The 57,671-nt window shown below is 57.5% G+C and carries 51 protein-coding genes and 1 tRNA gene (2 of these 52 cut by a window edge); 36 read left to right on the top strand and 16 right to left on the bottom strand.

Annotated elements, in window-relative coordinates:
* The 5 genes from ribB to hisF form a co-directional block, all read left to right on the top strand.
* Positions 1-51, top strand: partial view of a 3,4-dihydroxy-2-butanone-4-phosphate synthase gene (gene ribB, locus CQ011_RS00530; RefSeq protein ID WP_105673656.1) — the final stretch only. The gene continues 1,173 nt to the left of window position 1, outside the view; only the last 51 of its 1,224 coding nucleotides appear in the window; the start codon falls outside the window, past its left edge; its stop codon occupies positions 49-51.
* Between the two features lie 35 nt (positions 52-86).
* Positions 87-560 (top strand): 6,7-dimethyl-8-ribityllumazine synthase, encoded by a 474-nt coding sequence (gene ribH, locus CQ011_RS00535; protein ID WP_105673658.1) that lies wholly within the window; start codon positions 87-89, stop codon positions 558-560.
* A gap of 71 nt (positions 561-631) precedes the next feature.
* Entirely contained in the window at positions 632-895 is a 264-nt protein-coding gene (locus CQ011_RS00540) for a phosphoribosyl-ATP diphosphatase (protein ID WP_105674940.1), read from the top strand.
* A gap of 135 nt (positions 896-1,030) precedes the next feature.
* Positions 1,031-1,879, top strand: coding sequence for an ATP phosphoribosyltransferase (hisG, locus tag CQ011_RS00545; RefSeq protein ID WP_105673660.1), 849 nt, complete (start codon positions 1,031-1,033; stop codon positions 1,877-1,879).
* Between the two features lie 26 nt (positions 1,880-1,905).
* Entirely contained in the window at positions 1,906-2,676 is a 771-nt protein-coding gene (gene hisF, locus CQ011_RS00550) for an imidazole glycerol phosphate synthase subunit HisF (RefSeq protein WP_096253822.1), read from the top strand.
* An 84-nt stretch (positions 2,677-2,760) separates the two neighbouring features.
* Here the strand turns inward: hisF and CQ011_RS00555 are convergent, their stop codons facing one another.
* The 3 genes from CQ011_RS00555 to CQ011_RS00565 all read right to left on the bottom strand — a co-directional run bounded on the left by CQ011_RS00555 (position 2,761) and on the right by CQ011_RS00565 (position 5,119).
* Positions 2,761-3,690 carry a hypothetical protein gene (locus CQ011_RS00555; RefSeq protein ID WP_146112535.1) on the bottom strand — a complete coding sequence of 310 codons (930 nt, stop codon included), beginning with the start codon at positions 3,688-3,690 and terminating at the stop codon, positions 2,761-2,763.
* A complete protein-coding gene (locus CQ011_RS17625; protein ID WP_146112536.1) occupies positions 3,687-4,325 on the bottom strand; it encodes a DUF6318 family protein in 639 nt (212 codons plus the stop codon). Before CQ011_RS17625 ends, CQ011_RS00555 begins: the two co-directional genes overlap by 4 nt.
* 134 nt (positions 4,326-4,459) lie before the next feature.
* On the bottom strand, positions 4,460-5,119 hold the full coding sequence (locus tag CQ011_RS00565; protein ID WP_105673666.1) for a TIGR03085 family metal-binding protein: 660 nt from the start codon (positions 5,117-5,119) through the stop codon (positions 4,460-4,462).
* 116 nt (positions 5,120-5,235) lie between these two features.
* Here CQ011_RS00565 and hisI point away from each other — a divergent pair, with 116 nt between their 5' ends.
* The 11 genes from hisI to pyk all read left to right on the top strand — a co-directional run bounded on the left by hisI (position 5,236) and on the right by pyk (position 20,255).
* On the top strand, positions 5,236-5,637 hold the full coding sequence (gene hisI / locus CQ011_RS00570) for a phosphoribosyl-AMP cyclohydrolase (protein ID WP_105673668.1): 402 nt from the start codon (positions 5,236-5,238) through the stop codon (positions 5,635-5,637).
* A gap of 80 nt (positions 5,638-5,717) precedes the next feature.
* Positions 5,718-7,280 carry an anthranilate synthase component I gene (locus CQ011_RS00575; protein ID WP_105673670.1) on the top strand — a complete coding sequence of 521 codons (1,563 nt, stop codon included), beginning with the start codon at positions 5,718-5,720 and terminating at the stop codon, positions 7,278-7,280.
* Positions 7,277-7,864, top strand: coding sequence for a Trp biosynthesis-associated membrane protein (locus tag CQ011_RS00580; RefSeq protein ID WP_105673672.1), 588 nt, complete (start codon positions 7,277-7,279; stop codon positions 7,862-7,864). Before CQ011_RS00575 ends, CQ011_RS00580 begins: the two co-directional genes overlap by 4 nt.
* A 147-nt stretch (positions 7,865-8,011) precedes the next feature.
* Positions 8,012-8,260 (top strand): HGxxPAAW family protein, encoded by a 249-nt coding sequence (locus CQ011_RS00585; RefSeq protein WP_105673674.1) that lies wholly within the window; start codon positions 8,012-8,014, stop codon positions 8,258-8,260.
* A gap of 1 nt (position 8,261) precedes the next feature.
* On the top strand, positions 8,262-9,086 hold the full coding sequence (trpC, locus tag CQ011_RS00590) for an indole-3-glycerol phosphate synthase TrpC (RefSeq protein WP_105674942.1): 825 nt from the start codon (positions 8,262-8,264) through the stop codon (positions 9,084-9,086).
* An 85-nt stretch (positions 9,087-9,171) separates the two neighbouring features.
* Positions 9,172-10,431 (top strand): tryptophan synthase subunit beta, encoded by a 1,260-nt coding sequence (gene trpB, locus CQ011_RS00595; protein WP_105673676.1) that lies wholly within the window; start codon positions 9,172-9,174, stop codon positions 10,429-10,431.
* On the top strand, positions 10,432-11,214 hold the full coding sequence (gene trpA, locus CQ011_RS00600; protein ID WP_105673678.1) for a tryptophan synthase subunit alpha: 783 nt from the start codon (positions 10,432-10,434) through the stop codon (positions 11,212-11,214).
* 3 nt (positions 11,215-11,217) lie between these two features.
* A complete protein-coding gene (gene lgt / locus CQ011_RS00605) occupies positions 11,218-12,210 on the top strand; it encodes a prolipoprotein diacylglyceryl transferase (RefSeq protein ID WP_105673680.1) in 993 nt (330 codons plus the stop codon).
* A 373-nt stretch (positions 12,211-12,583) separates the two neighbouring features.
* Positions 12,584-17,197, top strand: a complete 4,614-nt coding sequence (gene gltB / locus CQ011_RS00610; protein ID WP_105673682.1) for a glutamate synthase large subunit — start codon at positions 12,584-12,586, stop codon at positions 17,195-17,197.
* On the top strand, positions 17,190-18,659 hold the full coding sequence (locus tag CQ011_RS00615; protein ID WP_105673684.1) for a glutamate synthase subunit beta: 1,470 nt from the start codon (positions 17,190-17,192) through the stop codon (positions 18,657-18,659). Before gltB ends, CQ011_RS00615 begins: the two co-directional genes overlap by 8 nt.
* An 84-nt stretch (positions 18,660-18,743) precedes the next feature.
* Positions 18,744-20,255 (top strand): pyruvate kinase, encoded by a 1,512-nt coding sequence (gene pyk, locus CQ011_RS00620; RefSeq protein ID WP_105673686.1) that lies wholly within the window; start codon positions 18,744-18,746, stop codon positions 20,253-20,255.
* A 185-nt stretch (positions 20,256-20,440) separates the two neighbouring features.
* On the opposite strand, the gene CQ011_RS00625 is transcribed toward pyk, so the two are convergent.
* Positions 20,441-20,522, bottom strand: a tRNA-Leu gene (locus CQ011_RS00625).
* 187 nt (positions 20,523-20,709) lie between these two features.
* Between CQ011_RS00625 and CQ011_RS00630 the strand changes: the two genes are divergently transcribed.
* The 4 genes from CQ011_RS00630 to CQ011_RS00645 all read left to right on the top strand — a co-directional run bounded on the left by CQ011_RS00630 (position 20,710) and on the right by CQ011_RS00645 (position 23,726).
* The gene (locus CQ011_RS00630) at positions 20,710-21,327 is read left to right on the top strand and encodes an ANTAR domain-containing response regulator (RefSeq protein WP_105673688.1); all 618 of its coding nucleotides are present in this window, start codon (positions 20,710-20,712) and stop codon (positions 21,325-21,327) included.
* Positions 21,328-21,637: 310 nt separating this feature from the next.
* Positions 21,638-22,879: an inorganic phosphate transporter gene (locus CQ011_RS00635; protein ID WP_105673691.1), complete on the top strand. Its 1,242-nt coding sequence runs from the start codon at positions 21,638-21,640 to the stop codon at positions 22,877-22,879.
* Positions 22,876-23,112: a hypothetical protein gene (locus CQ011_RS00640; RefSeq protein WP_105673693.1), complete on the top strand. Its 237-nt coding sequence runs from the start codon at positions 22,876-22,878 to the stop codon at positions 23,110-23,112. The genes CQ011_RS00635 and CQ011_RS00640 overlap by 4 nt, the downstream gene beginning before the upstream one ends.
* Positions 23,113-23,180: 68 nt before the next feature.
* The gene (locus CQ011_RS00645; RefSeq protein ID WP_105673695.1) at positions 23,181-23,726 is read left to right on the top strand and encodes a dihydrofolate reductase family protein; all 546 of its coding nucleotides are present in this window, start codon (positions 23,181-23,183) and stop codon (positions 23,724-23,726) included.
* Between the two features lie 7 nt (positions 23,727-23,733).
* On the opposite strand, the gene CQ011_RS00650 is transcribed toward CQ011_RS00645, so the two are convergent.
* The gene (locus CQ011_RS00650; protein ID WP_105673697.1) at positions 23,734-24,219 is read right to left on the bottom strand and encodes a hotdog fold thioesterase; all 486 of its coding nucleotides are present in this window, start codon (positions 24,217-24,219) and stop codon (positions 23,734-23,736) included.
* Between CQ011_RS00650 and polA the strand changes: the two genes are divergently transcribed.
* The 5 genes from polA (at position 24,218) to CQ011_RS00675 (ending at position 32,585) form a co-directional block, all read left to right on the top strand.
* Positions 24,218-26,920, top strand: a complete 2,703-nt coding sequence (gene polA / locus CQ011_RS00655; protein WP_105673699.1) for a DNA polymerase I — start codon at positions 24,218-24,220, stop codon at positions 26,918-26,920. The genes CQ011_RS00650 and polA overlap by 2 nt on opposite strands.
* A 116-nt stretch (positions 26,921-27,036) precedes the next feature.
* On the top strand, positions 27,037-28,335 hold the full coding sequence (locus CQ011_RS00660) for a GNAT family N-acetyltransferase (protein WP_105673700.1): 1,299 nt from the start codon (positions 27,037-27,039) through the stop codon (positions 28,333-28,335).
* Between the two features lie 5 nt (positions 28,336-28,340).
* Positions 28,341-29,291 (top strand): polysaccharide deacetylase family protein, encoded by a 951-nt coding sequence (locus tag CQ011_RS00665; protein ID WP_105673702.1) that lies wholly within the window; start codon positions 28,341-28,343, stop codon positions 29,289-29,291.
* Between the two features lie 253 nt (positions 29,292-29,544).
* Complete coding sequence (rpsA, locus tag CQ011_RS00670) at positions 29,545-31,029, top strand: 30S ribosomal protein S1 (protein ID WP_096253801.1); 1,485 nt, start codon at positions 29,545-29,547, stop codon at positions 31,027-31,029.
* Positions 31,030-31,271: 242 nt separating this feature from the next.
* The gene (locus tag CQ011_RS00675; RefSeq protein ID WP_181147943.1) at positions 31,272-32,585 is read left to right on the top strand and encodes a hypothetical protein; all 1,314 of its coding nucleotides are present in this window, start codon (positions 31,272-31,274) and stop codon (positions 32,583-32,585) included.
* Here CQ011_RS00675 and CQ011_RS00680 read toward each other — a convergent pair.
* The 3 genes from CQ011_RS00680 to CQ011_RS00690 all read right to left on the bottom strand — a co-directional run bounded on the left by CQ011_RS00680 (position 32,582) and on the right by CQ011_RS00690 (position 36,038).
* A complete protein-coding gene (locus CQ011_RS00680) occupies positions 32,582-34,189 on the bottom strand; it encodes an HNH endonuclease signature motif containing protein (protein WP_146112537.1) in 1,608 nt (535 codons plus the stop codon). The two genes, CQ011_RS00675 and CQ011_RS00680, sit on opposite strands and share 4 nt — an antisense overlap.
* Before the next feature lie 62 nt (positions 34,190-34,251).
* Complete coding sequence (locus CQ011_RS00685) at positions 34,252-35,370, bottom strand: class I SAM-dependent methyltransferase (RefSeq protein ID WP_105673708.1); 1,119 nt, start codon at positions 35,368-35,370, stop codon at positions 34,252-34,254.
* Positions 35,367-36,038 (bottom strand): YigZ family protein, encoded by a 672-nt coding sequence (locus tag CQ011_RS00690; protein ID WP_105673710.1) that lies wholly within the window; start codon positions 36,036-36,038, stop codon positions 35,367-35,369. The genes CQ011_RS00685 and CQ011_RS00690 overlap by 4 nt, the downstream gene beginning before the upstream one ends.
* A 26-nt stretch (positions 36,039-36,064) precedes the next feature.
* Between CQ011_RS00690 and coaE the strand changes: the two genes are divergently transcribed.
* The 4 genes from coaE (at position 36,065) to CQ011_RS00710 (ending at position 40,405) form a co-directional block, all read left to right on the top strand.
* Entirely contained in the window at positions 36,065-36,655 is a 591-nt protein-coding gene (gene coaE, locus CQ011_RS00695) for a dephospho-CoA kinase (protein WP_105673712.1), read from the top strand.
* Positions 36,655-36,909, top strand: coding sequence for a hypothetical protein (locus CQ011_RS00700; RefSeq protein ID WP_105673715.1), 255 nt, complete (start codon positions 36,655-36,657; stop codon positions 36,907-36,909). Before coaE ends, CQ011_RS00700 begins: the two co-directional genes overlap by 1 nt.
* Before the next feature lie 62 nt (positions 36,910-36,971).
* Positions 36,972-39,056 (top strand): excinuclease ABC subunit UvrB, encoded by a 2,085-nt coding sequence (gene uvrB, locus CQ011_RS00705; RefSeq protein WP_105673717.1) that lies wholly within the window; start codon positions 36,972-36,974, stop codon positions 39,054-39,056.
* 290 nt (positions 39,057-39,346) lie between these two features.
* On the top strand, positions 39,347-40,405 hold the full coding sequence (locus tag CQ011_RS00710) for a TerC/Alx family metal homeostasis membrane protein (protein ID WP_105673719.1): 1,059 nt from the start codon (positions 39,347-39,349) through the stop codon (positions 40,403-40,405).
* Between the two features lie 138 nt (positions 40,406-40,543).
* Here the strand turns inward: CQ011_RS00710 and CQ011_RS00715 are convergent, their stop codons facing one another.
* From CQ011_RS00715 to CQ011_RS00725, 3 genes are all read right to left on the bottom strand, one after another.
* A complete protein-coding gene (locus CQ011_RS00715; protein ID WP_105673721.1) occupies positions 40,544-41,215 on the bottom strand; it encodes a hypothetical protein in 672 nt (223 codons plus the stop codon).
* Between the two features lie 184 nt (positions 41,216-41,399).
* On the bottom strand, positions 41,400-42,686 hold the full coding sequence (locus CQ011_RS00720; protein ID WP_105673723.1) for an alpha/beta fold hydrolase: 1,287 nt from the start codon (positions 42,684-42,686) through the stop codon (positions 41,400-41,402).
* On the bottom strand, positions 42,683-43,159 hold the full coding sequence (locus CQ011_RS00725) for a GNAT family N-acetyltransferase (protein ID WP_105673726.1): 477 nt from the start codon (positions 43,157-43,159) through the stop codon (positions 42,683-42,685). The genes CQ011_RS00720 and CQ011_RS00725 overlap by 4 nt, the downstream gene beginning before the upstream one ends.
* Before the next feature lie 62 nt (positions 43,160-43,221).
* Here CQ011_RS00725 and CQ011_RS00730 point away from each other — a divergent pair, with 62 nt between their 5' ends.
* Complete coding sequence (locus CQ011_RS00730) at positions 43,222-43,974, top strand: metal-dependent hydrolase (RefSeq protein WP_105673728.1); 753 nt, start codon at positions 43,222-43,224, stop codon at positions 43,972-43,974.
* On the opposite strand, the gene CQ011_RS00735 is transcribed toward CQ011_RS00730, so the two are convergent.
* The 3 genes from CQ011_RS00735 to CQ011_RS00745 form a co-directional block, all read right to left on the bottom strand.
* Positions 43,971-44,543, bottom strand: coding sequence for a dihydrofolate reductase family protein (locus CQ011_RS00735; protein WP_105674944.1), 573 nt, complete (start codon positions 44,541-44,543; stop codon positions 43,971-43,973). The two genes, CQ011_RS00730 and CQ011_RS00735, sit on opposite strands and share 4 nt — an antisense overlap.
* 463 nt (positions 44,544-45,006) lie before the next feature.
* On the bottom strand, positions 45,007-45,201 hold the full coding sequence (locus CQ011_RS00740; RefSeq protein WP_105673730.1) for a hypothetical protein: 195 nt from the start codon (positions 45,199-45,201) through the stop codon (positions 45,007-45,009).
* A gap of 72 nt (positions 45,202-45,273) precedes the next feature.
* Positions 45,274-47,802 carry a DEAD/DEAH box helicase gene (locus CQ011_RS00745; protein ID WP_105673733.1) on the bottom strand — a complete coding sequence of 843 codons (2,529 nt, stop codon included), beginning with the start codon at positions 47,800-47,802 and terminating at the stop codon, positions 45,274-45,276.
* Positions 47,803-47,879: 77 nt separating this feature from the next.
* Here CQ011_RS00745 and CQ011_RS00750 point away from each other — a divergent pair, with 77 nt between their 5' ends.
* A complete protein-coding gene (locus CQ011_RS00750) occupies positions 47,880-48,671 on the top strand; it encodes a methyltransferase domain-containing protein (protein ID WP_105673735.1) in 792 nt (263 codons plus the stop codon).
* A gap of 114 nt (positions 48,672-48,785) precedes the next feature.
* Here the strand turns inward: CQ011_RS00750 and CQ011_RS00755 are convergent, their stop codons facing one another.
* Complete coding sequence (locus tag CQ011_RS00755; protein WP_105673737.1) at positions 48,786-49,439, bottom strand: MBL fold metallo-hydrolase; 654 nt, start codon at positions 49,437-49,439, stop codon at positions 48,786-48,788.
* Between the two features lie 83 nt (positions 49,440-49,522).
* Between CQ011_RS00755 and CQ011_RS00760 the strand changes: the two genes are divergently transcribed.
* Positions 49,523-49,900, top strand: coding sequence for a GntR family transcriptional regulator (locus tag CQ011_RS00760; protein ID WP_105673739.1), 378 nt, complete (start codon positions 49,523-49,525; stop codon positions 49,898-49,900).
* Between the two features lie 210 nt (positions 49,901-50,110).
* Here the strand turns inward: CQ011_RS00760 and CQ011_RS00765 are convergent, their stop codons facing one another.
* On the bottom strand, positions 50,111-50,938 hold the full coding sequence (locus tag CQ011_RS00765) for an SDR family NAD(P)-dependent oxidoreductase (protein WP_286161033.1): 828 nt from the start codon (positions 50,936-50,938) through the stop codon (positions 50,111-50,113).
* Between the two features lie 466 nt (positions 50,939-51,404).
* On the opposite strand from CQ011_RS00765, the gene uvrA reads away from it, so the two are divergent.
* From uvrA to uvrC, 4 genes are all read left to right on the top strand, one after another.
* Positions 51,405-54,275 carry an excinuclease ABC subunit UvrA gene (gene uvrA / locus CQ011_RS00770; RefSeq protein ID WP_105673743.1) on the top strand — a complete coding sequence of 957 codons (2,871 nt, stop codon included), beginning with the start codon at positions 51,405-51,407 and terminating at the stop codon, positions 54,273-54,275.
* A gap of 97 nt (positions 54,276-54,372) precedes the next feature.
* The gene (locus CQ011_RS00775; RefSeq protein ID WP_286161034.1) at positions 54,373-55,071 is read left to right on the top strand and encodes an HAD hydrolase-like protein; all 699 of its coding nucleotides are present in this window, start codon (positions 54,373-54,375) and stop codon (positions 55,069-55,071) included.
* A complete protein-coding gene (locus CQ011_RS00780) occupies positions 55,071-55,742 on the top strand; it encodes a lysophospholipid acyltransferase family protein (protein WP_105673745.1) in 672 nt (223 codons plus the stop codon). Before CQ011_RS00775 ends, CQ011_RS00780 begins: the two co-directional genes overlap by 1 nt.
* Positions 55,743-55,744: 2 nt before the next feature.
* On the top strand, positions 55,745-57,671 hold the 5' portion of the coding sequence (gene uvrC, locus CQ011_RS00785) for an excinuclease ABC subunit UvrC (RefSeq protein ID WP_105673747.1). It continues 11 nt past the right edge of the window; only the first 1,927 of its 1,938 coding nucleotides appear in the window; it begins with the start codon at positions 55,745-55,747; its stop codon lies beyond the right edge, outside the window.

Genomic DNA, 57,671 nt, shown 5'->3' on the forward strand with positions numbered 1-57,671 from the left:
CAGCGCTTCGGCCACGACCTGCAATTGCCGCACACTAAAACCACCTTCTAATAAAGCTAGAAACCAAGATTTTTAAGGAGAACCCTATGAGCAAGCACGGAGCCCCGAGCAACGTCGCCGATGAACTAAAGGCACTTGACCTCTCCGGTCTTAAAGTCGCGATCATTGCCGCCAGCTGGCATGAGGTCATCATGAATGGCCTGATCGACGGCGCGCAGCGTGCCGCTCTCGACGCGGGCATCAAACCCACTCTGATCCGCGTACCGGGCACCTTCGAGTTACCAGTGGCCGCCAGCCATCTGGCACAGAACTACGATGCGGTGGTCGCGCTCGGCGTGGTGATCCGCGGCGGAACCCCACACTTCGATTACGTCTGCCTGGCCGCGACCAACGGGCTAACCGACGTTTCGGTCAATACCCGTACCCCGGTGGGCTTCGGCGTGCTCACCTGCGATGACGAAAAGCAGGCGCTAGACCGCGCAGGTTTGGAAGGCTCCAGCGAGGATAAAGGCTACGAAGCCTTCTCCGCCGCTGTGATGACCGTCGCAGCACTACGCTGAAATAGGGTTTTGGCGTCACAAAGCGAGCTAGAAGTTCGAGCGTTGGTCGGAAAACCGATAAGCTGGTGCACGTGAAAACTTTTGACGAGCTCTTCAGCGAATTGTCGCTCAAGGCCCAAACCCGCCCGGAAGGCTCTCGTACCATCGCCGAACTCGATTCGGGTGTCCACGGCATCGGCAAGAAAGTTGTCGAGGAAGCCGCCGAAGTATGGATGGCTGCCGAGTACGAAAGTGACGAAGAAACAGCGGAAGAAATCTCTCAGCTGCTCTACCACTTGCAGGTTTTGATGATTGCCAAGGGTCTATCCTTGGCCGACGTTTACAAGCATCTCTAGCCGTCGCGCTGCTGCGACCGGGTTTTCAACTCGGTCGTAGGCATCGCCCGGCGGCAGTAACAACGGCCAATTAATCCCTTGGCGCTTGTTTTTGGCAACTCGCCGCAGCGCCACACTCATGAAACGAGTAAATAAATGCTACGCGTAGCCCTGCCCAACAAAGGCGCACTGTCCGAAATCGCTTCCACCATGTTTAAGGAAGCCGGGTACCTCCAGCGTCGCGACACCCGCGAACTGGTACTCGTCGACGAGGAGAACCAAGTTGAGTTCTTCTACCTGCGCCCCCGCGATATCGCCGTCTATGTCGGTCGCGGCATCTTAGACATTGGAATTACCGGTCGCGATCTATACCTAGACGCCGATGTTGACGACGACGTGGAAGAGCAGCTCTCGCTCGGAATCGGCAAGTCGGCCTTCCGCTTTGCCGCCCCGGTGGGCGCGTTCAGTTCCATCGAGGAACTTAACGGCAAGCGTATTGCCACCAGCTACGACATTCTGCTTGATCACTTCCTGAAGAAGAACGGTATCAACGCCAGCGTTGTCCGACTCGACGGTGCCGTGGAATCCTCGGTACGCCTCGGCGTAGCCGACGCCATCGCCGACGTTGTCGAAACCGGCAACACCATCAAGGCTGCCGGGATGGAAATCTTTGGCGACGTGCTGCTACAGTCCGAAGCGGTGCTCATCGGTCGTGTCGGACACAAGCCAGCCGGACTTGACGTGCTGATTCGCCGCCTCTCTGGCGTGCTTGTTGCGCGCCAGTACGTGATGCTGGACTACGATATTCGTCGCACACAGGTCGAAGAGGCTTGCGCGCTGACCCCTGGTTTAGAGTCGCCTACGGTCTCTGACCTCGCGAACTCCGACTGGTGCGCGGTGCGCGCAATGGTTAAAAAATCGCAGACCAACAACATCATGGACGAGCTGTACGATGTCGGCGCCCGCGCGATTCTGGTCAGCCAGATCCACGCTTGCCGCATCTAGCCACGCCAACTCAGGAGAAACAGCTCATGACCGTAGCAATCCGTGTCATTCCCTGCCTTGACGTTGACGCCGGCCGGGTAGTTAAAGGTATCAATTTTGAAGGCTTGCGTGACGCCGGTGACCCGGTGGAACTCGCCCGTCGATACAATCTGGCCGGAGCCGACGAACTCACATTCCTCGATGTCACCGCGTCCAGCTCCGATCGCGAAACAACTTTTGAAGTTGTCCGGCATACGGCTGAAGAAGTTTTCATTCCGTTGACCGTTGGTGGGGGAGTGCGCGCCGCAGAAGATGTAGATCGTCTGTTGCGCAACGGTGCCGATAAGGCTTCGATCAACACCGCAGCGGTGGCCCGACCTGAGGTCATCAACGAAATTACCGAACGTTTCGGTTCGCAGGTATTGGTTCTTTCGCTCGACGCACGTCGTACCGACGATCCAAATATCGCTTCCGGCTACGAGGTCACCACTCATGGTGGCCGTAAAGGCACCGGTATGTGCGCGGTGGCTTGGGCCAAAGATGCCGCCGAGCGTGGCGTCGGTGAGATTTTGTTGAACTCGATCGATGCCGATGGGACCAAGGACGGGTTCGATCTGGAAATGATTCGTGCCGTGCGTGCCGCGGTGAAGGTTCCACTGATCGCTTCCGGCGGCGCGGGCAAGCCCGAAGACTTCCCGCCCGCGATCGAAGCGGGAGCGGACGCGGTATTGGCTGCTTCGATCTTCCACTTCGGCCCAACCGACATGATCGCCAAGGTCAAAGATAAGATCCGTGAAGCCGGTTACCCGGTCCGCTAATCTGTGTTTCTAAGATGGGCCAGTTCATTCTCCGTGAATGAACTGGCCCATCTTTGTACGTAGACCCTGGCTACTATTGACTAACTAATCACGGGCGATGAGTTCCTTTTTCGTTCTCCAGACATCGATTTCAATTGGGTCGCTAGGTACCGCAGCTTGCCCCGGAATTGACTGCCAGGGTCCGCCATCAACACTGAACTCACCTCGGAACAACGTCGTGAGTCCAACACTGTAGGTACCGGTTTCCTTATAGGAGTGGCTTGTTGGTGTCTCATCGCGGAGCGTATGGTTTGGAGCCGGCTCACCCGGGAAGTCTAGGTTCCTTGTATTTCCGTCACCGTACTTCCAATTCCATCCGTCTGGAATCGCTTTCACTCGTACTTGTGTGCCGAGTACCGTTGAATTGAAAGACTGGCTTTCAGTTTCAGCCCAGAAGTGAGAATTCCCGTTTCGTAACGAGAATTTTTCGGGATCGCTCTGCAAATCGGACGCCAGTATTGGAAATGCTCTGAACTGTTCGGGGGACACCCTAATTTCAACTACGAATTCGTCTTCGGGAAGTTCAGGGTCGAACGATTCGCCAGGACAAAGTCTAAAAGTTCTTATGACTTGGCCGGCATCGTCGCCGTCGAGACTGATAATTTGACGCATAAAAGGGACCGAGCCGTCTGGGCACTGGCCTTCATCTGAGTTTGAATCGCATCCGCTAACGTTCTCAAGTCCAGGAATGCAGATATTTGAATCTTTATACTTATATTTGGGTTTTTCAGGTTTTTGAATTAATTCAGGCTGTGGCGCTCTGTACCAGGTATCGTTCTTATCCCTAGAATCATTCTCGTTCTGGTCGCATTTCCAATAGATAATAATCTTACGGTCTATAAGTTTTTCCACTTTTGTGCAGGCTTCTTGCTGCATGGAAGATTTCTCTCCGTAAGAGCTCGGTTCTGACGACGTCGAACCGAGCATCAATGCAATCGCTACCGAGAATAGCCCGGCTAAGGTCGAGAGAATCATGAGTTTTCGTCTATCACGAGAATCTTTTCGACAACCCATCCCTTATCAAATTTCAATTGTAGGGTTGCCTGAGTCGTGCCTGTAGCTTCATATTTAGCGATTGGATTATCAGCGATGGTGTAAGTTTTCGACTCGTTTATTTTAAAATTTAGGGTAACGAGTGCCCTGTTCTTGGCGGACTTGTACGAATCAACTGCCGCGTATTCATACTCTCCACCAACTTGCCACTGATTAATGGACTTACTATGTGTGGCAGGATCAATAATCGCTTCGCCACAGAGTTGGCACTGTCGAGACGTCACCTTTTCAATTGGTTTAGTGATGTTCGTTTCGCCGACGTAGTTCATTAGCTGAAAGTAGTACTCACCGAATGCCTGCGCACCTTGCTCAGAATTCTTATGGGCTAATGCGGTGTATTCGGGTACTGGAACATTCTTCGCGGGACCTTTAGCCGTCGCTGGCTGATATTTAGGCTTCGTCGGTGATGGCGACGGCGTCGGTGAAGGGGATTTTTCAACCGAGGGTGAAGCCGATTCTGGAGGCTGCGGGGGAGAAGCACCGCCGGTGCAGGCGGTAACCGTCAATGCACAGGCCAAAAGGATCGATTGTGCCATTGCATTTTTCCGAGTGTTCATCAGAACTCTCCGAGCATGTCGAGGATAGCGTGTGAGCGTTAGCCTAGACCCATTGCGCGGCTATTGGGAGAGGTAAGCCGAAACCTGTGGATAACGAAAGATAGACCTTCGGCTAGGAAAAGTGCCGAACGGAGTTAAAGCGAAGGGTGGTATCCGCGGATAATTTGCAACGCGCTTTCGCCAGCTTCGAAGGTGACTAGGGCTTCCGAAGTGCGACCGGAGGCATACATGGTTAACTCGGTCACCGGTCCATTTACGGAAACCGCGTTAGGTGCTTTCTTTGCCACATGACGCTGTCCATCGGGGCGACAAAGAATGATTCCGACCGGAGCTTTACGGAAAAAGTAACGCGAGGTTTTGAGCAGTGATTGCCACAATAGCTCGGTGTATTCCTTGTCCAGTACGCGCGGGGCCCACTGGCTGCGCGCGCGTCGAACGTCTTCGGTATGAATGAAAAACTCGTTCAGGTTCAGCGCCTTATCAAGTTTCTCAAATGCGAACGGCGAGTAACTTTTCGGCCCAGAACGGAATCGTCGCACCAGGGCGGCGTAGCGTTCGGGGGTTTGTGATTCATCGGCGAGCTCGTGCAGGCGCGCTTCAAGTTTCGAAGCGACTGGCTTGAGGACAACGCCGGCGCTGAGCAATGAATTTTCGCGCAGAACGAGGTGCGCGGCGAGGTGTCGAGTCTGCCAACCGGCACACAGGGTATCGGCGGTGGGGCCTGCTGCGAGCAGGGTCTCGGCCAACGCTAAACGGGAAGCTTGAACTAGGTGCATCACCTCTGAAACTAGCACGTACAGCGGGTTCTTGCGCGCTCCATGCGGCGGGTGTCGCCCAACGGTTAACTTTGACTCTCAGCGGTGCGTCATGCTCGGGCACCTCGGCGGTGAAACCCAGTATGCTAAAGGGGATGTCTACTTCGCATAGTGGCTCGAATTCGAGCTCCGAAACAGAAAAACTTGACCCGCAGATCGCGCAAAAACTAAAGCGTGATGCCAATGGGCTCTTCGCCGCGATCGTGCAACAGCATGACACCGGGATGGTGCTGATGCTCGGCTGGATGGACGACGAGGCGTTGCGCCGCACCCTGACCAGTGGGCGAGTCACCTTCTATTCGCGCTCACGGCAAGAATATTGGCGCAAGGGTGATACCTCCGGGCACTCGCAGTATCTGAAGTCAGCCGCGCTGGACTGTGATGGCGACGCGTTACTGCTCAAGGTTGACCAAGTGGGAGCCGCTTGCCATACGGGCACGCAATCTTGCTTCACCGATCGTGAGCTGCCGGCCACCATCGGCCACCGCCCGAGCTAGTTCTGCGCCGGTAGTACGGCCGCGCCCGGGCCGATTTTCGGGCGGCATCACCTGAGTTTTAAGCGTTGAAAAGAAGTTAAATGAAAACCCTAGGCAAGATATCCCCGTCCCGCGAAGCCTTTTTGGCTATGGCACCGAACCGCCGCGTCATTCCGGTCACCATTTCGGTGCTGGCAGATTCGCTGACCCCGATCGGTTTATACCGCTCGTTGGCTGGCGGACGCCCGGGCACCTTCTTGATGGAGTCGGCCGCCCCCGGTGGGGTGTGGAGCCGCTACTCCTTCGTCGGGGTGAACTCGCCGGCAACGCTGAGCACCCGCGGCGGGGAAGCGTATTGGCAAGGACATGTACCCGAGGGCTTGCCCACCGGTGGGGTGAGCGTTGAGGTTTTGCGCGACACCGTGCGCGCGCTGCACACCGAACCGGTGCCCGGAATGCCTCCGCTAACCGGCGGCATGGTCGGCTTCATCGGCTGGGAATGCGTACGGCACTGGGAGCATCTGCCCAATCCGCCGATCGATGACCTAAACATCCCGGAACTGAGCATGAACCTGGTTGCCGACATGGCAGCGCACGATGCGACCGAGGGGACCGTGACGCTGATTGCCAACGCGATCAACTTTGACGGTAGCGCGCAACGCGTCGAGCAGGCCTACGATGGCGCGGTGGCTCGACTGCAGGCGATGCTCGATCAGCTGGGCAGCCCACTAGAAACGACCGCCACCACCTTGCAAGGCACCGATGTGCCACGCGAGAAGTTGATGGAAGAGGTCACTCACTCCTGGGCGGAAAATCAGTACCTGGACGCGCTAGCCAAGTCGAAAGAGGCGATCGTGGATGGGGAAGTCTTCCAGATCGTCGTTTCGCGGCGCTTTGAACTTGAAACGCAGGCCGACGCGTTGGACGTCTACCGGGTGTTGCGGGCGACGAACCCGAGCCCATATATGTACCTGTTCAACTTTGAAAACGAGGATGGCGAGCCGTTCCAGATCGTCGGTTCATCCCCGGAGGCGCTGGTTACGGTCAACGACTCCCACGTGGTCACACACCCGATCGCCGGATCCCGGCCACGCGGGGCAAACTACGAGGAAGATCAGCTCCATGAAAAGTCCTTGCTGGCCGATGAGAAGGAACGCGCCGAGCACCTGATGCTGGTGGATCTCTCGCGCAATGACCTCTCCCGGGTCTGCAAGGCAGGCACCGTGGAAGTCACCCAGTTTATGGAGGTCGAACGCTTCAGCCACATCATGCACCTGGTCTCCAATGTGGTCGGTAAGGCGCGTGAGGATGTTGACGCGTACGACGTGCTCGCGTCCACCTTCCCGGCCGGGACCCTGTCAGGGGCGCCCAAACCACGCGCTTTGCAGCTCCTGGATCAGTACGAACCGTACCGCCGCGGGGTGTACGGTGGCGTGGTGGGTTATCTGGACTTCGCCGGCGACATGGATATGGCCATCGCGATCCGTTCCGCCTTGCTCAAAGACGGCCGCGCCTATGTGCAGGCCGGCGGCGGTATCGTCAACGATTCAAATTTCGCCGATGAAGCGCTAGAAACCGTGAATAAGGCTGCGGCTCCGCTGCGTGCGGTATACGCCGCCGCAACGATGCGCCAAGCCCAAACCGAAATTGGTGAAAGCAAGTGAACAAACACCTATCTGCCCGCAATACCGCGCTGCTCGGCGTGCTCGGTGCGTTGCTGGGCCTGTGGACCGCGACGCGTACCTGGATTACCGTCGACGTGGAATCGGGCACCGTGCAGGTCCCGCAAATTGTCGTCGATGGGTCCACCGCCGCAGCCTCGGTGACCGCGGTCTGTGTGGCGGTGCTGGCCGGAGCGCTGGCGCTGCTGATCGCCGGAAAGATCGCGCGCTACATCATCGGGGTAATTACCGTCTTAGCCGGTGCCTCGGTGATCACCTCCGGAATCAGTACCCTAGCTAACCCGCAGGCGGCGGCGACCAGTGCCGTCGCGGAGGCCACCGGGCTGACCACTAGTGCCGGGGATTATGCGGTGTCCGTGTGGCCCACGATCACCGTGCTGGCCGGGGTGATCATCGTGCTCCAAGGCCTACTTGTTCTGGTGATCAGCGGGCGCTGGAAGAAGAGCTCAAAGTACGACCGGAAGGTCAGTACCGCCGGGCAGCCGCCGGCGGATCCACAATCGCGTGGCATCTCCGATTGGGAGCAGCTGTCCAAGGGTGAGGATCCCACCACCGGCGAACGCTAAGTGATGCCCACCACCAAGGTGAAATGAAGCGCCGTGGAATAGGCCAACTGTGCGGGCAAGTGGCAGAATAGTAATCGAAGACCAAAGCGCTGGCCGTTTCACGCAGACGGAGCGCACCCCCAGAAGAGTAAAGGGACACATCTAGTTATGTCGCAAAACACCGAGATTGATCCGGTATACACCGAAGAAATCGGCCACGGCAACTCGATCGCAGCCTGGGCCTGCGTCGGCATTATGACCATCGGCTTCATCATCGGCGGGATCGCTTTCGCATTCCACAATTCCACCGTGGTGTACGCGTCCATCGGTGTCGTAGTGCTCGGCTTGATCGTCGGCTGGATCATGAAGAAGGCCGGTTTTGGTGTGGGCGGTTCGCGCAGCGGAGCAGCACACTAAATTGAGCGTACTTGATGACATCATCGCGGGCGTCCGGGAAGACCTGGGCGCCCGTCGCGCCATCCTGAGTCTGGACTCGGTCAAAGCCGCGGCGCAGGACACCCCGGCCGCGCTCGATGCCTACGCCGCACTGGGTGGACACGCAGATCAGGGCGCCCGAGACACCACCTTAAAGGTGATCTCCGAGGTCAAACGCAAGTCGCCCTCCAAGGGAGCGCTCGCGCAGATCTCAGAACCAGCGGTGCTTGCCGCAGCCTACGAGGCCGGCGGCGCGTCGGTCATCTCGGTGTTGACCGAAGCCCGACGTTTTGGTGGCTCCCTAGCCGACCTGGACGCGGTGCGTGCCGCGGTGCGTATTCCGGTGCTACGCAAGGACTTCACGGTCGATGAGTACCAGATTTACGAGGCCCGCGCCCACGGTGCGGACCTGATATTGCTAATTGTTGCGGCCCTAGATGATGAAACCTTGGCCAGTTTCCTACAATTAACTCACCAGCTAGGCATGAACGCTCTGGTGGAGACGCATACCGAAGAAGAAATCGCCCGAGCCGTGAAGGTCGGAGCGAAAATTATCGGTGTGAACGTGCGCAATTTGAAAACGCTCGACGTGAACGTTGACACCTTCGCACAGTTGGCTCCGTTGTTGCCGCTCGACGCGGTGGTCATCGCCGAATCCGGTGTGGAGTCGGTGGCGCAGGTGCAAACCTATGCGGCGGCCGGCGCCGACGGCATTCTGGTCGGTGAGGCGCTGGTGAAACACGCTGACCCGCAGGCTACCGTGGCGCAGTTCATCGCCGCCGGGACAGCTGCCAAACCGGCACGCTAAGCACGGCGCATCCAGTTTTTGATGCCCCGCCAAGGAACGCTCCTTGGCGGGGTATCGCCCAACATTTTCAAGAAAGAGGGAGTCGATGAACGCATCGGATGACTCGTTGAAACATGCAAGTGGACCCTACTTTGGCCAGTATGGGGGACGTTGGATGCCCGAATCGCTGATGGCGGCCATGGATCAGTTGACGCAGACTTTCGAGGATGCCAAGGCCGATCCAGCGTTCATCGAAGAGGTCAAAGAGCTCAACCGGAACTACTCCGGACGCCCCTCACTGCTCACCGAGGCGAAGCGTTTCTCCGCACAGGCCTGTGGCGGCGTGCGGATTTTCTTGAAGCGTGAAGACCTCAACCACACCGGTAGCCACAAGATCAACAACGTGCTCGGCCAAGCACTACTGGCCAAGCGCATGGGTAAGACCAGGATCATCGCGGAAACCGGTGCCGGCCAGCACGGCGTCGCCTCGGCTACCGCGGCCGCCTTGATGGGCCTTGAATGTGTGGTCTACATGGGCGCCGAAGACACCCGCCGACAGGCGTTGAACGTCGCGCGCATGCAGCTGCTTGGCGCCACCGTGATCCCGGTGACCGTAGGCTCCCAAACGTTGAAAGACGCGATCAATGAGGCGTTGCGCGACTGGGTCGCCAACGTAGATAACACCCACTACCTATTGGGCACCGCTGCCGGCGGCCACCCATTCCCGGCCATGGTGCGTTACTTCCACCAGGTGATCGGCGAAGAAGCCCGCGAACAGGTGCTCGCACAGACCGGACGCCTACCGGACGCCGTGACCGCCTGCATCGGCGGTGGCTCGAACGCCATCGGCATCTTCCACGGTTTCCTGGATGACAAAGAGGTTGAACTGTACGGCTACGAGGCCGGCGGCGACGGCGTGGATACCGGCCGTCACGCCGCGACCATCACCCTGGGCAAGCCCGGCGTGCTGCACGGCGCGAAGAGCTACCTGATGCAGGACGATGACGGTCAGACCATCGAATCCCACTCGATTTCCGCTGGGTTGGACTACCCAGGTGTGGGCCCGGAGCATTCCTACCTGGCCGACATTGGCCGGGTGCACTATGAGCCGGTCACCGATACCGAGGCCATGGACGCGTTTAAGATCCTGTGCCGCACCGAGGGTATTTTGCCGGCGATCGAGTCCGCTCACGCCTTGGCCGGAACCATTCGTTTGGCCCAGCGCAAGCTCGCCGAGGGCGCAAAGCCCGAGGACACGATCATCATCGCGAACCTCTCGGGGCGTGGAGACAAGGATGTTTCCACCGCCGCGCAATGGTTTGGAATGCTCGAAGACGATGCAGCTAACACCCCGGAAGGCAACTAAATGTCGCGTGTGACAAGTGCAGAAAAGATCGCGGCGGCACGTGCCGAGGGACGTCCGGCGCTGATCGGTTACCTGCCGGCGGGCTTTCCAGATGTGGAAACCAGCATCGAGGCAGCCGTCGCGCTAGCCGAGAACGGTGTGGATGTTATCGAAATGGGCATCCCCTACTCGGATCCGGTGATGGACGGCGCGGTGATCCAAGAAGCCACGGTCCAGGCGTTAGCCAACGGATTCCGCGTCTCGCAAATCTTTGACATCGTGCGTGGGATTACCCAGCGCACCAACGCCGCGGTCATGGTGATGACCTATTGGAACCCGGTGCTCAGCCTCGGCGTGGACGAATTTGCTAGGCGCTTTGCCGAAGCTGGCGGCGCCGGTCTGATCACCCCGGACCTGGTGCCCGACGAAGCCGATGAATGGTTTGCAGCCAGCGAAAAGTACGACCTGGAGCGGGTCTTTTTGATCGCGCCGAGCTCCGCCGAGGCCCGCGTGAAACGAACCGTCGAGGCATCGAGCGGATTCGTTTACTGCGTTTCGCTGATGGGTGTCACCGGTGCACGCTCCGAGGTCTCCTCCGCCGCCCAAGCGGTAGTGGACGCGGCACATGGCGCCGGTGCGGAAAATGCCTGCGTCGGTTTGGGTGTCTCGCGCCGCGAACATGTGCAAGAAATCGGCAGCTACGCCGACGGCGTGATCGTCGGTACCGCACTGGTTGCCGCGCTACGTGACGGGGGAGTGCCGGCCGTGGGCCGCCTAGCCGCGGCATTGAGCGGACGGGCCTAAGAGATGTTTCCGGCTTCCATCCCGTCTCCGCCGGTCGAGTTTTCAAAGTTTTCGCTCGGCCCGCTGACCATCCACGCCTATGCGCTGTGCATCTTGGTGGGCATCGTGCTGGCGCTCTGGCTGACCAGCCGACGAATGCGCGCCCGCGGCGGGGATTCGGATCAGCTCTGGGACATCGTTATTTGGGCGATTCCTTTCGGCATCGTCGGCGGACGGCTCTACCATGTGCTGATTACCGATCCCGGTTACTATTTTGGGCTCGGCGGGCGGCAGTCGCACTGGGCCGAGATTCCGCAGCTATGGCTGGGCGGACTAGGTATTATGGGGGCGATCTCGCTTGGCATCGTCGGTGCCTGGATAGGTTGTCGACGCACCGGGGTGCGGCTTTCGGCGTTTATCGACGCGGTGGCGCCGGGCGTACTGCTGGCCCAGGCCGCCGGACGTTGGGGCAACTGGTTTAACCAGGAGCTCTTTGGTGCGCCGACCACCCTACCCTGGGGACTACAGATCGACCCGGAACACTACAACTTCCCCGCCGGGCTCCCGGCTGACACGCTCTTTCACCCCACCTTCCTCTACGAATCACTGTGGAATGTCCTAGGTGTGGTGGTGCTGCTCGCGCTGGATAAGAAGTTCAAACTGCGCCGCGGGGCGATGTTCTGCTGCTACGTGATCTGGTACGGCATCGGCCGCACCTTCACCGAATCGCTACGCCTAGACCCAGCAGAAATCATCACCATCGGGCCGCTTTCGCTGCGCATCCACCAGTGGTTGGCCATCGGCTTGGTAATTTTCGGTTCGCTGGCGCTGAGCTATGTGTTGGCCAAGCTACGCCCCGAGGGCAAAGATTCGCTGTTTATCGACGGACGGGAACCGGCTGCCGTGCAAGCCGGCGCTCCTGCGTCCGAGTCCGAGTCCGCGTCCGAAGAGACGCTGAAACCTACCGGGGTCGAGAAAAAATCGACTACCGATGAGCAGTCCCCACCGACGGCCTAACTCTTGAGCTAGACAGCGGTGCAAACCGGGGAGCAGACACCTAACATTAGGTGTCTGCTCCCCGGTTTTTTGTGCCCACTGCGCAGAATTTGATGCGGCAGATCCGGACCGACACCGCGGATTTGAGTCTTTCCTTAACATTTTCGAAACAAAACTGCGTGCCAGCAAGAAACATAATGCGCGTATTGTGAAGCTACACGTCCGGACGAGTCCGCCTTTCGGCGAGCCCGATCGGACGTAGAAAAAGAACCACAGCGCGGTGGATTCCTGCACCCTGCAACGCAGGTAAGGCGAGCGGCAGAGACTACCGATCAGCAATTTATCGGCCCGACCCGGCTCGCCTTTCACCGCACACCCCACGAAAGGCACGCTCATGAGCACGACCGGAGTCCAGCTGAACGCTTCGCCAGGTTTAGGCGGGGAAGTTACCTCGCCCTACACCCGATTCTCCGCGATTCCACCGGCACAGGGTTTATATGATCCGGCCGCGGAGAAGGACGCCTGTGGTTTAGCGATGATCGCCTCGCTGAAAAATGCCGCCTCGCATCAGATCGTCACACATGCACTGACCGCGCTGCGCCGCCTAGAGCACCGCGGCGCAATCGGTGCCGATGAGGGCACCGGCGACGGGGCAGGCATCTTGCTGCATCTGCCCGATGGTTTTTTCCGGGCGGTTACCGAATTTGAACTGCCTGCCGCCGGAACTTACGCCGTCGGTATGGGCTTTTTGCCGGCCGAGCCTGGCGAAGCCGAATTCGCTCGCAACGAGCTAGAATCGCTGGCGGCCGAAGAGTCGCTGCGCGTACTGGGCTGGCGCGAGGTGCCAGTTGATGCCTCGGTACTCGGCGCCTCCGCGCGCAAGGTGATGCCAAAGATCACCCAATTTTTTGTCACCGGCTCCGCCACGGCGTTGAGCAGTCGTGAACTAGATGCCGCGGCCTGGCGTATCCGCCGCCGCGCGCACAACAAGATCGGCGTGTACTTCGCGTCATTCTCCGCGCAAACCATCGTCTACAAGGGCATGGTTTCCACCGCGCAACTCGAACCGTTTTACCCAGACCTGTCCGATGCGCGCTTCGCTAGCCGCTGCGCGATCGTCCACTCACGTTTTTCCACCAATACCTTCCCTTCCTGGCCGCTGGCCCAACCCTTCCGAAGCATCGCGCATAACGGCGAGATTAACACCGTCAAGGGCAACCGCAACTGGATGCGCGCTCGGCAGTCCACGCTGTCCGCCTCGCTTCTTGGCGAGGTCCCCGAGGAACTGTTCCCGATCTGCACGCCCGGCGCCTCGGATTCGGCCTCCTTCGACGAGGTCGCCGAGATGCTGATGCTCTCCGGTCGCAACGTCAGCGAAGCGATCATGATGATGATCCCGCAGCCGTGGGAGAACGACGAAACTATGGACGCGGATCTGCGCGCCTTTTACGAATACCACTCGATGCTCATCGAACCGTGGGATGGCCCGGCCGCGGTGTGCTTTACCGATGGGCAGATGGCCGGCGCCGTGCTGGACCGCAACGGTCTGCGTCCGGCCCGCTGGTGGGTGACCGATGAAGACCTAGTGGTGCTTGCCAGCGAGGTCGGCGTCATCGACACCGCAGAGGAGCATATCCTCGCCAAGGGCCGCGTGGCCCCGGGCAAAATGTTCGCCGTGGACTTAGCCGGTGGGCGGATAGTGGCCGACGCGGAAATTAAAGCACAGGTGGCAGCCGCTAAACCCTGGCGTCAATGGGTGGACGCAAATCTGAAGACGCTTGACGATTTTCCAGATCTTGAACATGTGCGTCACTCCTCGGCCTCGGTGCAATTGCGCCAGCTAACCTTCGGTTACACCACCGAGGAGCTGCGCATCCTGCTGGCGCCAATGGCGAGCACCGGAGCTGAACCACTGGCCGCAATGGGCACCGACACACCCATCGCCGCGCTAGCGGATCGTCCGCGTCTGCTCTTTGATTACTTCACCCAGTCCTTCGCCCAGGTCACTAATCCGCCACTGGACGCGATCCGTGAAGAACTGGTGACCTCCATGGGTACCAGCATTGGTCCGGATGGCAATTTGCTCTCGCTGGACCGCGTGCCGCAGACCCACATTTCACTCGATTACCCGGTGCTTTCCAACGACCAATTGGCCAAGATCGTGAATTTGCGCGATGAGCAGGGGGAGAAGTACTCGCTGAAGGTGCGCGGGCTGTACCGCCCGGCCGGCGGCGAATCGGAGTTGCGCGCCAGGCTGCAAGAAATCTGTGAGAAGGTCTCCGCCGCGGTGAACCGTGGGGTGCGCTACCTGGTGCTCTCGGACCGTGATTCCTCCGCCGCGTGGGCGCCGATCCCGTCATTGCTGCTGACTTCCGCGGTGCACCACCACCTGCTGAAAAGCTCAAACCGTACCCGCGTGTCACTCATTATCGAATCCGGCGATGCTCGCGAGGTGCATCATATCGCCGCGCTGATCGGTTACGGTGCCTCGGCAATCAACCCGTATCTGGCCCTAGAATCCGTGGAAGAATTGGCCGAGCAGGGCGAATTGCCCGGGGTCGACGGCGCACTGGCCAGCTCGAACCTGCGCAAGGCGCTGGGCAAGGGTGTGCTGAAGATTATGTCCAAAATGGGCATTTCAACGGTCTCCAGTTACTGCGGTGCGCAAACCTTTGAAGCCATCGGGCTGTCCAAGCGCGTGGTCGATCAGTACTTTACCGGGACCACCACGAAGCTTTCGGGCATTGAGCTGGAGGTGGTGGCCGCCGAGGCTGCCGCCCGCCACGCCCGCGCCTACCCGGAAAATTCCGGTGGCGCTCAGCCCAATGAGTTGGAAACCGGTGGCGAGTATCAGTGGCGCCGCAACGGGCCACCGCATCTTTTTGACCCGCAAACCGTCTTCCGCCTGCAGCACTCCACGCGCACCCGCCGCTATGACGTGTTCAAGCAGTACACCCAGGCGGTAGACGATCAGGCAACGCAGCTTAAAACCCTGCGTGGCCTGCTGGAATTTGATACCACCGGGATCACTCCGATCGACATTGACCAGGTGGAACCGGTCAGCGAGATCGTGAAGCGTTTCGCCACAGGGGCGATGAGCTACGGCTCGATCTCCGCCGAGGCCCATGAGACGCTGGCGATCGCGATGAACCAGCTCGGGGCAAAATCTAACACCGGTGAGGGCGGCGAAGATCCCGAACGGCTGCTCGATCCGGCGCGCCGCAGCGCGGTGAAGCAGATCGCTTCGGGCCGTTTTGGGGTGACCAGTCTTTACCTGACCAACGCCGATGACATCCAGATCAAGATGGCCCAGGGTGCCAAGCCCGGTGAGGGTGGCCAGCTGATGAGCCAGAAGCTCTACCCATGGGTGGCTAAAACGCGTCATTCCACCCCGGGTGTGGGACTGATTTCGCCACCGCCGCACCACGATATCTATTCGATCGAGGACCTGGCCCAGCTGATTCACGATGCGAAGTGCTCCAACCCTTCGGCGCGGGTGCACGTGAAGCTGGTCTCCGAGTCAGGCATCGGCACCGTGGCCGCCGGCGTGGCGAAGGCCAAGGCCGACGTGGTGCTGATCTCCGGCCATGATGGCGGTACCGGTGCTAGCCCGATGAATTCGCTCAAGCATGCCGGAACCCCCTGGGAACTGGGCCTAGCCGAGGCGCAGCAAACGCTGATCCTCAACGGGCTGCGCGACCGGGTGACCGTGCAGGTTGACGGGCAGCTAAAAACCGGGCGTGATGTGCTCATTGGTGCGCTTTTGGGTGCCGAAGAGTTCGGTTTTGCCACCGCCCCGTTGGTGGTTTCTGGGTGCATTATGATGCGCGTATGCCATCTGGACACCTGCCCGGTAGGCGTCGCCACGCAGAATCCTAAGCTGCGTGAGCGATTCACCGGTAAGGCCGAATTTGTGGTGAACTTCTTCGAGTTCATCGCCCAAGAGGTCCGCGAGTTGTTGGCCTCATTGGGCGCGCGCACGCTGCAAGAAGTGATCGGCCGGGTTGAACTCTTAACCGGGTCCGCCTCGCAGTTAGCCGCGCATGAAAAAATTCAGGGGTTGGCGCTGGATGCGATCACTCATGTGCCGGCCGTGGAATTAGCAGCACGCAGCCGACGGATCGGCCAAGATCATGGGTTGGAAGCGCATCTGGACCAGAAGTTGTTAGCCGCTGCGCAACCGGCCTTACGCGATCGAATTCCCGTGGTGCTCGATGCACCGATCGTAAACACCGACCGTTCAGTGGGTACGTTGCTTGGTCACCACGTGACCAAAACTTTCGGAATCCAGGAGTTGGCAGCGGATACGATCCAGGTGAATCTGACCGGCCGTGCAGGCCAGTCGCTGGGCGCGTTCCTGCCCGCTGGGATCACCGTGCAACTGTCCGGAGACGCCAACGACTACGTGGGCAAGGGTTTGTCAGGGGGCCGAATCGCCATTCATCCGCCGCACACCACGCTGTCTCAACCAGAGGAGCAGGTGATCGCCGGAAATGTTGTCGGTTACGGCGCAACGAGCGGCGAATTGTTTATCAACGGCATGGTTGGCGAACGTTTTGCGGTGCGTAACTCGGGAGCGTCGATCGTTACCGAAGGCATCGGCGAACACGGCTGTGAGTACATGACCGGCGGTCAGGTACTGATTTTGGGTCAGACCGGGCGTAACTTTGGCGCCGGGTTCTCCGGTGGCACCGCCTGGGTGTTGGACTTCGACCGGGCCACACTGAACCCGTTGGCTGCTGCCCAGGGCGATTTGCTGATCGGCGCCGTCACCGATGCGGAGGCTGAGAGCATTTTTGCGCTGCTCACCGAGCATATTGCGCTGACCGCCTCACCGTTGGCGCAACGTTTGGTGCTCGATTGGGAGAACACCCGCACCCGGCTGAGCAGCATCATCCCGCGCGATTTTGCCGCGGTTCAACAAGTTCGTGCCCAGGCCGCAGCCGACGGGGAAAACCCCGATTCGCCGCAGGTGTGGAGCAAAATTTTGGAGGTGACCCGTGGCTGATCCACGAGGTTTTTTGAAGGTAACCGATCGCGTCACGCAACCTAAACGTCCGGTTCCGATCCGCCTGATGGACTACAGCGAAGTGCTCGAACGTCAAACGGCGGGCACCTTAACCGCGCAGGCCGGTCGCTGCATGGATTGTGGCGTCCCCTTCTGCCATAACGGGTGCCCGTTGGGAAACCTGATCCCGGAGTTTAATGACTTGACCTACCGGGGTCGGATGGACGACGCTGCCGCGAGGTTGCTGAGCACCAACAATTTTCCGGAGTTCACCGGGAAACTGTGTCCGGCTCCCTGTGAAGCTGCCTGCGTGTTGGGCATCAACCAGCCTGCGGTGACGATCAAGCAGGTCGAGGCCGAGCTGGCCGAACATCTGATGGAGCAAGGCGATTTTGTGCCTTACCCGCCGGCTCGTCATACCGAGCGCCGTGTGGCGATCGTCGGTTCGGGCCCGGCCGGATTAGCGGCCGCACAGCAGTTGACCCGCGCCGGCCACACCGTGGCGGTATATGAGCGTGACGAGGCGATCGGCGGATTACTGCGCTTTGGGATTCCTGACTTCAAACTCGAAAAACAGGTGATCGATCTGCGCCTGGCGCAAATGGAGGCCGAAGGGACGATCTTCCGCACCGGCATCGAGATTGGTAAGGACATCAGCTGGGAGCAGCTACGCCGAGACTATGACGCGGTGGTTGTTGCCACCGGGTCCACCGTTCCGCGTGAGCTGCCGGTGCCTGGGCACGATCTTGACGGGGTGCATCACGCGATGGAGTTCCTCACCGAGAGCAATCGTGTGGTTTCCGGTGTACAGCAGAGCACCAGCATCGACGCCAAAGGCAAACATGTGATCGTGCTTGGCGGAGGGGATACCGGTTCGGACTGTATCGGTACCGCGCTGCGTCAGGGGGCCGCCTCGGTGACCACGTTGGCGATCGGTGTGAAGCCGCCGACCGAACGCAGTGACAATCAGCCGTGGCCGATGATGCCGTTGCTTTTTGAGGTGCAATCTTCACATGAAGAAGGTGGGCAACGTAATTATCTCGCCTCAACGGTGAACTTCGTTTCCGGCGAGGGAACCGAGAAAAATAAGGTGATCGGTGTTACAGTTGCAGAGACAGAGATCGTTGCTGGTAAGCGCCTGCCGAAGCCTGGAACCGAACGCGTACTCAAAGCGGATCTGGTACTGCTGGCTCTTGGTTTTACCGGTCCGGAACCTTCCGGACTTACCCAGGCGCTGAGCATCGATTTTGACAACCGGGGCAACGTCGCCCGAGATGGCTACTACATGACAAATACCGAAGCGGTGTTTGTCGCCGGAGATGCTGGTCGGGGGCAGTCGCTGATCGTCTGGGCTATCGCCGAGGGTCGCGCATGCGCCGCCTCGGTCGATAAATTCCTGACGGGTTCGACTAATCTTCCTGCACCTGTTGCTCCAAATGATAGAGCCATCAGCATCATTTGAATGGCATAAGCTTTGATGCGACGAATCCACCATGGATTCGTCGCATTTTGCCTATGTAAACTTGAAAGGCATTTGGCTGACGGTATGAGACGCGCAAAAATTGTGGCAACATGGGGCCCGGCCCTAGCTAGCTATGAAAACACAGTAGCGGTACTCCAAGCGGGCGTTGACGTCGCCCGACTAAACATGAGCCATGGGGATTACTCCATGCATGCTCAATCTTTGGCGAATGTGCGTAATGCAGCCGCCGAGGTGGGACGTGCGGTCGGTATCTTCGCCGACCTGCAGGGCCCTAAAATTCGTTTGGGACGCTTCAAGGACGACGCCAAGTTCATCTTGGAGGTCGGCGAGAAGTTCACCATCACCATCGAAGACATCCAGGGCACACGCAACCTGTGCTCCACCACGTTTAAGGGCCTGCCAACCGACGTGCAGCCCGGCGACTTCCTGTTGATCAATGACGGCAAGGTCAAGCTCAAAGCACTTGAGGTCACCGACACCGAGGTTCGCTCCGAAGTAGTCGTCGGCGGCGAAGTATCGAACAATAAGGGTATTAACCTGCCAGGCGTTGCGGTTAATGTGCCGGCGCTGAGTGAAAAAGACGAAGATGACCTGCGTTGGGCCATTCGTGCCGGCGTGGACATGGTTGCCTTGTCCTTCGTGCGCAACGCGAGCGATATCGACCGCGTGCACGAAATCATGGACGAGGAAGGCCGCCGCCTGCCGGTGATCGCAAAGATCGAAAAGCCGCAGGCAGTCGCTGCCCTCGAAGAAATCACCCACGCCTTCGACGCGATTATGGTCGCTCGTGGCGATTTGGGTGTGGAACTGCCACTGGAAGAAGTTCCACTGGTGCAGAAGCGTGCGGTAGAGCTTGCTCGTCGCTGGGCTAAGCCGGTCATCGTCGCCACCCAGGTGCTCGAATCGATGATCGAATCGCCAACCCCAACTCGCGCGGAAGCTTCGGACTGCGCTAACGCGGTACTTGATGGCGCCGACGCGGTCATGCTTTCGGGGGAGACCTCCGTAGGTGCTTACCCGGTGGAAACCGTGGAGACGATGTCACGCATCATTTCCTCCACCGAACAGCACGGGCTGGATCGCATCCCACGCCTTGGCTCGCAGCCAAAGACCCGAGGTGGCGCGATCACCCGCGCCGCGGTGGAGATCGCCGATCAGCTCGACGCGAAATACATCGTCGCTTTCACCCAGTCCGGTGATTCGGCCCGTCGCCTATCGCGCCTGCGCCCGAAGAAGCCTGTGCTGGCATTCACCCCACTACAGCAGACCTACAACATCATGACGCTGATGTGGGGCGTGCAGGCTCGTTTGGTCGCTTACGCGGATCACACCGATAAGATGACCGCACAGGTTGACGAACAGCTGCTCAGCGAAGGCTTGGCGGAAATCAATGACCTGGTCTGCATCGCTGCCGGTTCCCCTCCGGGACAGGCCGGTTCGACCAACTCGCTACGCGTACACAAGGTCGGTGACCTGGCCGATGCCGGGCAGCTGGTTGACGGCAAGCCGATGCCAGTACGTGAGCACGTTGGGCCGTGGGCACCATCGAATGTTTCAACGCCTAAAGACCTGTAAATCACCGTTTCGGGTACTTAGCTAAAAACCTGCCCGCACGCCTTCAAATGTGAGGTGTGCGGGCAGGTTTTTTCGTTGCCAGGCGGTATTTCGGATTCTTGCGACATGCGTCACATTTTGGCTCAATGGTTAACGAAAAATGCCGTCGAACAAAGTTTTCACTCTGTTCGACGGCATCTGCCTTGTGCCCAAGGTGGGACTCGAACCCACACATCTTTCGATACTGCATTTTGAGTGCAGCGCGTCTACCGATTCCGCCACTTGGGCGAGCACATTGACGAGTTTACTAGAGGTTTCGTAGATTTCCTAATCGAGAACCTCGCGTCATCGCCTCGATAATCGTACATGCAAGTAGGCTTAGATAGGAAACCGGAGCAGCGCGGCTCGCGGAGAAATAATTCTTTACTTTTGTCAGCACCCCGGCAGAAACGCAGACCACGAAGGAAGGCGCCCTATGAGCGAGCTACCAGAAATCACCAAAATCCCCTCCGAGGCGCCCGCCAGTGCGCGTCGGGTGATCGTGGCCGAGGACGAGACGCTGATCCGTCTGGACATCGTCGAAATCCTCCGTTCCGAAGGCTACGACGTGGTCGCCGAGGTCGACAATGGGCAAAGTGCACTAGAGAAGGCACGCGAACTAAAGCCGGACCTGGTCTTGATGGACGTGAAGATGCCGGTCATGGATGGCATTACCGCGGCGGAAGCCATCGTCAAGGAACGCATCGCCCCGGTAGTCCTGCTCACCGCGTTTAGTCAGAAGGAATTGGTGGAGCGTGCTCGCGAAGCTGGCGCCATGGCCTACGTGGTTAAGCCTTTCACCCCGGCAGACCTGACTCCAGCCATTGAAATTGCGATCTCCCGCAATGACGAGCTGCGTGCGCTGGAAGAAGAAGTCAGCAACCTGGCAGAGCAGTTCGAGACCCGCAAGCTGGTTGATCGCGCTAAGTCGCTGCTGATCACCAAGATGGGCTTGACCGAGCCAGAGGCTTTCCGTTGGATCCAGAAAACCTCTATGGATCGCCGCCTGAGCATGCGCCAGGTCGCCGACACCGTGATCGATCAGGTTAAATAACCGAAGCAAAGTACTCCAATGCCGAGAATCCCGGCCATGTGCGCCAAGCCACCTATGGTTTGGCGCACATTTTTTAGTTTAAAAATAAATCAATCCGGCTAGTTTGCGCGAGTTTGTTCAATGCACACCAACTGTTCACCCAGATTTTGATGCCTAGGTGTTGACAGTTCAGATTGACGTATCTGCTCAGGGGCATAAGATTGAAATTGCGCTTTGAGCCCAATCTGGCACGACACTCTTTTTCCTCGGATTTTGTCGCTCTCAGCCCAAGTTCTTTTTCCTTGCCGTTCGACCCTCAGGCTGGTATTCAATGGATTTGACGCTAATCGTCGTCCTTGTCATCGCCTTGGCGTTGTTTTTCGACTTCACCAATGGTTTCCATGACACGGCCAATGCGATGGCCACTCCAATCGCAACCGGAGCAATCACTCCAAAAAAGGCTGTAGCTCTTGCCGCAATTTTGAACCTTGTTGGCGCGTTCCTCTCCACCGAGGTCGCAAAGACAATTTCAGGCGGCATTATCAACGAGGACCCCACTACGGGCGTGCAAATCATGCCCGAAATGATTTTTGCGGGTCTGATGGGCGCTGTGGTCTGGAACGTATTCACCTGGTTGCTTGGACTTCCTTCAAGCTCCTCCCACGCATTGTTTGGTGGCTTGGTGGGCGCGGCGATCGTCGGTGCCGGGTTTGGTGCTATCGATTACGGCGTGCTGCTGTCCAAGGTGCTGCTACCAGCGCTTTGTGCTCCGCTGATTGCTGGTGTTTCCGCGTACATGTGCACGAAGTTGGCGTATTCAATCACCAAACGTCAAAACGGTGCCTCGCCGAAGCGCGGTGGCTTCCGTTACGGACAGATCTTCTCCTCGTCGCTCGTTGCACTTGCCCACGGCACCAACGATGCGCAGAAGACCATGGGCGTAATCACGCTAACCCTTGTAGCCTCCGGCCTGCAGACCGCAGGCACCGGCCCGCACCTGTGGGTTGTGGCTACCTGTGCGATCGCGATCGCGCTTGGCACCTACACCGGTGGCTGGCGCATCATTCGCACCATGGGTTCGGGACTGACCGATGTGAAGCCGGCACAGGGCTTTGCCGCTGAGGTTTCTACCGCATCGGCGATCCTCACCTCCTCACACCTGGGCTTCGCACTGTCAACCACGCAGGTCGCTTCCGGTTCCGTCATCGGTTCCGGACTGGGACGTAAGGGCGCCGAAGTTCGCTGGGGAACCGCCGGACGTATCGCTTTGGGCTGGTTGTTCACCCTTCCAGCGGCGGCCATCATCGGCGGCCTAGCCGCTTGGCTCACCCACACCGGTGCGGTGGGCGTGGGAATCGTCGCCGTACTCGGTGTCGGAATGCTCTTGCTCTTCTGGTACCTGTCACGCAAGAACCATGTGGGACACGAAGACACCCTGTCAGACATCGATAATTCGGGTGCTGCGGTGAACATTCTGTCGAAGAAGGAGCGCCGTGCTCGTGCTAAGGCTGAAGCGAAAGCTGCCCGCAAGGCTGCGCAGGAAGCCATGGACAAGGAGCCAGATAACTCATGATCGATTGGTCAGCATTTCTTATCGTTGCGCTGGTTAGCTGGGTTGCGGCCCTATGCATCGTGACCGCCTATTCCTTTGGTGTCCGGCTACTTGCCGTGGCTCGCGACGAAGGCAGTAATACCTCGGCGAGTAAGCTCGGTGCGTACCTCTGCTTCGGCGTGTGCGGTGTGATCGTACTCTTCGGCGTGGTGCTTATCGTTCCGCAATTGAGCCGGGCAATTCTGGGCGCGTAACAGCGCCTTACCGGTAGTGCCTCACAACTAAATATTGCCTTCGATGGAGGCACCCCTAGACTGGAGCTATGACAAGCTTCAAGTACTACGTGGGTGCCTCCATCGACGGTTTTGTGGCCGACGAAGCCGGCGACACGCACTGGCTACGCCCGTATCGCGAACTCGCCGGATTTCGCGGCGACATGCAAGAGTTTTTTGACAATGTCGGCGCGGTGGTAATCGGCGGGAAAACCTACGAAACCATCGTCCGAGATGTCAGCGAAGGGCACCTGCAGTGGCCTTTTGGCACCAAGCCGGTGTGGATTTTCACGCATCACGAACTGCCTACGCTGCCCGATACCGACCTCACCTTTATTCGCGGTGAAATTAGTTTCTGGAGCCGGGATATCGCCAAAAGTGCCGGGGCCGGCGATGTCTGGCTGGTTGGTGGAGCGGATCTGGCTGGCGGATTCATTCAGGCCGGAATACTTGATGAACTGACGGTGATCACCGTGCCAGTGTTCCTCGGTAGCGGAGTGAATATCTTTGGGCGCAACGCTATGGCGCAACTGTCTGAACTGAAAATTCGCGAGCTCGGAGACGACATCTTCGCCTCCAGCTACGCGATTTCCTAACTACCGGTCAGCTGGTGACGGGCAAAAGCATGTTGGTGATTCGGGCGGTCGCCACCCGTTGACCCTCGTCGTTGGTGATGATGATTTCATGGGTGGTGATGCGCCGGCCCAAATGTATCGGGGTGCACACCCCGGTGACCAGCCCTGCGCGTCCGGCCTTATGGTGGGTGATGTTCAGATCAACCCCGACCGGGTTGGTCTTGCCTGCACCATGTAGCGCGGCGGCCATCGAACCTAAAGTCTCGGCCAAAGCTGCCGAGGCGCCGCCGTGCAAAATCCCCACCACCTGGGTATTGCCAGCCACGGGCATGGTGGCAGTGACACGCTCGACGCTGAACTCGGTGAAGTAAATATCCAGCTTCTCTACCAGCGTGCCCACTCCGTGTCCGTGCAACGCAGGCCACATCGCTCGGGGCACACCGTGCTTGGTTAATTGGGCCGCAAAAGGATGTGCTGAAGATTGCTCGGCGTGAGAAGTGTAATTGTCGCTCATGACAACTAGGCTAAAAGGCGTGAGCGAAACTACCAAAACGACATCTGCGTCGGACAAGAAACTTCTGATCATCGATGGGCATTCGATGGCCTTCCGCGCGTTCTATGCGCTGCCCGCCGAAAACTTTGCGACAAGCACCGGCCAGCATACAAATGCCGTCCACGGATTCGTCTCCATGTTGTTGACGATGATCCGCCAACAGAAGCCCACGCACGTCGCGGTGGCCTTCGACCTAGACACCCCCACCTTCCGTTCCTTGGAGTACACCGAATACAAGGGCGGGCGCAATAAGACTCCCGAGGAGTTCTACGGCCAGATCGACCTCATCGCGCAGGTGATGAAGGCGATGAACATTCCTAGCATCACGCTGGAAAGTTTTGAGGCCGACGATATTCTGGCCACCATGGCCACCCGGGGTGAGGAAGCCGGCTTCGAGGTACTGGTGGTTTCCGGGGACCGTGACGCCTTCCAGCTGATCACCGACCGGACCTTGGTGCTCTACCCGAAGAAGGGTATTAGCGATATTCCACCGATGGACGCCGAAGCGGTGGAAACTAAATACTTTGTACGCCCCGAGCGTTACTCGGACCTGGCCGCGTTGGTGGGCGAAACCGCCGATAACTTGCCAGGGGTGCCCGGAGTAGGACCTAAAACCGCAGCGAAGTGGTTGAACCTCTACGGCGATCTGGACGGAATTCTGGAGAACGCGGAATCGATTAAGGGCAAGGTCGGCGAGTCTTTGCGCGCCCACGTGGATAACGTGACGCGTAACCGTCGGTTGAACCAGTTGCGCCACGATTTGGAACTACCGGTGACCTTGGAGGAAACCGAGCTGGTGGCACCAAACCGCGAGGAGATCGAAAACCTCTTTGACGCGCTGGAATTTAACACCTTGCGCAAGCGTCTCTTTGACCTGTTTGCCGCCGAAGAGGATGAAGAGCAGCCCGAAGCAGCGGTTTTTGAACGCCTGGAAGCGAAAGACGCGGGCGCTTTGAGCGACTTTATTACCGCCGGGAAGGGCGCGCCGATTGCGGTGCAGCTGGCGGTGACCGGCGCAGAAGCCGTCGGTGTGGCGTTATTCCGCGAAGGTCAGGCGATCTGGCTCGAACTGGCCGGGCTGGATGAGGACAGCGAGAAGGTGTTGGCCGATTTCTTGGCCGATGCGCAGGCTCCGAAAATCTTCCACGATGCCAAGCTTGCCAAGCACCGGTTGATCGAACGTGGTTTTACTGTTGCCGGACTGGGCGATGACACGCTGATTAGCGCGTATCTGATTCAGCCTGATCGGCGTAGCCACGAGCTGGTCGATTTGGTGCAATACCACCTGAAGTACACGGTGCCGGTGCTCAAGCCCGCGAAGAAGGGGGAATTGGATCTCGGGTTGACCGCGGATCTGGCCGAACCGACGCTCGCGCAGGCGCAAGCAATCTTTGACCTCTCCGCGTTTTTGGCCATTAAGGTTGCCGAGAAGCATGCAGCGCAGCTAGCCGCCGAGATGGAACTGCCGCTGATCGACGTGCTCTTTGACATGGAACGTGCGGGCATTGCGGTGAGCCGTGAACGCCTAGACGAACTCAACGCGCATTTCACCGGGCAGGTTGAGCAGGCCACGAAGGAAGCCTACGAGTCGATCGGCCACGAGGTGAATCTTTCAAGCCCGAAGCAGTTGCAGGTGGTCTTGTTTGAAGAGCTGGATCTGCCGAAGACGAAAAAAATCAAAACCGGTTTCACTACCGATGCCGAATCCTTGCAGGACTTGTTGGTGAAAACCCAGCACCCATTCTTGGTCGCGCTCATGGCGTACCGCGAGGCGATTAAGCTACGCCAGACCGTGGAGGGGTTGCTGAAATCTATCGGTGACGATGGGCGGATTCACACCACCTACGCGCAGACCGTGGCGGCCACCGGGCGATTGTCTAGTCTGAACCCGAACCTGCAGAACATTCCGATCCGTTCCGAAGAGGGTCGGCGTATCCGCGACGTATTCATCGTCGGTGAGGGCTACGAAACCCTGCTGACCGTTGACTACTCGCAGATCGAAATGCGTATTATGGCGCACCTGTCCGGCGACGAAGGGCTGATCGAAGCCTATGAAAGCGGCGAGGACCTACACCGTTATGTCGGTTCGCACGTCTTTGGGGTGAGCCCTGCGGAAGTGAGCTCCGAGATGCGTTCCAAGGTCAAGGCGATGAGCTACGGGTTGGCTTATGGGCTGAGTTCCTTTGGGCTGTCCAAGCAGCTGAAGATTTCCGTGGACGAGGCGCGCACGCTGATGAAGGACTACTTTGCACGCTTTGGTGCGGTGCGAACCTACCTGCGTGCGGTGGTTGATCAGGCCCGTAAGGACGGGTACACGGAGACCATCTTCGGCCGGCGCCGGTACCTGCCGGAGCTGAACAGCTCGGATCGACGTTTGCGTGATATTGCCGAACGCGCGGCGCTAAACGCACCGATCCAGGGTTCGGCGGCGGATCTGCTCAAGGTCGCGATGCTGAAGATTTCGCAGCGGTTGCGCGAAGGATCGTACAAGTCGCGGATGCTCCTGCAGGTGCACGATGAGTTGGTGCTCGAGATTTCCGCAGGCGAGTTAGACGCGGTCCAAGAGCTGGTCACGCACGAAATGAGCCAGGCCGCGGACCTTTTGGTGCCGTTGGATGTCCAGCCGGGCATCGGCAAGTCCTGGCATGAGGCGGAGCACTAAAGCCAGTTCAGAATAGTCGAAGCCGCCGGGGTGCCCCTTTTTGGGGTGCACGCCGGCGGCTTTGAACCAATATCGGTCAGGGTGGCCCACCGGTCAGCCTGCGAAAGGTACAAACCATGAGTTCTGCGACACCCCAGGGAATTGGCCTCGAATTTTTTGCTGCCGAACAGGTAGCGAGGGGACCTGAGGAAGGTTGGGTGTCCTTTTCGCGTGCCGTCGGGCGGGGTTTTCATGACCCCGGCACGGATGCGGACAGCGAAAAGATTCTGGCCGAGATGGACCTGAAGGACGGTGTGCAGTACATCGGGGCCTACGATCGCTCGGCGCTCGCGCCAAGCTTGCATGTCAGTGACCCGGTGGGCACCTACCAGTATTATCCCGGGACGCTGAACGTTGGCGGGCCGAAGAACTTGGCGGTGCACCAGATTACCGCGGTGACGGTGAGCCCGACGCATCGCCGGCGCGGAATATTGCGCTCGATGATCACCTCGCACCTGGAGCAGGCCGAACGTGCAGGGGTGCCGGTGGCCGTGTTGACCGCCACCGAAGCCACCATCTACGGACGTTTTGGGTTCGGCCTAGCAGCGGAACAATGCCGCTTTGAACTGAATGTTGAGCAGGGGGCGCGGTTGCGCCGGCCGCATACCGGAAGCGTCGTAGCCGTGGATCCGGCGAGCATCGAAGAGCAGATGCTAGCGCTGCGCGTGGAGCATCAGCGTCTCACCGTGGGGGCGGTCAGCCACCGGAGTTTTGATATCGGGCGCGATATCGGGGCGTGGGAAAACCATGGGAACCTCAAACCGGTGAAAAATCTGCGCGCCGCGGTGCATTATGACGCCCACGGAACCGCCGATGGGTATTTGACCTACACCTTCGACGGGTGGACCAAAGAACCGGCCACGATGTCGGTGAAAACCTTGTGCACGACTAATGGCGCCGCACGCCTTGAGCTGCTGGACTATTTGGGCGCGCACGACCTGATTAAACGCGTGACCGGCTCGGCTCCGGTCGATGATGTGTTGCCGATCGCGCTTGAAAACCCGAGAGCCTACAGGGTGCTTGGCCGCGATGATCATCTGTGGTTGCGTATTTTGGATCTGCCGGCCGCGCTGTCGGCGCGCACGTACTACGGCGATGCGCAGCTGGTGGTCTCGGTGCGTGACGAGCTGGGTTACACCGCGGGGACCTGGCAGCTGCAGGTTGTCGACGGGAGTATGGTGGTGGCGCGCGTCGAGGGTCAAGATCCTGAGGTCTGGCTTGATTGCCGCGAGCTGGCCAGCCTTTATTTGGGCACTCGTAGCGCCACGCAGTTGGCCGATGCCGGATTGCTAGATACCGCTACACCGCAGCTTCTCACCGTACTTGATCGGGTCTTTGCTGGCCGGCAAGCACCCTATTGTCAGGTGGATTTTTAGCCCCCATGCAGTCAAATACACCAGTAGCGAACGCTGAGCTGTCACGTCGTCGGTTGTTACGCTTCGCTTTGGGTAGCGGCGCCGGGACGGTGGGTCTGCTAGGTTTGGCGGCGCTGAGCGGATGCGCGACGAAACCCGAAAGCTCAGCAACTTCGGCGACCGGGCAGGCCTCTGCACCGACGACGGCCAGTGCCTCTGCGCCAGCGTCCGACCCGACGAAGACCAGCTCGAGCGCGGAACCGTTGTTCAGCCCCAGTTTGAGCAAAAAAGAAGCGACGGCCCAATTTGGTCGGCGTGCGCCAGGGCAATTCGGACTCGAGGTGCCGGGGATTCAGCTCGCTCTACCCTCCGGGGCGCAGGGCGTGGCGCTGACCTTTGATGCCTGCGGGGGAGCCCATGGCAGCACAATGGATCATCGGTTGATCGAAGCATTGCGCACACACAAAACCCCGGCCACGTTGTTCGTCAATCAGCGGTGGGCACGCAGTAACCCGAAGCTGCTTAACGAACTGATCGCGGATCCTTTATTTGAGATCGCAAATCACGGCACCCAACATGCCCCGCTCAGTGTGGCGGGGCAGCAGGCGTACGGAATACCGGGCACCGGGTCTGTGGCGCAGGCATATGACGAAATTGTGCTGAACCAACGGTATTTGGCGCAGGAATTTGGCGTCCAGGCGCGTTTCTTCCGTTCGGGGACGGCGCATATGGATCAGGTGGGTGTGGCCCTCTGCCGGAAACTGGGGTTGGTGCCGATGAACTTCACCGTGAATATGGATGCTGGGGCGACGTTCCCGGCAGCCAGTGTTGCCAAGCAGGTGAGCGCGATGAAACCCGGGGACGTGGGGATCGGACACTTTAATCAGCCAAATTCCGGGACCGCACGCGGAGTAGATCGTGGGCTGAAGAAGCTGGCGGAGAACGGGATAAAAGTCGTCCGGCTCACCGCTGCTTGAGCAGGCCGGGAGCGTTGCGGGTGAGCCGATGCCCGCGGATCGGACACTATAAAAGCCTAAAAGTAATGAAGCTCACAAAGTGAGGCTGTCGATCTTAGACGTTTACGCTTTGACCCGCACTTAGCTTCGCGCGTAGACTTAGGAAGGCGTGTCATGGCTTTGTCATGTCCGCAGGTAAACTTTACCCACTCGAAACTCCGGGACTTCCGGAGTCTCGACTGATCAAATCTATCCACAACGGAGTCCCTACTACATGACCATCACCTCGAACGAGAACAACAGCGCACCAGTCGTTGCGATTAACGACATTGGATCTGCTGAGGACTTCCTGGCCGCAGTCGACGCCACCATCAAGTACTTCAATGATGGTGACCTCGTCGAAGGCGTCGTTGTTAAGGTTGACCACGACGAAGTTCTGCTCGACATCGGTTACAAGACCGAAGGTGTCATCCCTTCCCGCGAGCTTTCCATCAAGCACGATGTTGACCCAGGCGACGTTGTCGCTGTTGGTGACAACGTCGAAGCCTTGGTTCTGACCAAGGAAGATAAGGAAGGCCGTCTGATCTTGTCCAAGAAGCGCGCTCAGTACGAGCGTGCCTGGGGCGACATCGAAAAGATCAAGGAAGAAGACGGTGTCGTTACCGGTACCGTCATCGAGGTTGTCAAGGGTGGCCTCATCCTGGACATCGGCCTGCGTGGCTTCTTGCCAGCATCGCTCGTCGAGATGCGCCGTGTGCGCGACCTGGCGCCGTACATCGGTCAGGAAATCGAAGCCAAGATCATCGAGCTGGACAAGAACCGCAACAACGTTGTTCTTTCCCGCCGTGCCTGGCTTGAGCAGACCCAGTCTGAGGTTCGCTCGACCTTCCTCAACAAGTTGGAAAAGGGCCAGGTTCGTCCGGGCGTCGTTTCCTCCATCGTCAACTTCGGTGCATTCGTGGATCTTGGCGGCGTAGACGGTCTCGTCCACGTTTCCGAGCTGTCTTGGAAGCACATCGACCACCCATCAGAGGTTGTCGAAGTTGGCCAGGAAGTAACCGTAGAGGTTCTCGAAGTCGACCTAGACCGCGAGCGCGTTTCGCTATCGCTGAAGGCTACCCAGGAAGATCCTTGGCAGACCTTCGCCCGCACTCACGCGCTGGGCCAGGTTGTACCAGGTAAGGTCACCAAGCTGGTTCCATTCGGTGCGTTCGTTCGCGTCGAAGACGGCATCGAAGGCCTTGTTCACATCTCCGAGCTTGCAGTGCGCCACGTTGAGTTGGCCGAGCAGGTTGTCTCCGTGGGCGACGAGCTGTTCGTCAAGGTCATCGACATCGACCTGGAACGCCGCCGCATCTCGCTGTCGCTCAAGCAGGCTAACGAAGGCGTGGACCCAGAGGGTACCGAATTCGATCCAGCTCTCTACGGCATGGCCGCAGAGTACGACGAAGAGGGCAACTACAAGTACCCAGAGGGCTTCGATCCAGAGACCAACGAATGGCTCGAAGGCTTCGACACCCAGCGTTCGGCTTGGGAAGCACAGTACGCTTCCGCTCAGGAGCGTTGGGAAGCACACAAGAAGCAGGTTGTTGCTGCAATCGCTGCCGACGCAGAAGCAGAAGCAGAACCAGCCGCTACCGGCGGTTCGTCAGCTGCTGCTCCAGCATCGTACTCCTCGGAGGCACCAGCCACCGATGCAGGCACCCTGGCTTCGGACGAAGCACTTGCTGCACTGCGCGAAAAGCTGACCGGCAACTAATTTCGATTAGTGCTAGTGAGCTTGGCGAAGAGCTAAGTAAACGCTGAATGAGAAGGTCCAACCCATTGCGGGTTGGACCTTTTCTGTTTAATAAGCGGCGTAGCCGGCGAGGTGGGCTCTTAGTCATCCTTCGTGCTGAGTGTGAGGCCGGCAGATCGACCCAAAGATGGAGTGCGCGCAGAATGTAACAGTTATAGACTAAACCCTGTGGGTCTCCAAGTTGGGACCGGTGAGGGATAGGCATGAAGCAGTCAATGAGCAGCGACGCTTTGATAGGGCATCATGCCACCGAGGGGAAGCTAGTACCTTTTTACTCGGTCGGCATCGATGAATGGCGAGAGGTGCCTGGCGCGCTGCCCAATATGCTGGTGATCCTTGCCAGTTGGATTCCGTTAATAGCTTTGAACGTCTACCTGTTTCGCTTCGCTTTCCCTCAACGACCGGAGATGGAAGTCGGAAAACTGTTGACCTTCTCGGTCATAGCCGCCTGCATCGCGATCATGTGGGCCGCCGCGCGGATCGCCCCTTGGTTGGCTCTAGCAGCAACCGCCACGCTCTACCTCATTTTGCAGCCAAATGGAACCGCGCAACTGGTGGTGTTGGGATGTGCGAGCTGGTTTGCGCTCCTGGCGCTCAGCGGAATGATCAACCAGTGGCGACTGATCCTCAGACTGCGCCGATGGCGGGCTCATGCAACCTCCACGGTGCTCATCCCGAGCGAACAATTACGAGAATTGCGCGTCTACCGGCAACTGCCGAGCACACTGTGGTATTTGGCCTTAGGCTCGATCCTCTACCCGCTACTGAAGCTCATCTGGCAGTTCCTCACCGACGCCGAGCAGGTATTTTCCGACCTGGATCCCGAGCGCATTGATGGGTTCTTGATCGGAAGCGTCGCACTGGGACTGTGCCTGATCGTGTTATTGGTGCGTTGGGTCGAACAAGGCATCGTGGGGCATATTGCTCTGGAAGTCCCGTTGGCCAGCGAATTTGGGCCGCTAAGTTTTGTGGCGATCGGCGCCTCGGTGGCACGCGAGCCGGAAAATGGCGTGCGCTGTGAATGTACCGACCCCACGGAAGATTCCAAGAGCAGCGAATATGAGCAGTTTGTTGAATGTTTGGATCGGTGTGCGGTGCACGGGGTGGGTGCGGTCAACGCGTTGCGCGGGGCTGAATTTACTCGGATTGCCGATCAGCCCTGGGTGTACGGCGAACATGCCAATGATCGGTTGCTGCGAAAAACAGATCGACTGGTGATCGCCGGGTTCAGTGGGTGGGATTCCAAGCCGGTGCGTTTGCAGGTAGACACGGTGTTCGGGCAGGGGAGCGTTGCGCCAGCAAACTACCTCCCGAAGCGGGCCGCTGAACCATTGTGCCGGGCCAAGCGAAAAATGTCATGGCGAAACTGTGTTGATACTCCATTGGTGGCAGAGGAGTTTAACCCCGCCACGATGCGAGTGTTGGATCAGACTCCGCTGGGCCCGCTGGGATTGACTGGGTATGCGGTGCGCGTGGCAGGGCAACGACCATTTCTTGTAGACCACCCGGTGCGCTAAACCTCGGGGCGGTCGTTGATCGTATTGCGACGTGGTCTTTGGGTGGGATCCATAAATTTGGGCAGGATCACCTGGGGTAGCCCACCATTGGAGATGACCTTAAGGATTCCCGCATGCACGTCGTGATGATGCGCTGTGCACAGGCAACAGCCAAGATGCACGGCGGTCGGTCCGCCAAGGGACCACCACCAAATATGGTGCAATTCGCAGTGTTCGGGCGCAACGGTGCACCCGGGCACGATACAGCCGCGATCTCTGGCCTTGATCGCCCGACGCATATACGCCGGGAAATTTCGTTGTTGGCGTCCGATATCCAAAATTTCTCCACGACCACCGAGGACCAGTGGAATGATTTTTGCTCTGGCCAGTGCCTGACGTAGTTCGGCGGGCCGCAACGTGAAACCATGTTCGGTTACCCCGTAAGTGGTGGCCAGCCCGGTGAGTTCGGCTAAGGAAAGGTGAACCATGATGGTGGGCTGGACTACCGGAATTTCTGCTTCTTCGAGTTCCATTAGCTGCGTTGAAGCTTCAGTGTCGTGAATTTTGCGCAGCAGCTGGTTTAGCTTGTGACCATTAACCTTCAACAACATCAACAGGGCTTGTAAACGTCGCCGGGCAACGCTTGCCTCGGTGAGCGGATTCCAGGTGGCGCTGGCTGCTTCGGCCTCGGTCACAAAATCGGGATGTTCGGCGGTGCTGGCCGCAGATTGCTCGGCGTCTACTTGCCGGCTGGCCGCACCGGCTGCGGTGCGTGGGTTATCTCCCTGGTTGAGCAGTGACTCGAAACCGTCGGCGTCCAGCGGGATCAGCCGTACCTCATAGATGATCAGACCCTCCCTTTCACCTTTGCGATACACTCCGGCGCCGGCTTGTGGGTCCGTTACTGCGTGTTGTTCCTTGGCGGATTTGATCAGCCGGTTCAATTTTTTGGTGCGAGTTTTAGGTTCTGGCTCGGCTAGTACCTCAAGCGCTGCCTGTTCGAGCAGTTGGCCGGCTCCATTCTGGGCGCTGGCGGTGGCGGGGGAGTCGAGTTCACCGGCAGTCGGTTCGAACTTTTCTAAGCGGCGAGCGGTGCTCAGGGACTCACGCGGGTCCGGGCCGGCGGTGTTGAACCGCTTGGCAAGCGCCGTGAATTGTGCGGGGCAGCGGTTACCTTGGGCATCGAACTGGCAAATCATCAGGTGGGAGTCGTTCACCCTGCGTCGTGCTTCAAAAAAGTCCAGGTTGAGCCAGGCGGCAAGCATCTCGGCCGCGCCCTTAAAGCTGGGGCGGGAAGCGGTGAGCATCGGGGCGGCTGCCAGATCGCAGGCGTTGGACCGCAAGGCGTCAAGCTGCGTGATATCTAGTTGGTGGGCGCCGGTGGCCTCGATGAGGTGAGCGCAGTGAATTTGGGTGCGCACGGTCTCATGAGCCAGGGCCTCGGTGCCGGCGGTCAGTAGCAGTGCGGCCCGAGGATCGGACACGGAAGAAAGGTGAGTGCGAATGGCGGATTGAAGTTCTGGGGCTACCGCGGACAGGGCGATGAGCTCTGAGGTGCAAAGCTCCTGAGAGTCGGCCAAGGTTGTGTGCAGCTCGGTGAGTAGCTGCATGATCCGCGTTGTCATAAAGCCAGTGTGCACTCGGGGCCGCGGCCGGGAATTAGCTGGGCTGCCGGATGTGGATAAGCCTAGCGGCGGCGGATCGAACGGGTCACGGTGAAGGTTGCGTTGCGCGCCAGCTGTGTGGTGGGGCCGATGCGGCGGGTCAGTTCGCTGCGGTAGCGCAGGTGCGAGTTGAACACGCACAGTAGTTCGCCGTCATCGGCCAGGACGCGGGCGACCTCATCGAACAACTTTAATGCGATCCCTGCGTGCACGGTGTTGCCGATGTGGAACGGCGGGTTCAAGGTGATGAGTGTAGCGCTGGCCGGTGTGTGGCGGCTGAGCCCGTCGTCCTGTACCGCGGTGATTCGCTCGGCAAGATCGTTGGCCTGCGCGGATAAGCCGGTGGAGGTCACCGCGGAGGCAGAATGATCCGAGGCGTCGACGCGTAGCTGGGGGTGGGTGAGCGCCGCGTACACACCGATGGAACCGTTGCCGCAGGCCAGATCGAGCAAGCTGGCGTGCGCGCTGAGATCAGGCAGGTTTTCCAATAACAACCGGGTGCCCGGATCTAAGCGTTGTGCCCCGAAGGTGGCGGCCCCAGCGCGCAGCGTGAATTCGGTCCCGTTGACGGTGTGGGTGGCGCTGCGTGGGTAGTCGCGGGCGGATGCTTCTGGCTGCGGGGTGCTCGCGGAAAGGACGCGCGCCTTTTGCCGGGCGAGAGAAACGTCGAGGGTGGAGAAATATTTGCTGAGCGTCTCATTCATCGCGCGGTTCATATGTTTGAGCATCCCGCCGGCATGCACGATGGCCGCAGGGTCGCACACGTCGGCGATGGCGGCGGCCTGCTCGTCGAGCACGTCTAGGCCGCGCGGCAGGCGTAGCAACACCAGCGAAGCGTCTTGCGCCACGGAATCGAGGGGGAAAAATTGTACGACGTTGACCGCGTGTGGGGCGAGAGCTTGCAGGTTGGCGGTGATCGCGCGCCGGGAAGTGAGCGAATCGGTATGCACCCGCAGCGAGGTGGCTCCGGCTGTCAGCGCGCCCAGGGTCAGCGCGCCGTAGTGGTCCCCGATGATGGACACGGTCTGTGGCCAGTGCGTGACGGTATCGAGGAGGAGTCGGTCCGCGGCGTCGTGGGCGAAGAGGTTTTGCCCCTCGACCTCGGGCCAGCGGCGTAGCTTGTTCAGCAGTTCGTGTGTCATGAATCCACCCAGGTGGTGTGGCCAGCGCGGAGCATTCCGGCGCCGGAGGTGAGTGTGGCGATAAAAGTGTGCAGTTGTTCGGTGGCGGCTGGTTCGTCGTTGATGCCGATGCTCAGTACCGCGTGGGCGTCGCCCCAGTGCGTGTCGCCGAGTTGATAGCCGGCGGAGCGCAGCTCGTTTTCCCAGCGTGCGGCCCACCCATGATCGGCCGAGAGCTCAAAGAGGCGTAGCCGCTGCACGGTGCAAAGACTCGCCTTCGCTAGCGCCTGGGAGACCGAGTCCGAGTAGGCACGCACCAATCCGCCGGCGCCGAGTTTGATGCCGCCAAAGTAGCGTACGGTCACCGCGAGGATGTCGGTCAGATCCGTTCCACTGCCGGTGTCGCGTTTTGCTAGCGCCTCAAGCATCGGCAGCCCGGCGGTTCCCGAGGGCTCGCCGTCGTCGTTGGAGCGCTGGGTCATTCGATCCGGACCAAGAATGAAGGCGCTGCAATGGTGGCGGGCGTCAAAATGGGTTTTGCGTAGGGTCGCGATGTGGGCACGGGCGTCGGCCTCGGTCTGCACCCGGTATAAGTAGGTGATGAAGCGCGAACGCTTAATTTCGAGCTCATGCACCGCGTCCACACGAAGCGTCGTGTAGCTAGTCGCGGCCGAGTCGTTGGTGTTCATCGTACTTAGTTTATAGGGTGGTAGACATGATCCATGTGGGACTGACCGGCGGCGTGGCTTCCGGCAAATCGGCAGTAGCAACACAATTAGCCAAATTGGGTGCGGTAGTCATCGACGCGGATAAGCTCGCCCGCGAGGTGGTGGCGCCCGGAACCGAAGGGTTAGCGCAGATCCGGCAGGCTTTTGGTCACCAAGTTTTGGCCTCCGATGGTTCGCTGGACCGGGCGGCCCTCGGCGCGTTGGTCTTTAGTGATGAGGCGCAACGACTGAAGCTGAACGCAATCGTGCACCCGTTGGTACGCGCCGAGGCTAACCGTCTGCGTGCCGCCGCAAGCAGCGAGGCGGTAGTGGTCGAGGACATCCCCTTGCTCGTCGAATCAGGCCAGGCGGATCGTTTTGATTTGGTGCTGGTGGTGCAGGCGCCACATGATGAGCGGATCCGGCGGATGGTTGAAGATCGCCGGTGGAGCGTGGCCGAGGCTGAATCTCGGATGGCCGCGCAGGCCAGTGACGCGGATCGCGCGGCGATGGCCGATCATTTGTTGATGAATGATGGCACACTTGAACAGCTCCAAGCACAAGTGACCGAACTATTTGAGAAGGAATTAAACCGCTGATGCAGAAAATTTCGAAGTGGACGATGCTCGCCAGTTTTGCCGTGGCATTGTTGCTCTGGTTGGGCTTTGGTGGACGCACTGAATTTGTAGCCTCGGATGGTCCGTACTCGCCGGTGGTTTATATCGCCGGGTGGATTGCCTTGCTTGGATTGCTCTCGGCGACCTTGCTGACCGTGAGTTTCTTCGGCGCACAGATTCGCCGGACCGCCACGCGTAACGCGATTCGCACCGGAATGCGCTTGGGCGGCAAGTAATTTCACGTTCAGCAGGTACTCAGGCGTAGGCGAGTGTCGGTTGCGCTGGTTATGCTGGAATCATGAGTCTTGCCCAGCCGATTAAACGTGTAGTAGCTCCCTTCGAAGTCATCAGCGATTATGTTCCGGCGGGGGACCAACCCACGGCGATTAAAGAGCTGACCGAACGGATCAACGGCGGCGAAAAAGATATTGTGCTGCTCGGCGCTACGGGCACCGGTAAGTCCGCTACCACCGCCTGGCTGATCGAGCAGGTGCAACGCCCCACGTTGGTGCTGGTGCAAAATAAGACCCTCGCCGCACAGCTAGCCAATGAGTTTCGCGAGCTGATGCCAAATAACGCGATCGAATACTTCGTGTCTTACTACGACTACTACCAGCCCGAAGCGTATGTGGCACAGACCGATACCTTTATCGAGAAGGATTCCTCGGTCAACGAAGAGGTGGAGCGGCTACGCCACTCGGCGACCAATGCGTTGCTCACCCGCAGAGATGTGATCGTGGTGGCAACGGTCTCGTGCATTTATGGTTTGGGTACGCCGGAAGAATATGTGGCCGGCATGGTGACCGTGCGCCAGGGCGAAGAATTAAACCGCGATGCGATGTTGCGCCAGTTCGTGAACATGCAGTACACACGCAACGATATGGACTTCCATCGCGGAACCTTCCGGGTCCGTGGGGATACCGTGGAGATCATCCCGATGTACGAGGAGCAGGCGCTACGCATCGAGTTTTTCGGTGACGAAGTGGAAGCGATCTACACCCTGCACCCGGTGACCGGTGAGGTGATCCGCGAAGAAACCGAGATGTACATCTTCCCGGCCAGCCACTATGTTGCCGGTGCCGAGCGCATGCACAAGGCGATTAAAACCATCGAAGATGAGCTGGCTGCTCGACTCAAAGAACTTGAATCGCAAAATAAGCTTGTCGAAGCCCAGCGGTTGCGCATGCGCACCACCTATGACCTGGAAATGATGGAGCAGATGGGCTTCTGCAACGGCATCGAAAACTATTCACGGCATATCGACGGGCGCGAATCGGGCAGTGCGCCACACTGCTTGCTAGATTATTTCCCCGATGATTTCTTGATGGTCATCGACGAGTCCCATGTCACCGTGCCGCAAATTGGTGCGATGTATGAGGGTGATATGTCGCGTAAGCGTACCTTGGTGGAACACGGCTTCCGTCTGCCTTCGGCCATGGATAACCGGCCCTTGAAGTGGGACGAGTTCTTGGAACGCATCGGGCAGACCGTGTATCTTTCGGCGACCCCGGGCAAATATGAGCTGGGCAAGGCCGATGGTTTTGTGGAGCAGATTATCCGTCCAACAGGACTGATCGACCCAGAAATCATCGTGAAGCCAACCAAGGGTCAAATTGATGACCTGCTCGATGAGATCCGCGTGCGTGTAGAACGTAATGAGCGCGTATTGGTTACCACGCTGACCAAACGAATGGCAGAGGATCTGACCGACTACCTCACCGAACATCAGGTCCGCGTGCAATACCTGCACTCGGACGTTGATACGATCCGCCGTGTGGAGTTGCTGCGTGAATTGCGTATGGGCTCCTATGACGTGTTGGTAGGAATTAACCTGCTGCGTGAGGGACTGGACTTGCCGGAGGTGTCCTTGGTCGCGATTCTGGATGCCGATAAGCAGGGGTTCTTGCGTTCGGCGACCTCGCTGATTCAGACCATTGGCCGTGCTGCACGTAACGTATCGGGCCAGGTGATCATGTATGCGGATAAGATCACCGATGCCATGGACAAGGCCATTGATGAGACCAACCGTCGCCGCGAAATCCAGCGGGCACATAATACGAAGCACGGTATCGATCCGACCCCATTGCGCAAGAAGATTGCCGATATCACCGATCAGCTGGCCCGCGAGGATGCAGACACGCAAGAGCTGCTGAACAACAATCGGCTGGCCAAGGACGCAAAGCGCACGAAGTCCTCGAAGATTCGTCAGGACGGTTTGGCAGCCGCGCCGGCAGAGGATCTATTGGGTCAGATTGAAGAAATGACCGCTCAGATGCATGCCGCCGCCGGGGAACTGCAGTTCGAACTGGCTGCGCGTATTCGCGACGAGGTGGGCGAGCTCAAGAAAGAACTGCGTCAAATGAAGGATGCTGGCCACGCGTAACATGATGTTAACTTCGGCTAACTAACCGCTGTTTGATAAGTAGTTATACCGTCTTTTTAGGCTCGTAGAGTGGAATTGGAAGTGCGTGATGGTACTTATCACGCGTCATGAGTAAAGCTTGTACGCTAGACTTAACTCTCGTACGTAGGGGAGTATCCCAAATGCTGTGAACGTCAACACGCGAACCATCGAAGTTTCGCCGGGCACAGCAGCCGAACAAGATCTAGTTCTTGACGGCGGAGAGACTTGCGAATCTTTGTCCTAACCTTACGACGGAAGGCTACTCCTTTATGGGTACTTCAGGGTTAACACTCCAATTTGAAATCATTGCCTTGGTAGCGCTCTGCGTTGTCTTGCTGCTCGATTTGCTCTATGTGGTCAAGCGACCGCACGAACCATCGATGAAGGAAGCCGGACTTTTTGTTGGCTTCTACATCGCACTTGCAATAATCTTCGGTGGAATTGTCTGGTGGCAGGCAGGTTCCCAGCTTGGTCAGGAATTCTACGCCGGCTGGATTACCGAATACTCGTTGTCGATTGACAACCTCTTTGTCTTTATTATCATCATGACCCGCTTTGCTGTGCCACGTAAGTACCAGCAAGAGGTGCTGATGTTCGGCATTATCATCGCGCTGGTGCTACGTGCAATCTTCATTATTGCCGGTGCAGCGATGATCGAACACTTCTCTTGGGTGTTCTACATCTTCGGTGCGTTCTTGCTCTGGACCGCTTGGCACCAGCTGAAGGATGACGACGACGAAGATAAAGACAGTGATAGCGGGATCGTCAAGAAGCTGACCAGCAAGATGCCATTTGCCAAGGAATACGACGGCAACAAGCTACGTACCGTAGTGGATGGCAAGAAGCTTTTCACCCCGATGGTGATGGTTTTCATTACTATCGGCATGACCGACCTGCTGTTCGCAGTGGACTCGATCCCGGCGATCTTTGGTCTGACCAACTCGGCGTTTATTGTCTTCACCGCGAATATCTTCGCGTTGATGGGTCTGCGTCAGCTGTACTTCTTGCTCGGCGGGTTGATGAACCGTTTGGTCTTCCTGAAGCACGCACTGAGCTTCATCTTGGCGTTCATTGGCGTCAAACTGGTTCTTCACGCACTGCACACTAACGAGCTACCATTCGTCAATGGTGGTGAAGGCTTTGCATGGGCTCCAGTGATCCCAACCAACGTCTCGCTGATTGTTATTCTGGCGACCATCGTGATCGCTACGGTCTTGTCGCTGTGGACCCCACTGGGTCGCAACGCGGCAGCGAAGGCCGAAGCAGCAGAGGCTGAAAAGGCAGCTGCTAAGGCTTCAATCGAAGGCGAGCAGGAGTCGGGTAAGTAACCGAAACCAAGCTACAAAGAATACCCGCCGCAGCTGCTTACCCAAGCAGCTGCGGCGGGTATTTTTCTGTGTTAAATAAGTCTGGAGCGTGACTCGCCGATGCGGCTGAATCACGCTCCAGACTGCTGTAAGCGGGTACTAGTTCGTCGGGGTGAGGATGATGCGCAGCGGTGCGAGCAGTGCTTCTTCCTCGGCTGGCAGGCCGAAGGTCTCGGCCAGCATCACGATGAACGCCCCACCCATGGTTGGGTGCAACATGTGGTGGTTGGTGTAGACCAACGGGATCTCATCTTCGTCCTCGTCGGGGTCCACCTCGTAGGCTTCGGTGTCGATTGGACGTGCCAGCACCAAGTGATCGCCATTTTCTACGAACAGTAGCTCATAGCGGTAACCATCTTCGTAGAGCAGAATGCTGTTTGGCTTGTCCGAAGGACCGAAGTATTCGGGGTTTTCGGCAACGAATGGCAGTTCGGAAACTTCTTGCCAATTGACCGCCAGGTTCACGAAGTCGGTGAGTCGCTCGGCAAAGTCCTCGGCGGTGAGCTGGTACTCAGGGTCGAAGGTGTATACCGGTTCAAAATCGGCGTCCGAATCGTCTAACGCTGGGGTGGTGACAAAGAATGCCTCGCCATGGAGCACGAGTGCGAAGTCGATGTCAGATTCTACAAATTTGTAGACCAGTCCATCTTCATCGGCGCGGTCTAAAGCAATGTTGTATGGCACGTGGGCGGCTGCGATGACGCCGTCCAACTCTTCGACCTTCGAGACCAGATCGGCTGGAACATCGACACCATTAATACTGTTTCCCATAGTGTTCCTTTCGATCTTTATGACGGGCAAGATGCCCTTATGCGAAACCTAGCACGGTGGTAGTGGCAATGTGTGACAAGCCACTCCGTGCGCTTGGTCTGACGCGAAGCAAGAACGGAGAGGTTGCCCTCTCGGCCCTTGCTTGTGTGCCAGTCTAACCATGTGCTGGCACCTGCGATAGCCACTAGCCGGCGTTGGCAGCCGCCTCAGGGTCTTCACCGTTGGTCATTGCCAGTAGGCGGCGGAAGATTGCAGGTCCATCGTCGCCGATTCCATCGTGGTGGAAATCCTCGGTGACCCAGGCTCGTAGCCCTTTGACTTGGGAAGCGGTGCGTAAGGAAAGCTCGCGGTCCACATAAACGTCGTCGTGATAAACCGCAGCCGCCACCGGAACGGTATTCTGCGAAAGGACATCCAGATCGTAGAGCGGCCCGAAATGTTCGTGCTCAGCTAAAATTCTTGCCACCTCCTCGAACGGGCGCAGTGCCGGATCGTCGGTGAAATGCCAGCGATAGATCATTTCACCGGTTAGGAGTGGCGTTTCCGTTTGTTCTGCGAAATCCGGATTTTCTTCCATGACGGACTGGGCTGCCCAATTAGTAGCTGCGCCTTGGGCATAGATGGTCTCATGCATCAGCGCGTACAGCGGATTCGTGGCGAAAGAGGCCTGAGCGTAGAGGGTCGCCAAGAAGGTATCGGAAAGACGTTCCCCGCCGGGTGTCTGTACGAAGGCTTCTTCAAAGACATGGTGCAGCAGGTGCACTCGGGTGTTGCCGCCTAAGAACATTCCCAGCATCTGTACCAAGGGCACGGTGACCTTGCGGCCGTCGGGCAGCAACTCGTCGTCGTTGTGCCGTAGGTGATCGTAAATCTTGTGCAGCGTATCAAAATCCTGAGGATACCAGGAGAAATACTCACGGTTACGTTCGGCCATGCGCTGGTACGTAGCGCGGTAGACAGTGCGCGCATCACCGTCCAATGAAGCCAGACCTCCGGTGACTAAACAACGCTCCAAGGAGTTAGGGAACATGGATAGATAAGTCAGCGTGCAGAAGCCACCATAGCTCTGACCCAAGGTGCTCCACTTGGTGATAGTCAAGTGTTCGCGCAGTGCCTCGGCATCACGAACGATTGAGTCCGCGCGGAAGTGTGACAAGTAGCGGGCCTGAGCTGCTGCGTCGCCGCGCAGGCCCAAAGACTGGCGATTAGCCGGGGTGGAGAGGCCGGTACCACGCTGATCTAGTAGTAGTACGCGGAAGTGTTTGGTAGCTTCGGCTAACCAGCCCGATAAGGAACCAGGGCGTGGAGACTTACCGCCGGGGCCGCCTTGCAGAAACAGTAACCAAGGCCTTGACTTATCGGTGCTTATTTCGCGGGCGAAGACGGTGATTTTCTCACCGTTTGGCTCGTGATGATCTAGGGGGACTTCAATACGGTGTTCGGTGACATCCATGCCGCGGTAGTGAATCATCGAGCCATCTCCTGTAGTGCGTCGCCGTCTAGTCGGCGGGTGCTCCAGCCGTCCATGGTGGACGAACCGATCGAATCATAGAATCCAATGGCTGGAGCGTTCCAGTCAAGAACGGCCCATTCCAATCGACGGTAGCCGCGTTCTACGCAAATTTGTGCCAGTGTCTTCAACAGCGCGGTTCCGGTGCCCTCACCGCGTTCACTTTCGCGAACGTAGAGGTCTTCCAGATGAATACCGTGACGCCCTTCCCACGTGGAGTACGTCAGGAACCACATGGCGATACCGACTAGTCGGCCTGACTCGTCCTCGGCGACGTGCGTGAAGAGCTTCGGATCTGCGCCGAAAAGGTGCTTTTCCAGCTCTTCGACGGTGTTCTTGACCGCGTCAGGTTCCTTCTCATAGACCGCTAGTTCGTGGATTAATTCCAGGATCTGGGGGCAGTCTGCAAGGCGCGCTTCTCTGATTGTGCTCATGTGTTTAAGCTTACCGCCGTCATGTAGCTATATCGTCGGTGACCAGTCCTAAGGTTGAATTCATGATGGGTGGACACCACGCCATGAGCGGCGCGGCCGCCTGGCTTGCAATAACAACTCCGGTAACGGTCGGTTCGGTGAATCTGGGATTTGGCGTACTCCATATGGAGCGGTGGGAAACCTTGGCTGGCGCGATTGTTTGCGCCGGGGCGGCGTTACTTCCTGACGCGGATCATCACAAGGCAACAATTGCGCGGTCCTTGCCACCAATTTCAAATATCGTGACCCGAGTGATCAGTAAGGCTGCTGGCGGACACCGTAACGGTACCCACTCAATCTTGGGGATCTTATTCTTTATATTTATTGCCTGGTTGGCTGATTCTTGGTCAATGGACGTGGACCAACTTGGGGTGGTCTATCCAGGGGCGGCGCTCTTCGCGATTTTGCTGATTTCCTTCGCGGTCAAGAGCGTAAAGTTCATGCCTCCGCTTTTGTGTTGGGTGATTGCGTTGGCTGCTGGCGCGTTTGTTGGAATGAACGCACCGGATGAGAGAGCGTGGTTTCCGCTGGCGGTCACCGTGGGGGTGATCGTTCACATTGTGGGGGATATGCTCACCATTGGCGGTTGTAACCTGTTGTGGCCGATCAAGATTGGCGCGCCTCGCTGGTTTCGCAAACTCCCGGTGGTCGGTGACTGCTGGAAAGCGAACGGACGGGTCGCATTGCCGGTCCTGGCCGAGACGGGGTCGAAGGCTGAATGGATACTTGCCAGCCTCATGACTTCCTATGTTGCGATCGCAATTATTCTGACCTAGCGAGCACAGTCGTATTCGGTGATGCTCACTCCCGAATCGAAAGTTCGAGTTCGGGCGTGAACGAACTCAACAGGCTGATAACTGCGCGAGCCGAACAAAGGAATCCCTGATCCAAAAACCAAGGGGTTGCGTTTGAGAACTAGTCGGTCGATTTCCGGCAAGAGTTCACCGGCCAGCTCTCCGCCGCCACATAAATAGATGTCCAAACCTGTTTCGTGCTTCAACTCGCGGATTTTGGCGAGCGGATCGTGGGTCAGTTCCACATGATCTGGCACGCTTCGCGCATTTTTGGACGCCACTATTTGGTGTAGGTGTGCGTAGGGAGAGTCGAGTCCGCCGTTAGATTCCGGGTTGTAGGTATTCCACCCCATGATGACTGAATCAAATTTCGTCCTTGGCGCAGTGAGCCCTAAAGCTTTCTGGACGTGGGAAGGAACTGCGTCACCGTATTCTCTGAGTACCACTTCCATGTGGTCCCCTTCGATGGGGAAAGCTGAAGGATCGCCATTAGGCGCGGCGATATATCCATCGAGGCTTACCGCCACGTAGTAGACGAGCTTGCGTGGCATTTTAGACTCCGCCCAGTAGTGAATAAATTCCACGACAAAGCCTAGGGCAGGAAGTCCTCCGTGGCTAGAGAATTGGAAGAAACCCTCAACTGCCACAGACAGATCCGCGAGTCCCAAGCCTTCTGGGTCTCTAATGAGAACGGTGCTGGCGGTTGTTTTTCTTCGCAACAGTATCTTGGCGTATTTGAAGCCGCGAAACACTTTTCCGCGTGGGAACAACAAATGAGACAAGCAGACTATTGAAAGCGGGGCAGTCGAAACTTTGCTTAGACAAAGTGCGAGCACTGTAATGAGCGAAGGAATACCCAAGAAGAGTGAAAGCTCCCGTATGCCGCAACGGAATCTGGGAACCGATGACTTTGAGGAACTGTGATAAGAACCGTGCAAGTCTAGGTTTTTGTCTTCTGCGGTAGTCCTACACCCGGACGTACCACTCCAAGAGCGAAGTGGTACGAATCCGGGTTTAAGGTTGGTTGCCGGCCACCTTCGGAGCCCAGCTCACATAGAGTAATCCGGTACCAACGAGTACCAGTCCCAGCTGCAGGAGTGTGGGAAATAAGCCTTCAGCGGTGAAGAGCACTGCGTAGTTATTGATCAGGGCGAGCCATGCGATAAACATGACGAGGCTGCCGAGCATGCGCAGTCGAATGCGATCCATGGCCACGACCTTACCGTTGCACAGTCACGAAAGTAGCCCATATTAAGTGAATATTTCGTGAACTATGAATGGCTAATCCATGCGCCCCACAGCGGTCACCGTAACGACTGGATGACCTGCTTCGTCAGAGTCGTCTTGGGAGATGGTTGCGTTGATGCCCCAGTCGTGATTTTCGTCCGGATCGGCGAAAATCTGACGTACTTCCCAGATTCGATTTGGTTTCTCATTGATCACGAAGAGGTTCGAACCGCGACCGTTAGGTCCGTCATCAATATCTTCATGTTCTTCGAAATAGCTATCCAAGGCTTCGGCCCAGGCGTCTGCATCAAAACCGTTGTGTCCATCTAATTCCCCCAGGGCCTGATCCTGCTCGTCGGCGAAAAGCTTCACTCGACGGAACATTTCATTGCGAACCATTACCTTGAAGGCACGGACGTTAGTGGTGAGCTTATCCGGAGCTGGGGGAGTGATCTGGGTTTCCTCGTGCAGCTCGCCGCGCGAGAGCTCTTCCCACTCGTCCAAAAGTGAGGAGTCGATCTGGCGGATCAATTCGCCAAGCCACTCAATAAGGTCTTCTAGATCTTCGCGTAGCGAATCCTGTGGCACGCTCTGGCGTAGCGCCTTGTAGGAGTCGGTGAGGTAGCGCAATAGCACGCCTTCGGAGCGAGCAAGCTGGTAGTACTGGACGAAGTCAGAGAAGCCCATGGCTCGCTCATACATGTCTCGCACCACTGATTTGGGCTGTAGTTCGAAGTCAGCCAGCCAGGGGGCACCGGAACGGTACTGTTCAAAGGCAGCTTCGAGTTTTTCGGCCAATGGCTGCGGGTAGGTAACTTCTTCCAACGCAGCCATACGCGCGTCGTAGTCCATCCCGTCGGCCTTCATTACGGCGATAGCCTCACCACGGGCTTTCTTCTCCTGGCCAGAAAGTACTTGGCGAGGCTTCTCCAAGGTTGCCTCGATGACCGAAACTACATCTAGGGCGTAGCTTGGCGAATCAGGGGAGAAGAGCTCCAGCGCAGCTAGTGCGAAAGGCGACAGTGGCTGGTTCAGTGCGAAGTTCTGCTGCAGGTGCACCGTTAGCTCATAGAAGTTGCCGTGTTCATCGGGTTCATTGCGGCGAACCACCACACCGGTGGCGATCAGCTCACGCAGAATGCCTAAGGCACGCAACTTCAGCTTGCGCTGCGAGGCAGGAGTTTCATGATTCTCGGTGAGGATACGTTTGGCTGCTTCGAAGGAGTTGCCTTCACGTTCCAGCAGGTTGAGCAACATCGAGTGGGAGACCTGGAAGGAAGACTTCAGCGTTTCGGGCTCCGCATGCACAATCTTGTCATAGGTCTTCTCGCCCCAGGTGACAAAGTTCTGTGGTGGCTTCTTCTTGGGGATCTGCTTAAGTTTGGAGGAGCCTTCGCCATGCTTCTTCAAAGCCTTTTCCATAGCCTTGTGGTTTTCAATCGCGTGTTCCGGTGCCTGAACCATCACGGTACCCGCGGTGTCAAAACCTGCGCGTCCGGCACGGCCGGCAATCTGGTGGAATTCGCGGGCGTTGAGGATGCGGGTGCGTGTGCCGTCAAATTTGGAAAGGGCTGTCATCAGCACCGTGCGAATTGGCACGTTGATGCCAACTCCCAAGGTATCGGTACCGCAAATGACCTTGAGCAGTCCTGCCTGAGCCAACTGCTCTACCAACCGGCGGTATTTAGGTAGCATGCCTGCATGGTGCACACCGATGCCGTGGCGTACTAGACGGTTGAGCGTCTTTCCGAATCCGGCGGCGAAACGGAAACCTGCCACCAGTTCGGCGATGCGGTCCTTTTCCTCACGGGTACAGACATTGATGCTCATTAGCCCGGTGGCGCGATCAATCGCATCCAACTGCGAGAAGTGCACGATATAGATCGGGACCTGCTGGGTTTTGATTAGTTCCTCGACGGTTTCTTGAACCGGTTCCATCGAGTAATAAAAATGAAGTGGGATAGGACGCTCGGAGTGGGCAACGGTGACAGTGGTCTTTCCGGTGCGCTCTTCAAGTTCTTTTTCGAAGCGTGAGACATCACCCAAGGTGGCGCTCATCAGTAGGAATTGCGACTGTGGGAGTTCAATAAGTGGTAGTTGCCAGGCCCAGCCACGTTGCGGGTCTGCGTAGAAGTGGAACTCATCCATGATGACCATGCCTGCGTCGGCGCGTGAGCCTTCACGTAAAGCGATGTTCGCTAGGATTTCTGCGGTACAACAGATGATCGGAGCATCGGCGTTCACCGAGGAATCACCGGTGACCATGCCAACGTTCTCGGCGCCGAAGATCTTACATAGGTCGAAGAACTTCTCCGAGACTAATGCCTTGATCGGTGCGGTATAGAAGCTGATTTCGTCGCGTGCCATTGCGTAGAAGTGTGCGGCAATGGCTACTAAGGACTTACCCGAGCCAGTAGGCGTCGCCAGAATGACGTTGCTTCCGGCGGCTAAGGCCATAGAGGCCTCGTCCTGGGCTGGGTACAAATCAATGCCACGGGTGGTTACCCAGCGGCCAAATGACTCGTAAATCTCGTCGTCGGAAACATTCTTGGCATCTGCAGGCAGGTAATCGGTGAGCAACATGATGTTCTAAGCCTATCTCGTTGAGAAGTATGACCGGGCGCTAGTGCGGAAAGTAGTGTGGGGCTAGGCTGACAAGCATGAAGTGGGATCCGAGCATATATACAGAATTCGCCGATTACCGGGGGCGTCCCTACGAAGATTTACTGGGGCAGTTAGACGACATCACACCCCGCGGGGTTGTGGATCTCGGCTGTGGCCCGGGAAATAAGACAAGCCTGTTGGCTCAACGGTGGCCTGCTGCACAAGTGACAGGACTAGATTCCTCGCCGGAAATGATCGCCAAGGCTCAAGACACGGTAAGACTGCCGAATCTAGACTTTGAACTGGTTGATGCGCGCCAGTGGCACCCGGATGACAAAGTTGATCTGCTCTTTTCAAATGCGATGTTGCAGTGGCTTCCCGAACACCGTGAACTGTTAAAGACTTGGTTGCACGATCTGAAAACCGGTGGGTACATAGCTATCCAGATACCGGGGAACTTCGGCTCGGACTCACACACGGTGATGCGGCAGGTGGCAGACTCGGACAAATTGGCAGATAGGCTTTCCGGGGTGCTTCGCCATGATGACGCGGTAAGCGAACCGGAGGTCTATCAGAAACTGTTGCTTGAGGCGGGATTTCAAGCGAACGTCTGGGAGACGTCCTATCATCAGGTGATGGTGGGGGAGGAACCAATTCTGGACTGGGTGCGTGGCACGGCATTGTTGCCAGTCAAAGCAGCCCTCACCGAAGAGGATTACCTAGACTTCGAAGCCGACTATTCACGCGAGGTTTCTACGCACTATCTATCTTTTACAGGGCCGGACGGATCGAAGCTAACAAATTTCCCGTTCCGAAGAATCTTCATGATTGGCCGCAAACTCAGTTGAAAGTATCCAGACGAAGAAAACGTCTGAGCTTACAAGTCAGGGATCCCCGGATGAGAACATCCGAGGATCCCTGACTTCATGCAGAAGTAACTCTACGTTGGCGTTTGGCAGCGATTACCAGCCGCGCTGACGCCACTCGTCCAAGTGAGGGCGTTCGTTGCCTACGGTGGTGGAGCCACCATGTCCGGGAAGAACGTGGGTCTCATCCGGGAATTTTTCGAATATACGTTCGGATACATCGTTGATCAGCGACTCGAATCGTTCGGGATCCTTCCACGTATTACCTACACCACCGGGAAAAAGACTGTCTCCGCTGAAGATGACTTGTACTCCGGAAGAGTCGCGCAGTGCATAGGCGATAGACCCTGGAGTATGGCCACGCAGATGAATGGCTTCTAAATGCACATCCCCAACTATGATCTGATCTCCATGGTTCAAACCGTCGGAAATCTGCACCCCTGACTCCTTGCCAATACCAGCAACGTCATCACTGCCCGCATAGGTGGGAACCTTGTACGTTGCAACGGCTTCGGACAGGGCCCGTACGTGGTCCCAATGCTCGTGGGTCGTGGCAATGCCTATTACCTGAGGTGCCGGACCATCGGAAGCTGCACTGTCAATAAGTTCTTGAATCGCCGGCATATTATCGGCCGCATCGATGATCAATTGTTTTCCACTAGCGCGTTCGGTCACCAAGTAAACATTGTTATGCATTTCGGAAACGCTCACCGAACGAATCGTGACGTCGTTTAAGAGAAGTTCGCTCATACGCTTTAGCCTACGTGGGGCAGGCGCAGGAACGCGATAGGCTCTGGTGGTCACTCAAATGCATTGCACTGAATGGAGCACCCATGGCTGTCCTCGATTTTATCCGTATCGACCCCACGTCGGGTGTGGCGCCTTACCAGCAGGTTCGCGAACAAATTTTAGCTAGTATTGCGCGCAGTGATTTGGCTCCGGGGACGAAGCTACCCTCGGTCCGAGCGCTCGCCGGTGACCTCGATCTGGCGGTGAACACTGTCGCGAAGGTTTACAAGGAACTTGAAGCACAAGGTGCTGTGGTGACTCGTGGACGCCATGGAACGATCGTGCAAGCAACGGATGATCGAGGCGATCAGGAAGTCAGCGACGCGGCCGCCGATCTGGCTAGGGTCTCCCAAACCTGGTCAGTCGATGAAGAAACGGCCGTCAAGTATTTGCGGGCAGCCTTCAGCTCCCTACCACGCTAGACCCACCGACGCCCTGGCTTGGGTCGCTCGTCGATTGACCCGAATTGCATCCGGCGAAAGAATCCTCAGATGTCCTTTCAGCCCCAAGTCAAGAGGTTGGCAGTCCTTCGTCGCTTTAGGGAGAGACAGCCTGACATAGAATCTGACCGCTTTGATGGCCTGGGCGTGGTCCGTGGTCTAGATGTGCATTGCGGAAGTTTTGGCTGAACGTTAGAAACCTTTCAGAAGCAATTCCGACTTCGCCCAGAGCTGTGACGCGATGCGCGGATTATGCATCTGGGGATTAACCTTTGTAGCTATTCTGCGGGTCTCGTAATAAGCGCCCGGAAGGAATGAATCATTAGAGGTTCCTTCAGCAAGCCAAATCAGCTGGTCTGCACCTTTTTCCGTCGTCACGGTAAAAAGACGTTTGAGCGGTCCGTGATAGACGCGCCGCATGAAGTGCGTGGTGTCACTGGCAAAGTTACTTGCGACGATTCCAGGGTGGAAAGCAACCGCAGTAACGCCATGTGTTCCGAACCGGTGCTGTAATTCTTGAGTAAAGAGGATATTGGCGAGTTTCGCATTGCCGTAGGCCTTCTGCGGAGCAAAATCGGCCGCATTTTGCAGGTCGTCGAGGTCCAACCGTCCGAAAATACGAGCAGCCACACTGGCTGTTTGAATAACGGTGGCGCCACCTGCGATGAGTGCTGGCATGAGCAAACGAGTTAGCAGAAAGGGTGCGAGGTGGTTAACCTGGAATGTCTTTTCATGCTCGTCCACGGTAATGACGCGTGGCCCCATGATACCGCCGGCATTGTTCGCAAGTACGTTGATTTCAGGATACGACTCTAGGAGCGTGCTCGCGAGCTGCTGCACCTGAGCTAGTTCGGCGAAATCCGCAATATGAAAGGGAATGTCGAGCTCTGCGGCCAGATCCTTAGTTTTGTGCAGCGAGCGTCCAACGATGACGACGCGATGTCCACGTGCAACTAGCTTGCGCGCGGCAGCTGCTCCGATGCCGTCGCTACCGCCGGTGATGATAATTGTTTTTCTCAAGTTGAACTCGTTCCTAGATGTCATCGCACGTCCGAAGAGAGCTATCGTGTTCGTAACTTGCTGCAACGGGTGGATGTGGTCATCAGGTAGATCTGAATGCGTACTTTTACGCTCGTAGTAGTACGACTCCGCATTTGCGGGGCAACCCGCTTAAATTCATCCTAATGGAAATGCGGAACCACGGAATGGGTCATTTCCTACGGATTCCACCGCGGGGAATAGCCAGGCATGCATCGTGAACCGGGCTTTCGCACTCGCCACAATATTTGAACTGGCTGGGTCTTACCTGGACGAAACTGCGGGGCTCGACCAGCCGAGCCACGGCGCTTGCTTGAAGCCCTAAATGCCAGTGGACCAGTAAGTCTACGGCCCGAGAAATCGATCGAATATCGCCCTTCGCGAACGTGTCACTGATTTGTGCCACATGCCACGTTTATTCGAAGTAGTTTTCGATTAGTATTACCTCGTGGCTATTACTGCAGAAAGCAAAAAACTCGATTTGTCCCGTCTGATCGTCAAGGGTGCGCGTGAGCACAACCTGAAGAACGTAGATGTGGATCTCCCGCGTGATGCGATGATCGTCTTTACCGGGTTGTCCGGTTCAGGTAAATCATCTCTAGCCTTCGACACGATTTTCGCCGAAGGACAGCGACGCTACGTGGAGTCCCTCTCGGCATATGCGCGCATGTTCCTTGGGCAGGTCGACAAACCGGACGTAGATTTCATTGAAGGTCTTTCCCCGGCAGTGTCGATCGACCAGAAATCCACGAACCGCAATCCACGCTCCACCGTTGGCACCATTACCGAGGTGTACGACTACATGCGTTTGCTCTGGGCCCGTGTAGGACACCCGCACTGCCCCGAATGTGGCGAGCCAATTTCTAAGCAGTCGCCCCAACAAATTGTTGACCAGCTGCTGGAAATGCCAGAGAAGACACGCTTCCAGGTGCTCGCACCCGTGGTTCGTGCGCGCAAGGGAGAGTTCGTTGATCTGTTCGCTGAGCTTTCTTCCAAGGGCTTTGCCCGCGCACGGGTAGATGGCAAAACTATTCAGCTTTCAGACCCACCGAAGCTGGGCAAGCAGATCAAGCACACCATCGAGGTGGTCGTTGATCGCCTAGCAATCAACGACACGGTGCAACAGCGGCTGACCGACTCGGTAGAAACCGCATTGAACCTTGCCGAAGGCCGGGTACTGGTGGACTTTGTTGATCTTGACGAAGATGATCCGAAGCGGGTACGTGCATTCTCCGAGAACCTCGCGTGCCCAAACGAGCACCCCTTGGCCATCGATGAGATTGAGCCGCGCACTTTCTCCTTTAACAACCCTTTCGGCGCATGCTCCGCTTGTAGCGGCATCGGCACCAAGCTTGAGGTTGATGAGCACCTGATCATCCCGGATCCAGAGCTTCCACTGACCGAGGGAGCCATTGCCCCATGGTCCCTAGGTAAAGCGACTACCGAGTACTGGAACCGTCTGATTGAAGGCCTGGGCAAGGAGCTTGGGTTCACCATGGACACCGCCTGGCAGGATCTTCCGCCAGCCGCGCGTCAGGCAATCTTGCACGGCAAGGACCATAAGGTGGTCGTGCAGTACAAGAATCGCTTCGGCCGCGAACGTAAGTACTCCACCGGGTTTGAAGGTGTCATCTCCTATGTTCACCGCAAGCATCAGGAGACCGAGTCGGACCATGCCCGTGACCGCTACGAGCAGTACATGCGTCAGATCCACTGCCCGACTTGTGGTGGAGCGCGACTAAACCCGGCGTCCCTCTCGGTGCTGATCGGTGGAAAATCCATTGCCGCGGTGGCAGCAATGGACCTGCGTTCGGCCGCAGAATTCTTGACCAGTCTGGAACTGAGCGAGCGCGAGGCGCAGATCGCCAACCAGGTGTTGAAAGAAATTGGCGCCCGCATGAAGTTCTTGCTGGACGTGGGGTTGGAATACTTGACCCTTGAGCGTGCAGCTGGCACCTTGTCAGGTGGTGAAGCTCAGCGTATTCGTCTGGCCACACAAATTGGTTCCGGTCTGGTGGGCGTGCTCTACGTTTTGGACGAGCCATCCATTGGATTGCACCAGCGCGATAATCGCCGGTTGATTGAAACTTTGTTGCACCTGCGTTCGCTGGGCAACACGCTGATCGTGGTTGAACACGATGAGGACACCATCGCCGAGGCCGACTGGATCGTGGATATTGGTCCTGGCGCAGGTGAACACGGTGGCGAAGTTGTGCACTCTGGCTCGCTAGAAGATCTGAAGAAAAACACTCGCTCTTTGACCGGCGACTACCTCTCGGGACGTAAGCAGATTGAGCTGCCGGCCAAGCGCCGAAAGATCGATAAAAAGCGTGTACTGAAACTGGTGGGTGCGAAAGAAAACAACCTACAAGATGTCACGGTGGACTTCCCGCTGGGTGTACTCACCGCGATTACCGGTGTCTCCGGCTCAGGTAAGTCGACTCTAGTTAATGACATCTTGTACAAGGTGCTGGCCAATAAGCTCAATGGTGCCAAGCAGGTTCCCGGCCGCCACACCCGCGTGGTAGGCCTAGACCAGCTGGACAAAGTTGTGCACGTAGACCAGTCGCCGATTGGCCGAACACCACGCTCAAACCCGGCCACGTATACCGGTGTGTTTGATAACATTCGCAAACTTTTCGCAGAAACGAACGAAGCAAAACTGCGCGGCTATCAGCCAGGTCGGTTCTCCTTTAACGTCAAAGGTGGTCGTTGCGAGTCCTGCTCGGGTGACGGCACGCTGAAGATCGAAATGAACTTCCTTCCTGACGTGTATGTGCCGTGCGAGGTCTGCCATGGAGCGCGCTACAACCGCGAAACCTTGCAGGTGCTCTACAAGGGCAAGAACATTTCAGATGTGCTGAACATGCCGATCTCTGAGGGTGCCGAATTCTTCGCTGCCTTCACACCTATCGCGCGTCACCTGCGGACGCTTGTTGATGTGGGACTGGGATATGTGCGTTTGGGTCAGCCAGCCACTACGTTATCTGGCGGTGAGGCGCAGCGTGTGAAGCTTGCCGCAGAACTGCAGAAGCGCTCAAATGGTCGCTCCATTTACGTGTTGGACGAGCCGACCACCGGGTTGCACTTCGAGGACATTCGCAAGCTGCTTAAGGTCCTGCAGGGTTTGGTCGACAAGGGAAATACCGTGTTAACCATTGAGCACAATCTTGATGTCATCAAGTCTGCTGACTGGGTGATCGATTTGGGTCCTGAAGGCGGTTCGGGCGGTGGCACCATTCTTGCGACCGGTAGCCCGGAACAGGTGGCGAAGGTGGCTGCTTCACACACTGGAAAGTTCCTTTCCGAGGTTCTCTAGTTCAACGATTCACTACTGAAGCGGACCCACTGAATATGCGATTTCAGTTATGGATTGTTTACGTGAGTCCGCTTCATGGGAAGATGTCTAGGTGAATATGTCGGTAACAAGTGTGCTCTTTGATCTGGACGGGACTCTCGTGGACCCGGCAGGTTCCATAACATCCGGAATTCGTCATGCCCTCGTGGCCAATGGCGTCACCGATCCGGGGGAGGAAGCTGTCGAAGCGTTAGTGGGTCCACCCCTGCAAATCGGTCTGCGCACCCTTGATGGTGTCCACGATGGGAATATCGAGGAGATCATTGCGGATTACCGGGCACGTTATGCCGAGGTAGGTATGGCGGCCTCTCGGGTCTACCCCGGGATTCGTGAACTTTTGACGACCTTGCGTGAAGCCGGGATCTACGTCGCGGTGACTACCGCCAAGCCAGAACCTATCGCGCGAGAACTGATTAGCAAGCAGAACCTTGATTCGTCCTTAGATGCGATCTTCGGAAATGCATCAGAGCACGGGACGATGGGGTCAAGCAAAACTCATATTGTTCAGGCCGCACTCACCGCAGGTAAGCTAGACCCGGCGAGTTGCGTTGTCGTGGGTGATCGACACTATGACCTCGATGCGGCACGTGAAAATTCGGTGTCGTCGATCGGCGTGGCCTGGGGATTCGCGCTTGAAAACGAACTGGACGTTGCCGACCACCTGGTAGCTACCGTGCAAGAACTTGCGCAGTTACTGCTTGGTGAACAAGGCGCAGCGCAGTTAGCAAGAACAACGATGCAGGAGGGACAGAAGTAATGAGTCTTTACACTATGACCCGTTCCTCCATCCGCGGAATGCTCCACACCTTGTGCCGCCCCGAAATCACCGGCCTACACAATGTGCCCAAAGACGGCGGATTTATTGTCGCCTCAAACCACTTGTCATTCCTAGACTCGATTATCGTTCAGGCGCTTACCCCACGAGATGTCGCGTTTTTTGCGAAGGCGGAGTATTTCACCACTCCGGGCATTAAAGGCAAAGCCATGAAGACCTTCTTCGAGTCTGTCGGTTCTATCCCGGTACAACGTGGTGAGCAGGCAGCTTCCGTGGCCGCCTTGGACTCGTTAGTAGAGATCATTGAAAGCGGAAGCGGAATCGGTATTTATCCTGAAGGTACGCGTTCCCGTGACGGGAAGCTGTACCGCGGGCGTACCGGTGTGGGGTGGTTGGCACTGACCACCGGTGTTCCTGTGATCCCGGTGGGACTCATTGGCACCGAGAAACTTCAGCCTGCCGGTGCGAAGGGGATTCGTCCCACCAAATTTTCCATTCATTACGGTGAACCGTTGTACTTCGAGCAGCTGGGACGTAAACACCCATTGCCGGAGCGTCGTCGTGCAACCGACAGGATTGTTGACGCAATTGCCGAACTAAGCGGACAGGAACGCGTCGACTCGTACAACCAGTTGCCACCGGACGCGAAGTAGTTATGGCAGATCCAGCCAGTTACCGTCCCAAATCATCTGACATCCCCACTAAGCCTGGCGTCTATCGCTTCCGCGATGAACACGGGCGGGTCATTTACGTCGGCAAAGCCCGCGTGTTACGCAACCGGTTGGCTTCCTATTTCGTAAACCCACAGCGACTCACGGCTAAAACACGTGCGATGGTATTCACCGCGACGAGTGTGGAATGGACCACCGTAGGCTCGGAGCTTGAAGCACTGCAGCTGGAATACACCTGGATCAAGGAATACACCCCACGCTTTAATATCGTCTTCCGGGACGACAAAACCTACCCGTATCTTGCCATCACGATGGATGAAAAGTTCCCTCGGGCCCTGGTGATGCGAGGGGACAAACGTAAAGGCGTCAAATACTTTGGCCCGTTCTACCCGGCCAAAGCAATCCGTGAAACACTCGACACTCTTCTACGTGTATTCCCGGTGCGCACCTGCGCTCCTGGGGTTTTCAAGCGCGCCGAAGCCTCGGGGCGCCCTTGCCTGTTGGGCTATATCGACAAGTGCTCCGCACCCTGTGTAGGCCGTATCAGTCCCGAGGAACACCGGGACCTAGCCGATGACCTTTGCACCTTTATGGGTGGCGAAGCCGGGAAATTCACCCGCCAACTCACCAGTCAGATGCAAGAGGCAGTAGGCAAGCTCGAATACGAAAAGGCCGCGCGCTACCGTGATGACATTGCTGCGTTGAATAAGGTCTTCGAACGTAATGCTGTAGTTCTTGCCGAGAATACCGAGGCTGATGTCTTCGGTATCCATGCAGATGAACTCGAAGCAGCCGTGCAGGTCTTCCACGTACGAGATGGCCGAATTCGTTCACAACGCGGCTGGGTCGTGGAAAAGGTTGCGGATCTGACCGACGCCGAATTTGTGGAGCAGTTGCTGACTCAGGTTTATGCCGATCATGCGGACCGGATCCCACGCGAGGTACTGGTCCCGACCTTGCCTGACGATATTGAAGATGTAACGACCTGGCTGACCGAACTGCGTGGATCCAATGTTTCGCTGCGGGTGGCCCAGCGTGGTGACAAGGCAGCGCTGGCTTCGACCGTGGTTGAAAACGCCGAACAAGCATTACGTTTGCATAAGTCCAGACGAGCCGGAGATATTTCGACGCGTTCGGCCGCAATGCAAGAACTCCAGGAAGCCTTGGGCGCGGAAACTGCGCTATTACGTATCGAATGTTACGACGCTTCGCATACGCAGGGAACTAACGTTGTCGCCTCGATGGTGGTCTTTGAAGACGGGCTGCCGAAGAAGAGCGAGTATCGAAAGTTTTCGATCACCGGTGATGCTGCGCGTGATGATACTGCCAGCATGTATGACGTCATTTACCGTCGTTTTAATAGGTACCTGAAAGAAAAACTAGATCCGGAAACGTTTAGTACCGGCGAAGTTGAGGCTGGAACGACCGAGAAGAAGAAATTCGCTTACCCACCGTCTTTAGTGATTGTTGACGGTGGTCCGCCACAGGTTGCAGCCGCTCAGAAAGCCTTAGATGACCTGGGCATTGATGATATTCCGGTGGTCGGCCTAGCGAAACGTCTCGAAGAGCTATGGTTACCAGAAGATCCGTTCCCGGTGATCTTGCCTCGTGCTTCAGCAGCGCTATATCTAGTACAGCGACTGCGCGATGAAGCGCACCGTTTCGCCATTACATTCCACCGGGCGAAGCGTTCTAAATCGATGATCTCCTCGGATCTGGACGCTATTAACGGTTTGGGCAAGTCCAAACAGGAAGCGTTGCGTAAACATTTCGGGTCAATGAAAAAGATCCGAACTGCGACGCTGGAACAACTTATGGAAGTCCCTGGAGTCGGAGAAAAACTTGCGACTTCCATCAAGGAATCCTTAGAAGATACTTCACGTGCCGGTGTGAACATGACTACCGGTGAAA

It is taken from the genome of Arthrobacter sp. MYb213 (genome assembly GCF_002979915.1).
In the GTDB taxonomy this organism is placed as follows: Bacteria; Actinomycetota; Actinomycetes; order Actinomycetales; family Micrococcaceae; genus Glutamicibacter.

Excerpts from the sequence above, each read along its gene's own strand:
- CQ011_RS17625 (WP_146112536.1), bottom strand. The coding sequence starts at position 4,325 with ATGAACACTCGGAAAAATGCAATGGCACAATCGATCCTTTTGGCCTGT.
- hisI (WP_105673668.1), top strand. The coding sequence starts at position 5,236 with ATGTCTACTTCGCATAGTGGCTCGAATTCGAGCTCCGAAACAGAAAAA.
- coaE (WP_105673712.1), top strand. The coding sequence starts at position 36,065 with ATGATCCATGTGGGACTGACCGGCGGCGTGGCTTCCGGCAAATCGGCA.
- CQ011_RS00710 (WP_105673719.1), top strand. The coding sequence starts at position 39,347 with ATGGGTACTTCAGGGTTAACACTCCAATTTGAAATCATTGCCTTGGTA.
- CQ011_RS00645 (WP_105673695.1), top strand. The coding sequence starts at position 23,181 with ATGACAAGCTTCAAGTACTACGTGGGTGCCTCCATCGACGGTTTTGTG.
- CQ011_RS00640 (WP_105673693.1), top strand. The coding sequence starts at position 22,876 with ATGATCGATTGGTCAGCATTTCTTATCGTTGCGCTGGTTAGCTGGGTT.
- ribH (WP_105673658.1), top strand. The coding sequence starts at position 87 with ATGAGCAAGCACGGAGCCCCGAGCAACGTCGCCGATGAACTAAAGGCA.
- CQ011_RS00720 (WP_105673723.1), bottom strand. The coding sequence starts at position 42,686 with ATGATTCACTACCGCGGCATGGATGTCACCGAACACCGTATTGAAGTC.
- CQ011_RS00690 (WP_105673710.1), bottom strand. The coding sequence starts at position 36,038 with ATGAACACCAACGACTCGGCCGCGACTAGCTACACGACGCTTCGTGTG.
- uvrB (WP_105673717.1), top strand. The coding sequence starts at position 36,972 with ATGAGTCTTGCCCAGCCGATTAAACGTGTAGTAGCTCCCTTCGAAGTC.
- hisG (WP_105673660.1), top strand. The coding sequence starts at position 1,031 with ATGCTACGCGTAGCCCTGCCCAACAAAGGCGCACTGTCCGAAATCGCT.
- CQ011_RS00585 (WP_105673674.1), top strand. The coding sequence starts at position 8,012 with ATGTCGCAAAACACCGAGATTGATCCGGTATACACCGAAGAAATCGGC.
- pyk (WP_105673686.1), top strand. The coding sequence starts at position 18,744 with ATGAGACGCGCAAAAATTGTGGCAACATGGGGCCCGGCCCTAGCTAGC.
- CQ011_RS00675 (WP_181147943.1), top strand. The coding sequence starts at position 31,272 with ATGAAGCAGTCAATGAGCAGCGACGCTTTGATAGGGCATCATGCCACC.
- trpB (WP_105673676.1), top strand. The coding sequence starts at position 9,172 with ATGAACGCATCGGATGACTCGTTGAAACATGCAAGTGGACCCTACTTT.
- CQ011_RS00635 (WP_105673691.1), top strand. The coding sequence starts at position 21,638 with ATGGATTTGACGCTAATCGTCGTCCTTGTCATCGCCTTGGCGTTGTTT.
- lgt (WP_105673680.1), top strand. The coding sequence starts at position 11,218 with ATGTTTCCGGCTTCCATCCCGTCTCCGCCGGTCGAGTTTTCAAAGTTT.
- trpA (WP_105673678.1), top strand. The coding sequence starts at position 10,432 with ATGTCGCGTGTGACAAGTGCAGAAAAGATCGCGGCGGCACGTGCCGAG.
- hisF (WP_096253822.1), top strand. The coding sequence starts at position 1,906 with ATGACCGTAGCAATCCGTGTCATTCCCTGCCTTGACGTTGACGCCGGC.
- CQ011_RS00730 (WP_105673728.1), top strand. The coding sequence starts at position 43,222 with ATGATGGGTGGACACCACGCCATGAGCGGCGCGGCCGCCTGGCTTGCA.
- CQ011_RS00575 (WP_105673670.1), top strand. The coding sequence starts at position 5,718 with ATGAAAACCCTAGGCAAGATATCCCCGTCCCGCGAAGCCTTTTTGGCT.
- CQ011_RS00735 (WP_105674944.1), bottom strand. The coding sequence starts at position 44,543 with ATGCCACGCAAGCTCGTCTACTACGTGGCGGTAAGCCTCGATGGATAT.
- CQ011_RS00760 (WP_105673739.1), top strand. The coding sequence starts at position 49,523 with ATGGCTGTCCTCGATTTTATCCGTATCGACCCCACGTCGGGTGTGGCG.
- CQ011_RS00630 (WP_105673688.1), top strand. The coding sequence starts at position 20,710 with ATGAGCGAGCTACCAGAAATCACCAAAATCCCCTCCGAGGCGCCCGCC.
- CQ011_RS00665 (WP_105673702.1), top strand. The coding sequence starts at position 28,341 with ATGCAGTCAAATACACCAGTAGCGAACGCTGAGCTGTCACGTCGTCGG.
- polA (WP_105673699.1), top strand. The coding sequence starts at position 24,218 with ATGACAACTAGGCTAAAAGGCGTGAGCGAAACTACCAAAACGACATCT.
- CQ011_RS00750 (WP_105673735.1), top strand. The coding sequence starts at position 47,880 with ATGAAGTGGGATCCGAGCATATATACAGAATTCGCCGATTACCGGGGG.
- gltB (WP_105673682.1), top strand. The coding sequence starts at position 12,584 with ATGAGCACGACCGGAGTCCAGCTGAACGCTTCGCCAGGTTTAGGCGGG.
- CQ011_RS00755 (WP_105673737.1), bottom strand. The coding sequence starts at position 49,439 with ATGAGCGAACTTCTCTTAAACGACGTCACGATTCGTTCGGTGAGCGTT.
- CQ011_RS00685 (WP_105673708.1), bottom strand. The coding sequence starts at position 35,370 with ATGACACACGAACTGCTGAACAAGCTACGCCGCTGGCCCGAGGTCGAG.
- CQ011_RS00775 (WP_286161034.1), top strand. The coding sequence starts at position 54,373 with ATGTCGGTAACAAGTGTGCTCTTTGATCTGGACGGGACTCTCGTGGAC.
- CQ011_RS00725 (WP_105673726.1), bottom strand. The coding sequence starts at position 43,159 with ATGAGCACAATCAGAGAAGCGCGCCTTGCAGACTGCCCCCAGATCCTG.
- CQ011_RS00555 (WP_146112535.1), bottom strand. The coding sequence starts at position 3,690 with ATGATTCTCTCGACCTTAGCCGGGCTATTCTCGGTAGCGATTGCATTG.
- CQ011_RS00715 (WP_105673721.1), bottom strand. The coding sequence starts at position 41,215 with ATGGGAAACAGTATTAATGGTGTCGATGTTCCAGCCGATCTGGTCTCG.
- CQ011_RS00780 (WP_105673745.1), top strand. The coding sequence starts at position 55,071 with ATGAGTCTTTACACTATGACCCGTTCCTCCATCCGCGGAATGCTCCAC.
- CQ011_RS00650 (WP_105673697.1), bottom strand. The coding sequence starts at position 24,219 with ATGAGCGACAATTACACTTCTCACGCCGAGCAATCTTCAGCACATCCT.
- CQ011_RS00660 (WP_105673700.1), top strand. The coding sequence starts at position 27,037 with ATGAGTTCTGCGACACCCCAGGGAATTGGCCTCGAATTTTTTGCTGCC.
- CQ011_RS00745 (WP_105673733.1), bottom strand. The coding sequence starts at position 47,802 with ATGTTGCTCACCGATTACCTGCCTGCAGATGCCAAGAATGTTTCCGAC.
- CQ011_RS00700 (WP_105673715.1), top strand. The coding sequence starts at position 36,655 with ATGCAGAAAATTTCGAAGTGGACGATGCTCGCCAGTTTTGCCGTGGCA.
- rpsA (WP_096253801.1), top strand. The coding sequence starts at position 29,545 with ATGACCATCACCTCGAACGAGAACAACAGCGCACCAGTCGTTGCGATT.
- CQ011_RS00680 (WP_146112537.1), bottom strand. The coding sequence starts at position 34,189 with ATGACAACGCGGATCATGCAGCTACTCACCGAGCTGCACACAACCTTG.
- CQ011_RS00740 (WP_105673730.1), bottom strand. The coding sequence starts at position 45,201 with ATGGATCGCATTCGACTGCGCATGCTCGGCAGCCTCGTCATGTTTATC.